The sequence below is a fragment of the Qipengyuania sp. CAU 1752 genome (assembly GCF_054482615.1).
The window spans coordinates 615,438-673,108 of record NZ_JBTLRE010000001.1; the positions used below are offsets into that span (position 1 = coordinate 615,438).

A 57,671-nucleotide genomic window follows, 5' to 3' on the forward strand; every position below is an offset into this window, starting at 1 on the left:
CTCCACAACACCAGGCCGAACAGGGATACCGCCAGTGCCGAAGCCGCCAGCGGCGCTTCGCCCAGCCTGGCAATGAAAATCACGTCGATCGCGTAGATCAGCATCTGCAGCAGGTTGGCGAGCGCCAGCGGCCACGACAGGTTGAAGGTCGCGGCAATCTCGGCTCGCCAGCTACTTGCCGGGTCCACATCGGGCAGCGACATCTGCATGGGGCAAGCCGGATAGGTTGCTCAAGCGGCCAAGGACAGGTCTGGGCTGGCGCGGCAGGCGCGATTACGCCTGTGCTGCGTCCAGCGAGCCACACCAGCGCAGAGTGCGCCATAAGAAAAGGGCGGCACCTTGCGGCACCGCCCTCCTGTCCGCAGGCGCTTCAAGACACCCACGACATTTCTTCAAAAGGCTTACTTGAGCTCGACGGTACCGCCGGCTGCTTCGATCTTGCCCTTGATTTCTTCGGCTTCCGCCTTGTTGACGCCTTCCTTGATCGGCTTGGGCGCGCCTTCGACGAGACCCTTGGCTTCGGTGAGGCCCAGGCCGGTGATGGCACGGACTTCCTTGATCACCTGGATCTTCTTGCCGCCGTCGCCGGTCAGGACGACGTCGAATTCGTCCTTTTCTTCGGCTGCAGGGGCGTCGCCGCCACCGGCCGGGCCAGCGACTGCAACTGCTGCTGCGGCGCTCACGCCCCACTCTTCTTCAAGTGCCTTGGCAAGCTCGGCGGCTTCCATGACGGTCAGCTTCGAAAGTTCTTCAACGAGAGCCTTGATATCGGCCATTGTAATTACTCCAGATTACGTCGGGGCGAATGTGCCCCAATGGAATTTCAGTTCAGCTTGAAACCGCTTACGCTGCTTCTTTGGCGCCCTGGGCACCGAAGACGCGAGCGAGCTTGTTGGCAGGTTCGCTGACAACCCGGGCGATCTTGGTCGCCGGGGCGTTGACGAGGCCCACCAGTGTGCCGCGCAACTCGTCGAGGCTGGGCAGCGAGGCAAGCGCCTTGATCCCGGCTTCATCGAGCAACTTCCCGCCCATCGAACCACCGACGATCTCCAGTCGGTCGTTCGATTTGGCGAAGTCCACCGCCGCTTTCGCAGCAGCAACCGGGTCCTCGGAAAAACCGAGGGCGGTCGGACCCGTCAGCATCTCACTGATGCCTTCGTAGTCCGTGTCCTTCAGGGCGAGCTTGGCCAGACGGTTCTTCGCAACCTTATAGGACGCCCCAGCTTCACGCATCTTCCCGCGCAGTTCGGTGCTAGCAGCAACCGTCAGGCCGAGGTTGCGGGTGATGACCACCACGCCAGCCTCGTTGAAGACCGTGTTGAGCTCGGCGACCGCGTCGGCTTTTTGCGAACGATCCATGCCATACTCCTTCACATATGATCGCATTGCGGATGGCTCCGAAATGCGACCGGCTCACATCGCCACATCGCTCATGCGACATGGCTAATTGTCCATTGATGGGGAAGGAGGACGCAATCGCGTCAGACGGCCGGTTTCCGGATAAAGGAAAGGGCCTGAATTCTCATTTCCCCGCCTAGGCTGCAAATTAAGGTCGGGCGAACCCCGGCCAGCAACTGTCTCGGACGGTGAAACGGCAAACCAAAAAAGGCCCGCCGTTCGGTGGCGGGCCTCTAAGGATTTGTATGGTCCTGTCAACCCTCGACGCAGCGAGGGTCGGCGGAAACTACATGCCGTCAGCCTTGTCTTCGAGCGATTCGGCCTCGGATTCGAGTGCAGCTGCATCGCCTGCGGCGCCAGCGTCTTCGGCCGCGTCAGCCTGCGCTTCGAGCGCTTCTGCCTTCTCGTCGACAACTTCGGCCTGGGCTTCAGTGATGTCGTCGACTTCTTCGCCGACTTCTTCGGCCGGGCCGTCGCAGGCAGCGAGCGTCATGGCGATGGGCAGAGCGGCTACTAGTGCAAGACGTTTCATCAAATTCTCCTCTGGGTGCGAAGCCATGCGGTTGGTCGCCGGCTTTCGCGGGCGCAACTGCTACCGATTAATCGCCGACGCTGCAAGGCGACGTTCGGCTAGCCGGCGTAGACCGAACGGCGCGAACCTTTGGCAATGCCAGGTGTTCGCGCTATGCCCGCCGAAGGGGAGAACGAGTGATGGCATTGCGACTGATGCTGCGACTGACAGCGTTTTACGGGCTTATCACGGGCGCGGTCATTCTGATGATCACCCTGTATCCCGGATTGCGCGATTTCCTGCCGATCGGCGGGGCCCAGACCCTGCTTTCGGCCCCGGCGAGCGACCCGCTGCAGAGCATAAAGATCGGCGCGCATCGGGTGGACAATCTGGGCGGGTCGATCCTGTGGCTGTTCATCGCCGTCGCCGGGGCCTTGCTGACCACGGTACCGATCACCTGGACCTATATGGCGACCCGCAGCCGCAAGGAATTCGACCAGGCGCTTGTCGAAACCATGATCGTGCTGCCAATCGCCGTCACTTCCATCGTGGTTATGGTGCACAACTCTCTGGCACTGGCATTTTCACTGGCCGGGATCGTGGGCGGGGTGCGGTTTCGCAACACGCTCAAGAGTTCGGGCGATGCGATATATATCCTGCTCGCTATCGGCATCGGCTTGGCCGCCGGGATCGGCGCCCTGGAAATCGCGCTCGTGATGACCGTAATGTTCAATTATGCCTTCGTCATGCTGTGGACGATGGACTACGGCGCGGTGGACGGGGCGCACCGTTACTTGCGCCGCGAGCCTCTCGTTGATGCAACCGACGCCGACGACGATGCGGACCCGCGGGACCGTTCAGGGGAAGGCGATTCGGGTCCATCCAAAGCGGAGACGGATCCCAAGGGCTAGCGGCAGCGTGATATAGCCCGTTGTTCCAGCTTTTCCGGATCAGAAGCGATATCGAAGAATGCTTCCAGATAATTGCTCATTTGCCGCCGACTGCCGTCATCGAGCGCGGGGCTGGTAGCAATCTCGCGCATGATGTCCGGGCGTAGGGCTACTAATTTTGCTGCCTCTTCGCGGGCCAGAGGATTGAGGTGGCAGAATCCCCGATACAGCCGCTGACGCACATTGCGGACCGGTAGTTTTTCGCTCGGCATGGCATAGGATGCGTTGACGATCCCCGAATTGTCGAAATCATAGGGCACCGGCACCAAGCCGCTCCTGGCATTCTTGTCGGATGCGAGCAGTTTGGCGTTGTGGCAGCACTCGCCCGAGTTGGGGCCAGCGAGCATCGCGAAGTCGGTGTTGCCAATCATGTATTGGAACATGGCGAAGCGGGCTGCAGCGCGCGTATCGAGCGCAGAGGGGCGGATCGTGCCCGTCGAGATTTCCCTGAGCCCAACCCGCCGCGCCGCGTCGTCGATATCCTCGATCAAGAAACCACGCCGGGTCGTCACGGTGTCGGATCCGTCGCGATAGGTTACCTGTACCAACCGGGCCTTGAGGGCTTGAGGCGTTACCAGCGAATAGAGCCGGTAGGCGATATATTCGCGCATCACCGCAGCTTCGAAACTGTCGCGGTCGCGGCAGTGTGTAACCAGTTTCATCCGGCTCTGCCGCGCAAACAGCGATTGCGGGGCTGGCTTTGCAGCCAGCTCGATACGCATTGGAGGAAAGTCGCAATTGACCCGAATGCGGCGCGAGACACCGCGCGCAGACAACATGATCGCGTGGCTTTCCCCTGCTGCTACCAGCTTGGCCGCATATGGCCTCGTCGAGCGTGGGGCCGCGCGAGCAATAGAGCGCACCGGTCCAATCAGTTCGATCGGGAGAAGTCCGTCTTCAGCAAAAAGAGGCGTTGTTTCCGTGGCTGCGCTGGCGTCCGCAGCATCGTCGGGCGCTGCCCAGACCTGGGTCGGCCCGGACAATGCCAGCGCAGCAAAAGCAAATACGAAACGGATTGCCATTTCAGCCCTCCCCCATTTTCAGGTTCTGCCCCATAGCACGGACTGTCGTATTGGTAACGGCTCGACTTGAGGCGCGGCGATCGTTTGACAAGCGTCCCCATGGTTCCTACATGGCCACGCAACCGCTTGCTTCGAGCAAGGCTGATTCATACGCGGGGATCGGTCTCAGGATGGAGGCAGCGGGCAACCACAATCGCGACGCTTAGATGAAAGCTGCAGCAGCGCCACCGGGAAGGTCGCGCCTAGTGCTGCGGCCTTTGTGCGTCCCGGCAGTGGTGCCAATCCTTGCGTTTCGAAAAAGATTTCCTGCCGGCGGGACTTATCTTCGCCGGCGTATTTGAGAAGAGGCGACACTCCTCCCATGGCTACCAAGGCGAAGAAGAAGGCCCAGACCGCCGTCAAGGCATCGGGTACCTCCAAGCGGCGCATCCGCAAGATTTTCGGCGACATCCACGAAGTGGTGAAAATGCCGAACTTGATTGAGGTCCAGCGCGAGAGCTACGAACAGTTCCTGCGCTCGAACAAGGAGATCGATTACGTCTCCGGCCTCGAGAAGACGCTGCGTTCGGTATTTCCGATTCGCGATTTCGCCGGCACCGCCGAACTCGACTTCGTTCACTACGAACTGGAACCGCCCAAGTACGACACCACCGAGTGTCGCCAGCGCGGCATCACTTATGCCGCCCCGATGAAGGTCACGCTGCGCCTGATCGTCTTCGAGGTCGACCAGGAAACCGAAACTCGTTCGGTGCTCGATATCAAGGAGCAGGACGTATACATGGGCGACATGCCGCTCATGACCGAGAACGGCACCTTCATCATCAACGGAACCGAGCGTGTCATCGTGTCGCAGATGCACCGTTCGCCGGGTGTGCTGTTCGACCATGACCGGGGCAAGACCCACAGTTCGGGTAAGCTGCTTTTCGCTGCGCGGGTCATTCCCTACCGCGGCTCGTGGCTCGATTTCGAATTCGACGCCAAGGACATCGTCAATGTCCGCATCGACCGCAAGCGCAAGCTGCCGGTCACCGCATTGCTTTATGCGCTTGGCCTCGACAGCGAGCAGATCCTCGAGCATTTCTACGACACGATCGTCTGGAAGCGGGCCAAGGACGGCTGGAAGATTCCGTTCGTTCCCGAACAATGGCGCGGTATCAAGCCGACCTTCTCGGTGGCCGACGCCAAGACCGGCGAGGAAGTCTTCCCCGCCAACCAAAAGATCAGCCCCCGCGCCGCCAACAAGGCTGCAAAGGACGGTCTCAAGGACCTGCTGCTGCCGACCGAGGAAGTGTTCGCACGCTATGCCGCGCGTGACATGATCGACGAGTCGACCGGCCGTATCTATATCGAGGCCGGCGAAGAAGTTTCGCCCGACAACCTCGAAGTGCTCGACGCCGCCGGCATCGACAGCCTCGAACTGCTCGACATCGACCATGTCGGCACCGGTCCGTGGATCCGCAACACCCTGGCCGTCGACAAGGCCGAGAACCGCGACGAAGGTCTGGAAGCGATCTACAAGGTCATGCGTCCGGGCGAACCGCCGACCAAGGAAACCGCGGAAGCCCTGTTCGAAGGCCTGTTCTTCGACAGCGAGCGCTACGACCTGTCAGCTGTTGGCCGCGTCAAGCTCAACATGCGTCTCGACCTCGATGCCGAAGACACCGTGACCACGCTGCGCAAGGAAGACATCCTTGCCGTGGTCAAGGAACTGGTCGGCCTCAAGGACGGCAAGGGCGACGTCGACGATATCGACAATCTCGGCAATCGCCGGGTCCGCTCGGTCGGCGAACTGCTGGAAAACCAGTACCGCGTCGGCCTGCTGCGCATGGAGCGCGCGGTCAAGGAACGCATGAGCAGTGTCGATGTCTCGACTGTCATGCCGAACGATCTCATCAACGCCAAGCCGGCGGTTGCCGCAGTGCGCGAATTCTTCGGTTCGAGCCAGCTTTCGCAGTTCATGGACCAGACCAACCCGCTGTCCGAAGTCACCCACAAGCGCCGCGTGTCGGCGCTTGGCCCGGGCGGCCTGACCCGCGAACGCGCGGGCTTCGAAGTGCGCGACGTTCACCCGACGCACTACGGTCGCATCTGTCCGATTGAAACGCCTGAAGGCCCCAACATCGGCCTCATCAACTCGCTTTCGACCTTCGCCCGCGTCAACAAGTACGGCTTCATCGAAACGCCTTACCGCGTAGTGAAGGATGGCAAGGTCACCAGCGAGGTGATCTACCTGTCGGCGATGGAAGAGCAGAAGCACACCGTTGCGCAGGCTTCGGCCGATCTCAACGATGATGGCTCCTTCGTCGAGGAACTGATCTCGGCGCGCCAGAACGGGGACAACCTGATGGCCCCGCGTGAATCGATCACGCTGATGGATGTCAGCCCCAAGCAGCTCGTCTCGGTCGCCGCATCGCTTATTCCGTTCCTGGAAAACGATGACGCCAACCGCGCACTGATGGGCTCGAACATGCAGCGCCAGGCCGTGCCGCTGGTCAAGGCCGAAGCGCCTTGGGTCGGCACCGGCATGGAAGAAACGGTGGCCCGCGATTCGGGCGCCGCGATCACTGCCACGCGTGGCGGGATCGTCGACCAGGTCGACGCCACCCGTATCGTCATCCGCGCCATCGGCGATGTCGAAGCTGGCCAGTCCGGCGTCGATATTTACACGCTGCAGAAATTCCAGCGCTCGAACCAGAACACCTGCATCAACCAGCGCCCGCTGGTGAAGGTGGGCGAGACGGTTGAAACCGGTGACGTTATTGCCGACGGCCCCTCGACCGACCTCGGCGAACTGGCGTTGGGCAAGAACAGCCTCGTCGCGTTCATGCCGTGGAACGGCTACAACTACGAGGATAGTATCCTCATCTCCGAACGCATCGTGAAGGACGACGTGTTCACCTCGATCCATATCGAGGAGTTCGAAGTCATGGCCCGTGACACCAAGCTGGGCCCAGAAGACATCACCCGCGACATTCCGAATGTCGGCGAGGAAGCCCTGCGCAACCTCGACGAGGCCGGAATTGTCTACATTGGTGCCGAAGTGCACCCGGGCGACATCCTGGCGGGCAAGATCACGCCCAAGGGCGAAAGCCCGATGACGCCGGAGGAAAAACTCCTCCGCGCGATCTTCGGCGAAAAGGCCAGTGACGTGCGTGACACCTCGCTCCGCCTGCCGCCCGGTGTTGCCGGCACGGTCGTCGAGGTGCGTGTGTTCAACCGTCACGGTATCGAGATCGATGACCGTACGCGTGCGATCCAGCACGAGGAAATCGAGCGCCTGCGCAAGGATAGCCAGGACGAACGCGCGATCCTCAACCGGGCGACCTATAACCGTCTGCGCGACATGCTGCTCGGCCAGACCGCTTCTGCCGCGCCCAAGGGCGTCAAGAAGGGTTCGGAAATCACCGAAGACATGCTCGAGGGTATCGACCGGCACGAATGGTTCAAGTTCGCCGTGGCCGACGATCAGCGCCAGGCGCAGATCGAGGCGGTCAAGTCTCAGTATGACGAAGCCGTCAAGGGCATCGACGACAAGTTCGATGACCGCAAGGAGAAGCTCGAACGCGGTGACGAACTGGCGCCGGGCGTGCTCAAGATGGTCAAGGTCTTCGTCGCGGTGAAGCGCAAGCTGCAACCGGGCGACAAGATGGCCGGCCGCCACGGGAACAAGGGCGTGATTTCACGCATCCTGCCGATTGAGGACATGCCGTTCCTTGAAGACGGTACACCGGTCGACATCGTGCTCAACCCGCTCGGCGTGCCGAGCCGCATGAACGTCGGACAGATCTTCGAAACCCATCTTGGTTTCGCGGCGCGCGGGCTTGGCCAACAGGTCAAGGCGGCGCTGGAAGACTGGCGCATGGCCAATCCCGATCCGCAGGCCGGCAAGCCGCCCGAAGCGGTCAAGGAAACGCTGCAGAAGGTCTATGGCGATCGCTATGCGGACGACATTTCCGGCCGTAGCGATGCCGAGATCATCGAGCTTGCAAACAACCTGACCGCCGGCGTTCCGATGGGCACCCCGGTGTTCGACGGCGCGCGCGAAGGCGACGTGACGATCCAGCTCGAAATGGCAGGCATCGACAGCGACGGACAGTCGGTCCTCTACGATGGACGTACGGGTGAAGCGTTCGACCGCAAGGTCACCGTGGGCATTATCTATATGCTCAAGTTGCATCACTTGGTCGACGACAAGATCCATGCCCGTTCGATCGGCCCCTACAGCCTCGTCACCCAGCAGCCGCTGGGCGGTAAGGCCCAGTTCGGCGGCCAGCGTTTCGGCGAGATGGAGGTCTGGGCACTGCAGGCTTACGGCGCTGCCTACACGCTGCAGGAAATGCTCACGGTCAAGTCCGACGACGTCGTCGGCCGGACCAAGGTTTACGAAGCGATCGTCAAGGGTGACGACACCTTCGAAGCCGGCATCCCGGAAAGCTTCAACGTGCTCGTCAAGGAAATGCGCTCGCTCGGCCTCAACGTCGAACTCTCCTCGTTCTCGGACGGGGAAGACGATGATGGCATGAAGATCGCAGCTGAGTAGCTAGGAGACATGGGCAGCCCCCGCCGCTTGGCGGAGGCTGCCATTGAAACAATGCGTATCTCGAGGATCATCAGGAACCTGGCTGGCGCCAAGGGCGTGGTCATCCGGCGCGAGCCGGACGGCACGCCGCTGCGCAGCCTGTTGGCGGACCTCCATCCTGTCCGGACCGAGCACGATCTCATCCGGCTTGGAGGGGAAACCGACGGCGGTTACCTGGTGCCCAACGATCTCGACGGGATTGTCGCGGTGTTCTCGCCCGGCGTCGATCAGACGGCCGAGTTCGAGCGGGAGTGCATTGCCCGCGGGATGCGCAGCTTTCAGGCCGACGGTTCGATCGAGCGTTCGCCTCTGGAACATGATGCCAATGAATTCGATGCCAAGTTCATCGGTATCGAGAGCAATGGCGACACCATCACGCTTGACGACTGGATTGCAGCCAAGCAGCCGGGTTCAGATGATCTCATGCTCCAGATGGACATCGAGGGTCATGAGTGGCTTACGCTGGCGCAGGTCAGTGAAGCGACGCTCAAGCGCTTTCGCGTCATGGTGCTAGAGCTGCATCATCTCGATGCCCTGGCCACCGATTTCGGACGCTTGGTCCTGCCCTCGGTCATCAAGCGCCTGACCCGGCATTTCGACGTCGTCCACATGCACGCCAACAATCAGGCCGAGCCGCTTGTCACCCGCGACGGCGAATTGATCGAGCTGATCGAGATTACCCTGCTGCGAAAGGACCGTTCCATGCAACGCGACCCGGTTACACAGCTGCCGCATCCGCTGGATCGCGACAACGTCCCCAACAGGCCCCCTGTCCAGCTCCCACCCACATTGTCCGGCTTGCACTGACCCCGTCACCGCACGCCCGAAGTAGAAATTTAGAAGCCGCCGCGAGGCGCATCAGGAACCGACAAACGCCATGAACGAACTGACAAAATTCACCAACCAGCTGGCCAAGCCGGAAACGTTCGACCAGATCCAGATCGGCATCGCGAGCCCCGAGCGTATTCGTTCGTGGTCCTTCGGCGAAATCAAGAAGCCTGAAACGATCAACTACCGGACGTTCAAGCCTGAGCGTGACGGCCTGTTCTGTGCGCGCATCTTCGGCCCGGTGAAGGATTACGAGTGCCTGTGCGGCAAGTACAAGCGCATGAAGTACAAGGGCGTGGTGTGCGAGAAGTGCGGCGTCGAGGTCACCGTGACCAAGGTTCGCCGCGAGCGCATGGGCCACATTGAGCTGGCCGCTCCGGTGGCGCATATCTGGTTCCTCAAGTCGCTGCCGAGCCGCATCGGCTTGCTGCTCGACATGCAGCTGAAGCAGCTCGAGCGGGTGCTCTATTTCGAACATTACATCGTCACCGAACCGGGCCTCACTCCGCTGGAGAAATTCCAGCTGCTGACCGAAGACGAACTGCTCGAAGCGCAGGACGAGTATGGCGAAGACGCCTTCACCGCCGGGATTGGCGCCGAAGCGGTCAAGATCATGCTGATGGACCTCGATCTCGAACAGGAGAAAGAGGACCTGCTGGAAGAGCTGGCGACAACCAAGTCCAAGCTCAAGCCGGCCAAGATCATCAAGCGTCTCAAAGTTGTCGAGAGCTTCATCGAGTCGGGCAACCGTCCCGAGTGGATGATCCTCGAAGTCGTGCCGGTTATCCCGCCCGAACTGCGCCCGCTGGTGCCGCTCGATGGTGGCCGTTTCGCGACGTCCGATCTCAACGACCTCTATCGTCGCGTCATCAACCGCAACAATCGCCTCAAGCGCCTGATCGAACTGCGCGCGCCGGACATCATCGTCCGCAACGAGAAGCGCATGTTGCAGGAATCGGTCGACGCCCTGTTCGACAATGGTCGCCGTGGCCGCGTGATCACGGGTGCCAACAAGCGTCCGCTGAAATCGCTGTCCGACATGCTCAAGGGCAAGCAGGGCCGCTTCCGCCAGAACCTGCTCGGCAAGCGCGTCGACTATTCGGGTCGTTCGGTCATCGTGACCGGTCCCGAACTCAAGCTGCACCAGTGCGGCCTGCCCAAGAAGATGGCGCTCGAGCTGTTCAAACCGTTCATCTACGCCCGGCTCGATGCCAAGGGCCTGTCGATGACGCTCAAGCAGGCCAAGAAGTGGGTCGAGAAGGAACGCAAGGAAGTCTGGGATATCCTGGATGAAGTGATCCGCGAACACCCGGTGCTGCTCAACCGCGCTCCGACGCTCCACCGTCTCGGCATCCAGGCGTTCGAGCCCGTGCTGATCGAAGGCAAGGCAATCCAGCTGCACCCGCTCGTCTGCTCGGCCTTCAACGCCGACTTCGATGGTGACCAGATGGCGGTCCACGTGCCGCTTTCGCTGGAAGCCCAGCTCGAAGCGCGCGTGCTGATGATGAGCACCAACAACATCCTCTCGCCTGCCAACGGCAAGCCGATCATCGTGCCTTCGCAGGACATGGTGCTGGGCCTCTATTACCTGTCGATGGAACGCCAGGAAAAGACCCCTGAGTATATCGAGGAGAAGGACGGCACCAAGATCGAGAAGCTGCCGCGCTTCTCCGATATGGCCGAGGTTCACCAGGCGCTGGAAACCAAGTCGGTTACGCTGCACACGCGCATCATCGCTCGCGTGCCGCAGGCCGAAGAGGACGGCAAGCCGGTGATGAAACGCTTCGTCACGACGCCGGGCCGTATGTTGATCGGTGAATGCCTGCCCAAGAACCACAAGGTTCCCTACGACATCGTCAACCGGCTCCTGACCAAGAAGGAAATCGGCGACGTCATTGACCAGGTCTATCGCCACACCGGTCAGAAGGACACGGTGCTGTTCGCCGACGCCATCATGGTGCTGGGCTTCCGCCACGCGTTCAAGGCCGGCATCAGCTTTGGCAAGGACGACATGATCATCCCCGACAGCAAGGTCGGCATGATCGAGGAAACCAAGTCGCAGGTGGCCGATTACGAGCAGCAGTACCAGGACGGCCTGATCACCCAGCAGGAAAAATACAACAAGGTGATCGACGCCTGGAGCCGTTGCGGTGACCAGGTCGCCGACGCGATGATGGCCGAGATCAAGTCTCAGACCTTCGACAAGGATGGCAAGGAATCGCAGATCAACTCGATCTACATGATGAGCCACTCCGGTGCGCGTGGTTCGCCGGCGCAGATGAAGCAGCTGGCCGGTATGCGCGGCCTGATGGCCAAGCCGTCGGGCGAGATCATCGAGAACCCGATCATCTCGAACTTCAAGGAAGGCCTGACCGTCCTTGAATACTTCAACTCGACCCACGGCGCGCGTAAGGGCCTGGCCGATACCGCGCTCAAGACCGCGAATTCGGGCTACCTGACCCGCCGCCTCGTCGACGTGTCGCAGGATTGCGTCATCGTCGAAGAGGACTGCAAGACCGACAACGCGCTCGAAATGCGTGCGATCGTGCAGGGCGGTTCGGTGATCGCCTCGCTGGGCGAACGTATCCTTGGCCGTACGCTGACCGAGGACCTCGTCAACGCCAAGACCGGCGAAGTGATCGTCAAGGCCGGCACGCTGCTGGACGAACCGATGGTCAAGGAAATCGAGGAGGCCGAAGTACAGGTCGCCAAGATCCGCTCGCCGCTGGTTTGCGAAGCCGACCAGGGCGTGTGTGGTACGTGCTACGGTCGTGACCTTGCGCGCGGTACGCCGGTCAACATCGGTGAAGCCGTGGGCGTCATCGCGGCCCAGTCGATCGGCGAGCCGGGCACGCAGCTGACGATGCGGACCTTCCACATCGGCGGCGCCGCGCAGCTCAACGAAACCTCGCACCTCGAAGCGATCTCGGACGGCAAGGTCGAATATCGCGACATGCCGACGATTATCGACAAGAAGGGTCGTATCCTCAGTCTCGCCCGCAATGGCGAGCTGGCAGTGATCGACGCCGAAGGTCGCGAGCGTGAAATCCACAAGGTGCCTTACGGTACCGTCCTGATGCACAAGGACGGCGCCAAGGTGAAGGAAGGCGATCGCCTGGCCGAGTGGGATCCGTTCACCCTGCCGATCATCACCGAGCAGTCCGGCTTGGTGAAGTTCCATGACCTTGTCGAAAGCGTGACGCTGGAAGAACAGGTCGACGATGCAACCGGCATTGCCCAGCGTATCGTTACCGAGAACCGGGCGACTGGCCGCAAGAAGAAGGAAGACCTGCGTCCGCGCATGACCCTTCTCGGCGAAGGCCAGACCGATGACGGCGAAACCGAAGCGCAGCGCTATATGCTCGCACCGGGCACGACGCTGTCGGTCGAGGATGGCCAGAAGGTCGACGCGGGCGATATTCTTGCCCGTGCCAGCCGTGAAGCGGCCAAGACCCGCGACATCACCGGCGGTCTGCCGCGTGTTGCCGAGCTGTTCGAAGCGCGTATTCCGAAGGACAACGCGATTATCGCCAAGATTTCCGGCAAGATCGAATTCGTCCGGGAATACAAGGCCAAGCGCAAGATCGCGATTGTTCCCGAGGAAGGTGATCCGGTGGAATACCTGGTCCCCAAGACCAAGGTAATCGACGTCCAGGAAGGCGACTTCGTGAAGAAGGGCGACACCCTGATTTCGGGCAGCCCGAACCCGCACGACATCCTCGATGTCCTCGGGGTCGAAGCGCTGGCCGAATATCTCGTCAACGAGATCCAGGAAGTCTACCGACTGCAGGGCGTGAAGATCAACGACAAGCACATCGAGGTGATCGTTCGCCAGATGCTGCAGAAAGTCGAGATCACCAATGGTGGCGATACCGTTCTGCTTCCGGGCGAACAGGTCGATCGCGAAGAAATGGACGAGGCCAACGCCAAGCTGACCAAGTCCAAGAAGCCGGCTACGGGCACTCCGGTGCTGCTCGGCATCACCAAGGCCAGCCTGCAAACACGTTCGTTCATCTCGGCCGCTTCGTTCCAGGAAACCACCCGCGTGCTTACGCAGGCTTCGGTTGAAGGGAAGAAGGACACGCTGATCGGACTCAAGGAGAACGTGATTGTAGGTCGCCTGATCCCGGCCGGTACCGGCGCTGGTATGAACCGCATGCGCGTCACCGCCTCGGCCCGCGATGCTGCACTGCGTGCGCAGTGGAAAAAGCAGCAGGAGGCCCTGGCTGCCGACGAAGCTGCGAAAGCAGTCCCGGCAGAGAAGGAACCGGAAGCCGAAGTGATGGATGCCGATGCCATGGCTGCGGCCATGGGTGGTGGCGATGCCAAGCCAGAGGCTGCACCCGCTCCCGAGGCTACCGAAACCGACGCCGTGGAGCAGAGCGACAGCTAAGCTCCAACGTCACGGACCAAACAAAAGGCCCCGCCGGAGCGATCCGGCGGGGCTTTTCTTTGCGGCGCAGGCAACCAGACGACTGCTCCACACTTTGCTCGCATTAGGCAAACAGCCGCGCTAACGGCAATGCATGACCACCATCACCCGCTTCGCTCCATCTCCCACAGGTCGTCTGCATGTCGGAAATATCCGCACGGCGCTGCACAACTGGATGCTCGCCAGGAAAAACGGGGGGAAATTCCTGCTGCGGATCGACGATACCGATGCCGAGCGATCGCGCGAGGAGTATGTCGACGCGATCCGGGCCGATCTGGCGTGGCTGGGGCTGGAGCCCGATGGCGAAGAGCGCCAGTCGGAACGGCTCGAGAAGTACCAGGCGGCTTTCGATGCGCTGCGCGAGGCCGGACGGATATACCCGGCCTACGAGACCGCGCAGGAGCTGGAAATCAAGCGCAAGATCCAGCTCGGACGCGGGCTGCCGCCAATCTATGACCGTGCAGCGCTCCGGTTGAGTGATGAAGAACGCGCGGCGAAAGAGGTCGAGGGCGTCGCCCCGCACTGGCGCTTCAAGCTCGACCATGACGAAGCGATTGCCTGGGAAGACGGCGTGCGCGGCGCGTCCAAATTCGATCCGGCCACGCTCTCCGACCCGGTCGTCCGGCGCGCCGATGGCAGCTGGCTCTACATGCTTCCGAGCACCGTCGACGATATCGACATGGGGGTGACCCACGTGCTGCGAGGAGAGGATCACGTTTCCAATACTGCCGTGCAATTACAGATGTTTACCGCACTTTATGCTGTGCAGCATAAATCATCGCCGCAAGTGCCCGAATTCGCTCATGAGGCGCTGCTGGTGGGCAAGGAAGGCAAGCTTTCGAAGCGGCTGGGTTCGCTTGGTTGCGACGCCTTTCGCGAACGCGGGATCGAGCCTGTATCGATCATCGCTCTGCTGGCGCGGCTGGGCACATCGCTTCCCGTAGAGCCGATTGCCGAGCGGGAGCGACTGATCGAGACCTTCGATCTTTCGACCTTCGGCCGCGCTCCTGCGAAGTTCGACGATGCCGAGCTCGAGCGGGTCAATACCGCGATTGTCCACCAGATGGACTTCGAAGATGTGCGGCAGCGTCTGCCTGCGGGGATTGACGAGGCCGGCTGGCATGCGATCCGGCCCAACCTGTCTCATGTCGATGAAGCCGGGGAGTGGTGGCGCCTGGTCACCGGGCCCATCGAACAACCCGATTTCTCCGATCAGGATCGGAACTATCTCGCCGTAGCGGCGCAGACATTGTCCTGGAGCGAAGATCCGTGGCACGCGCTGACCAGTGCGCTCAAGGAGGCTACAGGGCGCAAGGGCAAGCCATTGTTCCTGCCGCTGCGGCAGGCTCTTACCGGGATGGACCACGGCCCCGACATGGCCGAGCTGCTACCGCTGATCGGCGAAGGTGAGGCACGAGCACGGCTGGAACGCGCGGCCAATTGATGCTGGGGTTAGCCAGCGATAATCGAGTGTGACACTTCTTCGATGCTGCCGGTCACGAGCAACGGACTGCCGCCGACCATGCCGACCAGTGTCTGGCCATTCTCGCCAGTCCTGAGCCAAGCGATATTGCCTGCAACGACGAGATAATCGCCACCGCGTGATGGAAGCCTTACAAATTTCATAGTTCTGTTCCTGACGAGGTGCACCATAGGCCCGCAGGAGCGCGATTAGTGTTAACGTGCGGCCACTTCTTTGCCGGGTGCAGCGCAGGGCTGCCCCGACACTGAATCTCAGGCGCGTCGCTTTTCCCAGCCTAGCAATGCGATCGCCAATACCACCGGGATGAGCGACAGCGCGCCGAAGCGGATATCGCCAGTGGAAAAAATCATCATGCTCGATGCCAGGAAACCGGCTGCCACAAGGGCCAATCCGGCAACTCGGGTCCGGGCAAAGACCGACGCCGCGGCTCCTGCGATTTGCACCAGCCCCAAGGGCACGAGCCACAGAGCACTCACCCCTGCTTCGCGGAAAAATGCGATTTCCTGCGGCATATTCGCCAGTTTGGCCCCGCCCGCTGCAAGGCTCATCAAAACCAGGGCGGCGAGCAGGCCGTAGGCGACGATCTTCATCTGGTTTCGTCTTCGCCGGCCTGGTGACGATCCAACTCGTCGCCGGCGAGCGTCACCACGTGGAGCAAATTGGTGCTGCCTGGCGTACCGAACGGCACGCCCGCGAGCGCGATAAGCTTGCTGCCGGCGCTGCCAAATCCGTGCCGAAGCGCCATCCGCTTGCCCTTGGCAATCATCTCTTCGAAGCTACCGATATCCTTGGTCGCCACGGCATGCGCGCCCCACAGCAGGGCCAGCCGGCGCGCGGTTTTCATCGACGGAGTAAGCACCAGCATCGGCACGCTGGGCCGTTCGCGGGCAACCCGTCGCGCGGTCGAGCCGCTGCCGGTGAAGACGGTGATAGCGCTGATCGACACGGTATCGGCGATGGTCATGCAGGCATGGCTCAGCGCATCGGCGGTGGTAGGGTCGGGCGGGGTGTCGAGAAGGCGCACGCGCTGGATGTAATCGCCGTCGCGTTCCACCTGGACCGCGATCTTGTGCATGATGGTGACCGCTTCCTCGGGCCACTCTCCGGCCGCTGTTTCGGCCGAGAGCATGACCGCGTCAGCCCCATCATAGACGGCGTTTGCCACGTCGGAGACTTCCGCGCGGGTCGGGGCAGGGCTTTCGATCATGCTTTCGAGCATCTGCGTCGCCACGATCACCGGCTTGCCTTTGAGCCGGGTCTTGTTGACGATCTGCTTTTGCAGCGGCGGCACTTCCTGCGGCTCGAGTTCGACACCGAGGTCGCCGCGGGCAACCATGATGCCGTCGGACATCTCGATGATCTCGTCGAGCCGGCGGATCGCCATCGGCTTTTCAATCTTGGCACACAGCGCCCCGCGTCCGCCCATCAGGCGGCGCGCCTCGGCCAGATCTTCGGGCCGCTGAACGAAGCTGAGGCCGATCCAGTCGGCACCCTGGTCCATGGCAAATTCGAGATCCTTGCGGTCCTTGTCGGTCATTGCCGGAATCGGGATCTCGGCGTCGGGTACGTTGACGCCCTTGCGGTCGGAGATCACCCCGCCGACTTCGGCCGAGCAGAAGATCCGGTCCTCGTTGGCTTCCTTCACCACCAGCCTGATCTTGCCGTCATTGATGAGCAGCCGCTGGCCCTTGCTCAGCAGCCCGAACAGCTCGGGATGCGGCAGTTCGACACGGGTCTCGTCACCGGGTTCGGGATTGCGGTCGAGGGTAAAGTGACCCGAATGGCGGATCACCGCCTTGCCGCCCTTGAAGGTGCCGACCCGCAGCTTGGGACCCTGGAGGTCGCACAGGATCGCCACCGGACGGTAGAATTCGCGCTCGAGATCGCGGATCGCCCTGATGGTGGCGGCATGGGTGGCGTGGTCGCCATGGCTCATATTGACGCGGAACGCGTCGGCACCGGCCTTGTAGAGGCGGCGCAGCATGGCAGGGTCGCTGCTGGCCGGACCGACCGTAGCGAGAATCTTGACCTTGCGGCCACGGGGATCGAGCTTTTGCATTGCGCGCAGGCTATGGCACAGCCGCAAGGCAACTCAAGGGATAGTAACAATGGATACGAATGCGCCTGACCCCCAAGCCGACCCGCTCGACCAGCTAGATGACGCCGTGGCCGCTGCGGCCTTTCGCCGGCTGGTGCGCCATCTTCGCCATCGCCATGATGCGCAGAATATCGAGCTGATGGGCCTGGCCGGCTTCTGCCGCAATTGCCTGGCGGACTGGATCCGCGACGCCGGATATGAGGGCGACAAGGCGGCCGCGCGCGAACTCATCCACGGCATGCCGGTGGAAGATTGGAAGGCGACCCGCCAGAAGCCCGCGACCGAGCAGCAGGTCGCGGCGATGGAGGCGAGCATCGCCAGGAACCGGGCGGATCTGCGCTAGGACTACAAAACACACAGGAATTATTTTCACAGGTGGTTCAATCGCCGCTGCGGGCTGGCTATCGAGCCTGCAACCCGATTCTCATTTACATACCGGAGACCATGATGGCCGAAGCAACCGATGACCGCCTGCGCCTGCTGATCGAGCGCGTCGAGCGCCTCGAAGAAGAGAAGAAGGGCATCGCCGACGACATTCGCGATGTCTATGCCGAGGCCAAGGCGGTCGGCTACGATCCCAAGATCATGCGTCAGATCGTGCGCCTGCGGAAGATGAAGCCCGACGATCGCAGCGAGCAGGAAACCATCCTGGAAACCTACAAGGCCGCGCTCGGCATGGGTTGAACCCGGCAGTTTGTGTGTTAACGTCCTAACACACTTAGACCAGCTTGGAGACGATAGATGGCAGGCCCCTGGAAAGACGCGCGCGGATTGATCGTGACCACCACACCGACGATCGAGGGGCGGCCGATCAAGGACTATCTCGGCATCGTCACCGGCGAAGTCATTGTCGGCGCCAATTTGTTCCGCGACCTGTTCGCCAATATCCGCGACATCGTGGGCGGGCGTTCGGGCAGTTACGAGCGTATCTTGGCCGAGGCGCGCGAGCAGGCGATCCAGGAACTGCAGGCCGAAGCCGCCAGCCGCGGCGGCAATGCCGTGGTCGGCGTCGACCTCGATTACGAAGTGATCGGCGACACCGGCTCGATGCTGATGGTCAGCGCCAGTGGGACAGCAGTCAAGGTCTGACCCTTTAGGACACATTGGATTGAAGCGCGGGCGCGGCTGGGCTAGGCCGCGCTCCTAATCTTTTCAGCCAATCGAGACAGAGTCCCCATGGCAGGCCATTCCAAATTCAAGAACATCATGCACCGCAAGGGTGCACAGGACAAAAAGCGTTCCAATCTGTTTTCCAAGCTCAGCCGCGAGATCACCGTGGCAGCGAAGATGGGCACGCCCGACCCCGACATGAACCCGCGCCTGCGGCTGGCGGTCAACACCGCCAAGGCGCAGTCCATGCCGAAGGACAATATCCAGCGCGCAATCGATAAGGCCACCGCTGGGGATGACGATAATTACGAGGAAGTGCGCTACGAGGGCTATGGCCCGGGCGGCAGTGCGATCATCGTCGAGGCACTGACCGACAACCGCAACCGCACCGCCACTGCCGTGCGTACTGCCTTTGCCAAGAATGGTGGAAACCTCGGGACCGAAGGTTCGGTCGCACACGGTTTCGAACGGCTCGGCTATATCGAATACGGCCCCGAAGCCGGTGACGAGGAAAAGGTCCTCGAAGCCGCGCTGGAAGCCGGCGCGGAGGATATCCAGTCGTCCAAGGACGGCCACGAGATCTGGACCGCGGCCGAGGACCTGCACGAAGTCGCCTCCAGCCTCGAAAAGGCGCTGGGCGAGGCGCGCGAGGTCAAGCTGGCATGGAAGCCCAACATCACCGTCGAGCTGGACGAGAAGGATGCCGGCGTCCTGCTCAAGCTGGTCGACATGCTCGACGATGACGACGACGTGCAGACCGTGTGGGGCAATTACGACATCTCCGACGAGGTGATGGAGAAGCTGGGCTGATGTGGAGCCTCGTCGCCAAGGCGTTGCTCGCCGGGGCGATGATCGCGACCATTGCCGAGATCGGCAAGCGGCTGCCCGCCATGGCGGCGCTGGTGGCATCGCTGCCGCTGGTCTCGGTGCTTGGCATGATCTTCCTGTGGCACGCCCGCCCCGATGCGGAGAACATGGCGGTCCATGCCCAGTCGACCTTCTGGTTCGTCCTGCCCAGCCTGCCGATGTTCCTGCTGATGCCGGTGCTGCTGCGATCGGGGGTCGGGTTCTGGGCGTCATTGGCCATTGGCTGCGCACTGACCGTGGCGCTGTACCTGATGATGGTGCAGTTCGGCCCACGGCTGGGCATCAGGTTCTGATTCCTTGCTGATCCTCGGCCTCGATCCCTCGCTCAGCTGCACCGGCTGGGGCGTGGTCCGGACCGAGGGATCGCGGCTGGCCCATATTGCCAACGGACAGGTCAAGACCGACGCCAAGGCGCCGATCGCCGAGCGGCTGCATCACCTGTACGATGCCATCCGTGCGGTCATCGCCACCCATGCGCCCGACCGGGCAGCGGCGGAGGAAATCTTCGTCAACAAGAACCCGCAATCCACGCTCAAGCTGGCGCAGGCGCGCGGCTGCGTGCTGGCGGCCTGCGCTGCCGGCGGCATCACCGTCAACGAACACGCCGCGCGGCTCGTCAAGAAATCGGTTGTCGGCACCGGCGCGGCGGACAAGGCGCAGGTCCAGGCCATGCTCAAGGTGCTGTTGCCCGGTGCCGCCATCGCCGGAGCCGACGCCGCCGACGCGCTGGCCGTCGCCATCGCCGACGCGCATCTGGTTCGGTAACGTGGATTGGTGTTGGTTATTGGGGGGGAAAGCGGACTTAGTCGCACAGGTCGTTGCGGCGGTATCCATCAATCCATTGTGCAATCACTTCTTCCGGTGGCGGCGCAACATCCACAATGCGTGATGCATAAAAATCGCGCGGGTATGCGTTCAAATGACCAAAAGTCCCCTTTGACACCGTTACCCAGCCTTCAACCTCGATGGTCGCAAATCCCGGATGGAACGACGAGTCTTGGATACAGCCCCGAAGGTAATCTCGATCCAATTGTTCATCCAAGAGATCGCCACACCCGTCTTGCGGGCAATGAAACCAAGACCGCGTGTCGCCGGGACCAAACTCTCTAGGAACAGGCGGAAAGTCAGAACTAGAGAAATTTGAGGCTTCAAACCCAGTTTTCAGAAGGCCCTTGTAGCTCCCAACGGGCGCCAAAATAGCGCAGCCTACTTCATCCGGCTCAAGTTCACTTGGTATGGAATAATTCGGTAGCCCAACGGCATACGCGGAATGCAGGATGGATGGTCTATCAATCCAATACCATGTGGTCAGTCCAACGGCGGTAACCAGCAACCCGACGAGAATAGCTTTGAGCTTCGTCATATCGAGGGGAGGCTACCCGAAATTCTAATGACGGCAACTGGGTCGTTACCAACCGTTGTCGCCTAGAACTTGCGAGCGATCTCCAGCCTATCTGTCCTACAATTGTCTGGATCGCTATAGCGAGATCATGGTGCCCGATGCCCTGGTGAGAATTCCAATTTCCTGTCACCATGAGCACCTATCGTTTTTGCGCCTGAACCCTGTTCCATGTGTTCCATCCTGTAGGACTTCCCGCATGATCTACCTCTACGGCATCCCCAACTGCGACACGGTCAAGAAGGCCCGCAAGTGGCTCGACGCCAACGGCGTCGAATACAGCTTCCATGACTACAAGAAGGAAGGTGCCGAGCGCGAAAAGCTCGAGCGCTGGGCCGACAGCGTAGGCTGGGAAGTGCTGCTCAACCGCCGTGGCACGACCTTCCGCAAGCTGGACGAGGCCGACAAGGCCGATATCGACCGCGACAAGGCTATTGCGCTGATGACCCAGCACCCGAGCATGATCAAACGGCCGGTCGCCATGCACGAGGACGGCCAGCGGATCCTGGTCGGCTTCGATGAAAGCGAGTGGGAAAACGCCTGGGCCTGATGCTGGGCTAGCGGGCCATGCGCTGGCCGGTCAGGCGCGGTGCGCGGTCAGGATGTAATTGAGCGAGACATCATCGCTCAGGTGCAGGCCCTTGAGCGGCGAATAGGCGATCCCGCGGGTTTCTGTGACGGTCAGCCCGTGCTCGCCCAACAGCCCGGTCAAATCCGCAGGCGTGATGAAGTCGTCCCAGTGATGCGTGCCCTTGGGCACCATGCCGATCTTTTCCGCAGCCCCCACCAGCAGCAGCCGCGATTGCGGGGTCCGGTTGGGGGTCGACAGGATCATCAGCCCGCCCGGTGCCAGCCGCGCGGCCAGCGAACCCACGAAAGCGGTCTTGTCGGCCACGTGCTCGATCACTTCGAGACAGGTGACGAGGTCGAATTGCCCCAGGCCCAGCTGGCCGAGTTCGCCGTGGCGATAGTCGATTGCCAGCCCGATCCGCTCCGCATGGGCGCTGGCCGCGGCGATGTTCTCCCTTGCGGCATCGACCCCGGTGACCCTCGCACCCAGCCGCGCCAGCGGTTCGCACAGCAGTCCGGCACCGCAGCCGACGTCCAGCGCGCACTTGCCCGCCAGCGGTGCACTGTCCTCGATATCGCCGCCCCATTGGGTGTCTATCGCTGCCCGGATGAAGGCGAGGCGGACAGGGTTGAGCCGGTGCAGCATCGCGCTGGAGCCCTTGGGGTCCCACCAGTCTGCCGCCAGCGCGCCGAAATGCGCCGCTTCCTCGGGTCGGATGGTATGGACTTCACGCAATTACATTGCTCCCTTGATGGCACGTTCGCTTACGCTTTCGAAAAGCCCGTCGCCCCAGCCCCTGGGCTCACCGCCGAACAACCAATCTGGCGGCGTGATTTCCGGCCCTTGGCCTGGAGGCAGGGGCGGGGTGAAATAGCCCAGCGCATAACTGCCCATGGCGTATCCCAGCAGCGCCTGCAATTCCGGCAAGAAATCCCCGGCGATGTCCGGAGGGCAGGAGAGGTACTGGTTCTCCTCCTGCCGCAACCAGCCGAGGCAATAGGTGAGGTTGAGACCCATGCGGTCGGCATCGCTGTCGTTGCGGCCACCCGAGTGGATTACGGATCCCGAGTAAACCAGTACCGAACCGGCCTCCATCTCGGCATAGGCGATCTCGTCCTCGTCGGCCTGACGGTCTGGCTCCCAGTGGTTGGACCCCGGCACCACCCGTGTCGCACCGTTCTCGATCGTAAAATCGGTCACTGCCCAGATCGTGTTCAATTGTGGTTCGAGGGTTGCCGGCAGATAGCCGCCCCAGGCCAGCCGGTCGCGGTGGAGCGGTTGGGCGCCCTGCTGCGGAAAGATCCGGATGAGTTGTGTCAGATGCAACTGAAAGGCATCGCAGAAGGGCTTGAGAAAATTCTCGCAGGCACCGATCAGGCGCTCGTCCATCACCAATTCGCGGCATGTATGCGAGCGTGCTACCAAAGCACCAGTGCGGGTGGTCCGACGGCCGGTAAAGTCGTCTTTGCCCATGTCCGTCGCCTCGACATAGGGCATGATCTCGGACTTCAGGCGCGATAATTGCCCTGCTGCCATCGCCGCATCGATTATGCAGGCACCATCTTTTCGCAAAGCCTGGGCGATGGTTTCCCCCGAAACGTTGGTGGGGAGGTGGGCAAGATGCGGCATGGCTGTGTCTCCGGGCAGCAATCAACGCTATTGCCGCTTAAACCGCAAGCTTGCTTGTCATCCGCGCGCTCGGTCCCTACTTCCCGGCGCTCTTGCTGGTTGAGCCTGGGAGCGTGGCTGTTGGCCCGTATCGTGATGAAATTCGGCGGCACCTCGATGGCGGGGACCGAGCGGATTCGCCGCGTCGCCAATCTAGTGCGCCGACAGGCCGCCAATGGCGACGAGGTCGCGGTGGTCGTCAGCGCGATGGCGGGTGAAACTGACCGGCTGGTCAATTTCTGCCGCGAAGCCAACGCGCTTTACGATCCGGCTGAATATGATGTGGTGGTGGCCAGCGGAGAGCAGGTTACCGCCGGGCTGCTGGCACTGACCCTGCAATCGCTCGGCTGCAAGGCGCGCAGTTGGCTCGGCTGGCAATTGCCGGTCCACACCGTATCCGCTCACGCCAAGGCGCGGATCGAGGATATCGAGAACGAGGCCCTGCTGGCCAGCCTCAAGAGCGGCACTATCGCTGTCATTCCCGGGTTTCAGGGAGTATCGGGTGAAGGCCGGATCAGCACGCTGGGGCGCGGTGGCTCGGATACCTCGGCGGTGGCAGTGGCGGCCGCGATCGATGCCGACCGCTGCGATATCTATACCGATGTCGACGGGGTCTATACCACCGACCCGCGTATCGTCGCCCGCGCGCGCAAGCAAAAAGCCGTGACCTACGAGGAAATGCTCGAACTCGCCTCGGTTGGCGCCAAGGTCTTGCAGACCCGCTCGGTCGGGCTTGCCATGAAAGAGGGCGTGCGGGTGCAGGTCCTCTCCAGCTTCGTCGACGACGATGCCACCCCCGCAGACGACCTTCCCGGCACGATGATCGTGTCGGAAGAGGAAATGGAACGCATTCTCGAGGAGAGCGACATGGAACGCCAGCTCGTCACCGGTATCGCGCATGACAAGAACGAGGCCAAGGTCATCCTGACCCGCGTGCCCGACAAGCCCGGCGCCGTGGCGCATATCTTCGAGCCGTTGGCCGAAGCCAGCATCAACGTCGACATGATCATCCAGAACGTCGGCCGCGACAAGGGTGAGACCGACGTCACCTTCACCGTGCCACAGGCGGACCTCGCCCGCGCCCAGGCATTGCTCGATGACAAGCGCGACGAGATCGGCTTCAACCGCATCATCACCGACAGCCATATCTCAAAAATCAGCGTCGTCGGCGTGGGCATGAAAAGCCATGCCGGTGTCGCCAGCACCATGTTCCGCGCGCTGTCCGAGCGCGGGATCAACATCCAGGCCATTTCGACGTCCGAAATCAAGGTCAGCGTGATGATCGATGAGGACGAAACCGAACTGGCCGTGCGGGTGCTGCACACCGCCTACGGGCTCGACGCTGAGGAATGAAGCTCCCGAACGGCTTGCCCACTCTGCCAAGCCCGCCTAATCGCGCGGCATGACCAGTTATTCCAAGACTTCTTCGTTGATGCGGCGCGGTAGCGAGTTCCTCGGCACCGAATACGCCATTATGTGCGGCGCGATGAGCTGGGTGTCCGAGCGCAACCTTGTCTCCGCCATCTCCAATGCCGGCGGCTTCGGTGTGATTGCCTGCGGCGCAATGACGCCCGACCTGCTCGACAAGGAAATCGCGGCGACGAAAACGCTCACCGACAAGCCGTTTGGCGTCAATCTCATCACCATGCACCCTGACCTGTTCGACCTGATCGAAGTGTGCAGCAAGCACGCGGTCAGCCATGTCGTCCTGGCCGGCGGTATTCCGCCCAAGGGCAGTGTCGAAGCGATCAAGGCGTTCGGGGCCAAGGTCATCGTGTTTGCCCCGACGCTGGCGCTGGCGAAAAAACTGCTGCGCTCCGGCGGTGATGCGTTGGTGATCGAGGGGATGGAAGCGGGGGGCCATATCGGCCCGGTTTCAACCAGCGTGCTGGCGCAGGAATTCCTGCCCGCGTTGAGCGAGGACCATTTGGTATTCGTTGCTGGCGGTATCGGTCGCGGCGAGGCCATGGCTGGCTATCTCGAAATGGGCGCGGTGGGCGTCCAGCTCGGCACACGGTTCGCCTGCGCGCAGGAAAGCATTGCCCACCCGGCGTTCAAGAAGGCTTTCTTTCAGGCCAAGGCGCGCGATGCCATCGCCAGCGTTCAGGTCGATCCACGCCTGCCGGTCATCCCGGTGCGTGCGCTGAAGAACAAGGGTACCGAGGAATTCACCGCCAAGCAGCGCGAAGTCGCCGCAGTCCTCGACCGTGAGGAGATCGCGATGCCTGAGGCGCAGTTGCAGATCGAGCATTACTGGGCTGGCGCGTTGCGCCGCGCAGTGATTGACGGCGATATCGAAAACGGCTCACTGATGGCCGGCCAATCGGTCGGAATGGTGACCAGTGAAGAACCGGTCGCCGAGATCGTACAGCAATTGATGCGCCAAAGCGAAGACGCGCTGACGCGCCGCTAGCATGGCCGAGCCGTTGATCCTGACCCTGTCCTGCGAGGATAGGCTTGGCATCACGGCGAACGTTACCGGTTTCCTGTTTGAACACGGCTGCAACATCCTCGAAGCGCAGCAATTCAATGATCAGGCCAGCGGGCGCTTCTTCATGCGCGTCGCATTTGATCCACTGGGTGCATCGCCGGAAGCACTGCGCAGCGATCTGGCGGCCTATGCCGGGCGGATGGGCATGGACTGGACCTTGGCGCACCGCGATCGGCGGCGCCGAGTGCTGATACTGGTCAGCAAGTTCGACCATTGTCTCGCGAACCTGCTCTATCGCTGTCGGATCGGCGAATTGGCAATCGATCCGGTGGCGATCATATCGAACCATCCGCGCGAGGCGATCAGCCATACGCATATTGGCGAGATACCTTTTCACCACCTGCCAATAAAGCGCGACAGCCGGGCGGATCAGGAAGCGCAAGTGCGCGCCATCGCCGAGAAATTCGACGCAGAGCTGATTGTGTTGGCTCGCTACATGCAGATTCTGTCTGACAAACAGGCCGCGCATTTCGCTGGTCGCTGCATTAATATCCATCACTCCTTCCTGCCCGGCTTCAAGGGAGCGAAACCCTATCACCAGGCCCATGCGCGCGGCGTGAAGATGATTGGCGCAACGGCCCATTACGTGACGCCCGCCCTCGATGAAGGACCGATCATTCACCAGGCGGTCGAACCGATCAGTCACGCCGACAGTCCTGAGGACCTGGTCCGAAAAGGCCGCGACATCGAAAGCCGGGTGCTGGCCGAGGCGGTCCGGATGCATGTCGAGGACCGGGTACTTCTCAATGGAGAGCGGACCGTTGTCTTCCGCAGCTGAGTTGTGATTGCTCCGGGCGGCGCTATCGTGGCGGCGCAGGAGATGGACCATGTGTGACGAAAGCGATTTTGCCGAGTGGGACAGGAAGCAGGAAGGCACGGGCCTCAGTCGCCGGCAGTTCGCTGCGCTGACCGGGGCGGCCACCTTGGCCGCATGTGCCGGTGGTGCCGGCGCTGCCGGGAAGGATGCAACTCGCGCAAGCAAACTGGCCGAGAGGCGGGTCCTGATCGATACGCTGGATGGCGCGATGGACGCCTTTTTTGCGGTCCCGGAAAGCGGATCGCATCCTGGCGTGATCCTGTGGCCCGACATTGCCTCGCTGCGCGAATCCAAGCGAGACATGGCACGACGATTGGCGGGAAAGGGCTATGCCGTGCTCGTAGCCAACCCGTATTACCGCGATGTGCCGGGCGATCGGTTTGCCAGTTCCGTGGACTTTCGCGAAGCTGGCGGGTTCGGGCTCGTCAAACCCTGGCGCGACAAGCTGAGTAGCGATGCGGTGATGCGTGATGCCGACGCGCTGGTTTCGTGGCTCGATGCGCAAGATGCAACCGACACGGGGCGCGGCGTCGGCACGCAGGGGTACTGCATGGGCGGTCCGTTCACCGTCTATAGTGCACATGCGCGGCCCGACCGGGTCAAGGCCGCGGCGAGCTTCCACGGCGGCGGACTGGTGCGCGAAGATGGCCACAGCCCACACAAGATCCTTGAGCAGGGCACCAGCTATCTGTTCGCCATTGCGCAAAACGACGATGCGCGGGCACCGGGGGACAAGGACGCACTGCGCGATGCAGCCGATGCAGCCGGGGTGCAGGCCGAGATTGAAGTCTATTCCGGCGATCATGGCTGGACCGTTCCAGACAACCCTGCCTACGAGGAGGCACCTGCCGAACGCGCCTGGACGCGGCTGCTGGCTCTCTACGAGGGCGCCTTGTAACCGCTAGCGCCGCGAGACACGCGCCGGGGGCTCTATCGCCTTGTCCTCGTTGGCCCGCCTGATCACATATTCGCGGATCGCGTCGATCTCTTTTTCGGACAGCGACCCGGCGAAGCTGACCATGCCGCGATCCTTCAGGATGCCCTGATGCACCACAGCCATGAACGCCTGCTTGTTGGCCAAAGTCGCGCTGCGCCGGAGATCGGGCAGGACAGTTGATCCGACCGCTGCCGGAGCGTGGCAAACCGCGCAATAGCGGGCGTATTTGGCCTTGCCGAGTGCGATGGTCTCCTCGCTCGCGCGGCTCGGCGGCGGGTCGAGCGGCAGGCGTGCAAGCTCGGGCTTTTCGGGCAGTGCGCCGTCGGCGCCCAGCTTGAACACCAGCAGCCGGCTGATGTTCTGCACCGGGCCTTGGTCGTTGATCAGCTCGCCATCGGCGGTGATGGTGTAAGCGCCGCCCCAGCCGGCCAAAACCGCGACATATTGCTCACCGCCTACTGTGTAGGTGATTGGTGGTGCGACAATTCCGGTCTGCGCCGGGAAGCTCCACAATTTCTTGCCATTGGCGGCATCGTAGGCCGCAAAATCGCTCGAACTATTACCTTGGAAAACGAGACCACCGCCGGTGGCGAGGATGCCCCCATTCCATGGCCCCGGAAATTCGACCGTCCAGCGCGCTTTCTGCGCCACAGGGTCCCATGCCATCAGCTTGCCCTTGATCGTGCCATAGACCTGTTTGCGGACGCCGAGGTCAGGCGGCAGGTCGCCTGCGCCCAGGTCGTAACCGACATTGAATCCACGCGCCGCATCGGGTTTCCAATTTGCCTCTGGCGCGTAAATCGTCGCGGCTTCGAAAGCCGGGATGTAGACCAGCCCTTCGCCTGGGTGGAATGCCATCGGATGCCAGTTATGGCCGCCTAGCGGCCCCGGCATCACCAGCGCCGGCTGGCCGGTCTTGTCGATCCGCGCCTCTTCGCTGAAGATCGGTCGACCGTCCTTGTCGATGCCCTTGGCCCAATTCTGCGGTATGTATTCCTTCGCGCTGATGAACTCGCCAGTGGCGCGATCGATGACATAGAAGAAACCGTTTTTGGGTGCCTGCATCAGCACCTGCCGCTCACGCCCTCCGATTTCCATATCGGCGAGGATGATGTGCTGGGTGGCAGTGTAGTCCCAGGTTTCGCCCGGAGTAGTCTGGTAATGCCAGACATACTCGCCGGTATCGGGGCGGATCGCGACGATGCTCGAAAGATACAAATTGTCGCCTTCGCCGGTGCCGTCCTTGCCGGGGCTGCGATAGGCCCGGTTCCACGGGCTGCCGTTACCAACGCCAAAATACAGCAGGTCGAGGTCGGGATCGTAGGCCATCGAATCCCACACCGTGCCGCCGCCGCCCAGCTTCCACCATTCGCCAGACCAGGTCTTCGCCGCGGACTTGAGATATTCGGGATCATCTTGACCCGGCTCGCCCGGCACCGTGTAGAAACGCCACAACTCTTCACCGTCTTCGGCGTCATAGGCGGCGAGATATCCGCGCACGCCAAACTCCGCGCCGCCATTGCCGATCAGCACCTTGCCGTCGATCACGCGTGGCGCTCCGGTGATGGTGTAAGCTTGCGACTGGTCGACCGTGACCTTTTCCCACGCAACCTCGCCGGTATCGCGGTCGAGTGCCACCAGTCGCCCGTCAAGCGTGCCGAGGTAGAGTTTATCGTTCCACGCAGCCAGTCCTCGATTGACCACATCGCAGCAAGCCTTCACCGCGGTTTCGCCGGGTACCTGCGGGTCGTATTCCCACAGGGGAGCGCCGGTCGCGGCGTCGAATGCCTTCACCTTGCTCCATGCGGTGGTGAGGTAGAGCCTGCCGTCCATCACCAGCGGCGTCGCTTCCTGCCCGCGCGCGGTGTCCATGTCGGCATACCAGGCAAGGCCTAGCTCGCTTACGTTTTCGCGCCCGACCTGGGTCAGTGGAGAGAAACGCTGCTCGGAATAGGTCCGGCCGTGGGTAATCCAGTTGGCCTCGTCTTCTCCGGCGTTGACCAGCCGCATCATGTCGATCCCGCCCTCGGTCATCGTCTCCTGCTCGCTACAGGCAGGCAATGACAGAGCCAGCAGTCCGGCGAACGCCGCGATCAGAACGCGCATGATTCTCTCTCCCCAGTCCCCGCAGCCCGTTTTCGGGCCGTCGGGTTTTCTTGTGCTACCTTTTCTGACGCACCTGCTGACGCTTGGCAATGGGGCCAAAGGCGTTAGTGTGAATGCGACAGACCCAGGGGAGGGGCCCGATAATGGAATTCGTACTAATTGCGCTGCTTGTATTGCTTGTCCTTTTCCTCCTGATGGGGGTGCGGGTGGTCAAGCAGGGGTTTGTCTATACAATTGAAAGATTAGGCAAATTCACCACCGCGGCAGAGCCGGGGCTGCACCTGATCATCCCCTTCATCGATCGTGTCGGACACAAGATCAACGTGATGGAGCAAGTGCTCGATATTCCGGGACAGGAGATCATCACCAAGGATAACGCCATGGTCGGGGTGGACGCCGTGGTGTTCTTCCAGGTGCTCGATGCCGGCAAGGCAGCCTACGAAGTGTCCAGCTTGCACAATGCCATCCTCGCGCTGACCACGACCAATTTGCGCACGGTGATGGGCAGCATGGACCTCGACGAGACCCTGTCCAAGCGCGACGAGATCAATGCCCGGCTGCTGAGCGTAGTCGACCATGCGACCTCGCCTTGGGGGATCAAGATTACCCGGGTCGAGATCAAGGACATCCGCCCGCCGATGGATATCTCCGAAGCGATGGCGCGGCAGATGAAGGCCGAGCGGCTCAAGCGCGCCGAAATCCTCGAGGCCGAGGGCGACCGCGCCTCGAACATCCTGCGCGCCGAAGGCGACAAGCAGAGCGCCATCTTGAAGGCAGAGGGCAAGCGCGAGGCCGCGTTCCGCGATGCCGAGGCGCGAGAGCGCGAAGCCGAAGCCGAAGCGAAGGCAACGCAGTTGGTGTCTGATGCGATTGCCTCATCGGGCAATCAGGCCATCAATTACTTCGTGGCCCAGGAATATACCAAGGCGTTCGGCAAGTTTGCCGATAGTCCCAACACCAAGACCATCCTGCTGCCGATGGAGGCGACACAGTTGCTCGGATCCCTTGGCGGGATTGGTGAATTGGTGCGCGATGCTATCGGCAGCGGTGAAACCGTCAATACTGGCACGCCAGTGCCAAGCGCACGCCCGCGCGCGAGTGTCCCGCGCTCGACCGATCGTAAATAGGGATCGCGGCATGCTCGACGGGATCGAACCTTACTGGATCTGGCTGGTCATAGGCCTGGTCCTGGCCGCGCTGGAGATCGTGGTGCCGGGGGTCTATCTGATCTGGCTCGCGATCGCTGCGCTGGTTACCGGGGCGCTGACCTTCATCTTCGATCCTGGCGTACCGCTGCAGATCATCAACTTCGTCTCTATCGCGCTCATCACCGCCTTCAGCGCCCGTCGGATCCTGCGCAACAAGCCAATCCTTAGCTCCGACCCGCTGATGAACAAGCGCGGGGCCAGGATGGTCGGCGAGACCTGCGTGGTGGTGCAGGCCTTCGAAGGTGGCACCGGCCGCGTCCGACTGGGCGATAGCGAATGGCTGGCACGCGGAGGCGATATCGCGGTCGGCGAGCGGATGCGCATCACCGGCAACGAGGGCGCGATCCTGCTGGTCGAGCCGATTGCGGCGCAGACCGGCACAACGCTGGATGGGCCGACTGGCGACTAGCGTGCCGGGTCAGGCAGCGACTTCGTTGAAACGTCCCTTTTCGCGGTAACGCACCATCCAGTCGTCGAGATACAGTCCAAGCGGGCGCGGCTCGATACCGAGCTGCTTGAAACCCTGCGCCTGAGCAGACACCACGTTGCCTGCCTTGAGCATCTTCCACTGGTCACCAGACATCGGGGTCAGTGGCAGGGCCGCAAAGGTGGCGCTGGCGAAATCAGGCATTTCGATAAAGCCACGATTGCGATGTTGTGCCTTGGCGATGCGCTGGTGGATTTCCAACATGCTCAAAGTTTCGGGGCCGCCTAGCTCGTATGTCTTGCCGCCATGCTTGGCCGGATCGCAAAGAGCGACAACAACGGCCTCGGCGACATCGTCGACATGAACCAGCTGCATCTTTGCCTGTGGACCGAATACGGGCAGGGCCGGTAGTGTCTGGATGAGGCCAGCGAACATGTTGATGAAGCTGTCGTCTTCGCCAAAGATGATCGAGGGGCGCAGGATCGTCGCCTTGGGCTGCGCCTCGTGCACCAGTTCCTCGCCCAGACCCTTGCCCGCGGCATAGGCCGTCTCGCCCTCGGCGCCAATGGCACTGACATGGACGAACCGGTCGATCCCGGCATCGGCGGCAAGCCGTGCCATCCGGCCGGCCGCCTTGCCCATCAGCTCGACCTGGTCGCCTTCGAATGATCCGACCAGATTGATAACTGCGTCGCTGCCCTGGAGACAGGCGGCAATGCTGGCATCATTGCGGATGTTGCACCGGGCAAATTGCAATTGGCCGAGATTGGCCAGCGGCTTGAGCTTGAACGCCTTTTCCGGGCGGCGGCTGGCGATGCGCAGCCTGGCACCGCGTTCAAGCAGCGCCTGTGCAACATGGGTCCCAAGGAAACCCGACCCGCCAAAAACGGTAACCAGCTTTTCTGCAATCGGGTCAGGGGCGGGCATGTAGTCTATCCTGTTTCCATGTTGAAATCGCCTGCTGCCATGCCGCAACCGCGCCCGACCCGCAACCATTCCGGCACGTCTGTGCGGCGGTGAATTTTGCCGCTGAATTGCGTTGACAGGCCGCCCGACTCTACCGTAGTGGCCCGCCCCTACCTGCAGCCCGGCCCACGACGACCGCGCTGCTCCGGTGCCCAGATGGCGGAATTGGTAGACGCACCAGCTTCAGGTGCTGGCGCTCGCAAGGGCGTGGAGGTTCGAGTCCTCTTCTGGGCACCAACTGCTTATTCGGCGCTGTTCGCCGGACCTTCCTAAATCCTTGGAAAACTGCTATAAATTAGCAGTTTCGAGCCGTGCTTGTTCGCCGCCGTTCGCCGCCGTTCAGACCGAATCGGGGGCCTTTTCGAGGGCGAGGCCCCGAGTTTCGAGACCACCTTTTAAGCGGTTTTGAAATGGAGGCCCCCAATGCCACTCACTGACCTCAAGATCCGGCAAGCCAACCCGCGCGAGAAAGAGTTCAAGATCGGTGATTCCGGCGGTCTTTACCTGCTCGTGCGGCCAAACGGCTCCAAGCTGTGGCGGATGAAGTACCGCACGGCTGGCCGCGAACAGAAGCTCTCCTTCGGCGCGTGGCCGGCCGTGAGCCTGAGGGACGCCCGCCTTCGCCGCGACGAGGCCCGGGTCGAGATCGGCAAGGGCGGCAACCCGGCCAAGCGCAAGCGAAAGGAACGGATCGAGGAAGAAATCGGCCTTGGTCATACCTTCGCCGAGGTGGCCATCGAGTACATCGAGAAGTGCGCCAAGGAAGGCTACGCGGAATCGACGCTGAAAAAGGCGCGCTGGTTCCTCGACATCCTGTCACCGGCGATCGGGAGGACGCCGATCGCCGAGGTGTCGCCGCACGAGCTCCTCTCCGCTCTCCGGCGAATCGAGCGCAAGGGACACCGCGAGAGCGCGCGGCGGGCCCGCTCTTTCGCGAGCCGCGTCTTCCGCTACGGGGTGGCCACGCTCCGGGCCGAGCACGACCCTGCCCAGCCGCTGAGGGGCGCGCTCGTTGCGCCCGTCGTGAAGCACTACGCCGCGATCACAGATCCAAAGAAGCTTGGACAGCTCTTGCGCGCGATCGACGGGTTCGAGGGATCTCCGGTCACCTTGCAGGCTCTTCGGATAGCACCGCACGTCTTCGTGCGCCCGGGAGAGCTGCGCCACGCGACTTGGGACGAGTTCGACTTTGAGAAGGCCACTTGGAAGATCCCGGAAGGGCGGATGAAGTCCCGCCGACCCCATGCGGTGCCGCTGTCGAGGCAAGTGCTCGCGCTTCTCGACGAGCTGGCCGAGCTGCGGGGACGGCAGGGCTACGTCTTCGGATCGCTGGTCGCCCGAGGCCGACCGATGAGCGAGAACACGCTCAACGCGGCGCTGAGGCGGATGGGCTACAGCGGCGACGAGATGACCGCCCACGGTCTCAGGGCGACCGCCTCGACGCTGCTCAACGAGTCAGGCCTATGGAGCCACGACGCGATCGAGCGGGCGCTCGCGCACCAGGACTCGAACGCGGTGCGCGGTATCTACCACCGCGGGCAACACTGGGAAGAACGCGTCCGGATGGCCCAGTGGTGGAGCGACTTCCTCGACGAGCTCCGGGCCGCGGAGGGCAGCGATGCCACGCGTTGAGGTGCCGCGTGCGAGGCGGGACATGTTGAACCCCGTGGTAAGGTTCCCGCGGTATTGCCTGCGGCGATGGCCAGCCCCGATCTCACGAAGTACTGGAAGAAGAAGCTCGTCTCCCGCGCGAGCTGCGAACAGCTGCTTGTCGAAGCAGAGGTCGAACTAGCTAGGGAATGGCTGGCACACAGGGAAGCGGTGTTGCTTGCCCTCGCGCAGACCCTGACCTCGGCTGTCCGGCGGCAGGTGAAGGACTTGTCCTGGCCGCGTGACCCGAGCCCTTCCGAGTATCGCAAGGTAGCGGCGTTTTCGCGGAAGTTCCAAGCGCTCGTCGAATCACTTCAAGACACGAATGACCCGCCGCCCATGCTGGAGCTCGATGACCGTGGGCGTAATGCGTGGGTTTATTGGGAGACGCGTCAGCAGTTGAACTACGAGGCGCGGGGAGCGCAGTCGCGAACCGAGAAATCCCTATTACTCGAGTTGGTAGCGTTACGACAGGAAATCGCTGGAAGTGAGAAGCCCGGTTTCTCGCGCGGCGAGAACACCCCTCTTGCCCGGTTCCTGCCGCCTGCATTCGGGCTCGCGCGTGACGCGTTTCTTTCCTTGGTCAAGGACCCGGGTGACAGGCAGGCACACTCGCTCGTGCCTCCCAACGAGGAGGCGCTCGTGAAACACCGCGACGACGTCGAGCTCAAGGTGTGCAGGAGCATCGTGGTTCAACGCCTCGAGAGATGCCGCGAAAAAGCGGGGGCCCATCTCGGCGAGGGGAAATAAAATCCCGAAAGCAAGATTATTGCGCCACTGTCGAGATCGCGTTGGTCTCCTAGTTGGTCACGGTCATCAACGAACCGGGACAACTGGCAATGGACGCGATCTTACCCCATCACCTTACCGTTAGCGAGGCCATCTTCCTTTCGGGCATAGGCCGGACGAAGTTCTATCGCCTCATTGGCGACGGAGAGGTCCGCGCCGTGAAATGCGGAAGGCGGACGCTCGTCGAGCGCGAGAGCCTCTTCGAATTCATCGCGTCCCTCCCCGCGTACCAAGGGGCATCCTCGTGAACCGCCGGGACGGGAGCGGGGAAGAACCGCGCGGCCTCCAGTTGGCCCTCCTCGTGTGCGGAGACGAGATCAAGCGGCTCGACGGGATGTTTCGTGCAATGTCGGGCAAGCCCGTCGCGCGGCGCCTACCGCAGCCCCCGTACATGAAGATGCTGGGGCTCAAGCTGTTGGACGCGGGGTTCAAGGTCGTCCCCGTCAAGCCTGGAAAAAAGAGGCCGATCCACTCGGGGTGGGAACAGTTTGCGGCGAAACCCTTGCGGGTGCATGCAAAGCTCGTGGAGCACAACCCCAAGGCATCGATCGGGATTGACTGCAAGAAGACACCGACCCTCGACATCGACTGCAACGACTCGGAGCTGGTCAGTCAACTGCGCGAGGAACTGGTCCGGTCCTTTGGGCCACTGCTCGAAAGGTCGGGACGCTATCCCCGAATCTGCATCCCGTTTCGTTCCGCGACCCCGTTCAGGAAGATGACCTCCTCGACTTGGCTCGACGACCATGGAAGGGAGCAGAAGCTCGAGGTGCTGGGGCACGGGCAACAATTCGTTGCCTACGGTCACCACCCAGACACGGGCCAGCCCTACACCTGGTACCGGGAGGGGGCTCACGCCGTCTTACATGAAACACCGCTCGAAAACCTACCGGTGCTCACGGGCGATATGGCTTGGGATCTCTGCGATCGCTTCGACGTGCTCGCTCAGGCCAAGGGGTGGACCAAGAACGCCAGGCGTCGCGGGCGAAGGCCTCGTCAGACACGCAACAAGACAGGGCCCAAGAGTTCGTCAGCAAAGCCGAGGTGCAGGCTCGAACTGCCGACCGACGAGGTCCGCGACCTCCTGCGCGACATCGACGTGGCGGCCGAATACGGGCGTTGGATCGAGGTCGGGATGGCGCTCCATTTCGAGTACGACGGAGCCGACGAGGGTCTGGCCCTGTGGAAGGAGTGGTCCTCGGAGGCGGAGAACTACGACGAGGTCGTGTGCGACTCGAAGTGGCCAACTTTCGAGGCGGGTGAACGCGAGGACGTGATCACGGGCAAAACCTTGCTAAGGCTGGCGGGCCGCGACGCGGGCGAGAATTCGCCCTTCTCCGGGCTCGAGCTGTCGGAGGACACCGTTGCGCGTGCCTTCGCGGAACGGCACGGCGAAACACTGCGATTCGACCACGAGCTGGGCGGTTGGATGTTCTTCGACGGAACTGCTTGGCGCCAAGATAAGACGAGCCTCGTGCAGTCCTGGGCCCGGGATCTATGCCGAGACCTGCGGGAGGAGTGCTCGGACCAGAAGACGAGGCACGCCTTGGCGCGCGGTTCCGCGGTCAGCGCGGTCGAGCGGCTGGCCCGGGCGGACCGGGCCTTCGCGGTCGTCTCGAGCCTTTGGGACGCGGACAAGTACCTGCTCGGTACTCCATCGGGCACGGTCAACCTTCGAACCGGTAAATTGGCTCAGGCGCGGAGGAAGGACTACGTCACGAAGGTCACGTCGGTCTCCCCGCTGGAATCCATCGATCCCGCGATCGACATGCCGGTCTTCTCGAAGTTCGTCTCGGAAGTTACTTCGGGCGACGCGGAGGTGGTCCGGTTCATCCAGCGCTTCGGGGGCTATTGCTTGACCGGTGACTGCCGGGAACAGAAGCTCCTTTTCATCCACGGCCCGGGCGGCAACGGGAAGTCACTCCTGCAAAAAGTGCTCGTCGACATATTCGGTGAATATGCATGGACAGCACCCGGGGAGATGTTCGTGTCATCGCGCGGAGAACGCCACCCCACGGAACTGGCAGCCTTGAGGGGCAGGCGGCTGGTAGCAGCGAGCGAGAACGACGGCGGCAAGGCATGGGCTGAGACCCGGATCAAGCTATTGTCGGGCGGAGACAAGATCACTGCTCGCCGGATGCGGCAGGACTTCTTCGAGTTCGAGAACGAGGCGAAGCTATTCTTCGTAGGCAACAACCAGCCGGGCCTCACGCACGTGGACGAGGCGATGAAGAGGCGGTTCCAAGTGCTCGAGTTCTCCTTCGTGCCCGACCAAGTCGACAAGTCATTGAGCGAGCGCATCGAACCGGAGTATCCCGCGATTTTGAGGTGGTTGATCGATGGCTGCTTGGCTTGGCAGTGTGACGGCCTGTCTCGGCCCGACGCCATGATACTTGCAACGAACGAGTACTTCGACGAGCAAGACCACGTGCAGGAGTGGCTCGAGACGCGTTGTGAACTGGGGGAGGGCTACGTCGCGTCCAACGAGGCCATCAGGCGAGACTACGCGGACTTCCGAGGCTCAAAGACCCTCCTGCCGGCCGCGGCACCATTGCGTGATCTTCAGAAAAAGGGATTCAAGAAAATCAGGTATACGCATGGCCTGAGGGCGCGCGGGATACTTGGGCTTCGATTGAACAACACCGTTTTTGACGACTAACGCTAGATTGCGACGCTTGAGACGTTAGTAAAGTTTGTTCGAGATACGCGCGCGATCTTCAACATAAGCGGGGTGCTTAGCAACGATTGCGTAAGCGCCACGCTTATACGAATTATTCTGCGGAAACTCTCGCGCTGTCTCAAGTGTCGCATTTTTCCTCTCAAGTGGCGGGGCTATGTGGGTCCTCGCACGAAATGACGCTAAGCGGCTCAGCGCCCCCGCATGTTGGTATGGGGTCGCGGAAGGGACCCGTCGCACATTGAAATTTTTGTCCAGTTTGCGTCTCAATTTTCGGACAGTTGGATTCTTTATTGACGGACCCAATAGCCTCGTTCGAGAGCAATGACTTGCGAACCTTCTCTAGCTATCTCAAACTGAGCTACGAAAGTGAACTAAATCCTGCACAATGCTTCTTCGGCAGCAAGCCTCTAGGCAGCAGGCGCATTTGCGAGTGATGCGAAATCGACAGAAACCTGATCAATTCTAGCTCTAGAGAGTTCGCCTACTTGAGCTTTTGAAGGCGAAAAAAGCGCAAGATTGATACCATCGCTGACAGAGCTTTCGTAGATGACGCCATCATAACCGACCTGCTTTATTAGTTCACATAAATACTGGCTGGGTATATAATCAACTGCAGCTGCATTTGGAAGGACGGGCGTTGTTAGTTCTTTCCCAAGGCGCTCCAGAAAGTCTATCTCGCCTCGGACCGCCGCTACTTCTGCAATCTCTGCCATGACGAATGGCGTAATCATTTGCCTCGGCTTTCTAAGATCGATGAGTTGAACCCCTTCTTCGACACGGAACTCCGCCAGCGTCAAAGTTTCTCCAGGATGAGGCCTAACTTCAGTAATGGCCGTGGCTTTGGCTGAACCTACATATAGGTACGGGATTCCAACTGGATTTGCCCGTCCAGGGCTTGCCCATCTAGCCGGAGGGGCGCCCATTTTGTCCGCCGGGATTTGCCCACTTCCGTCTTCGATCCGAGCTCGATACCAGACTTCTGGTAGCTTCTCTGATGGGATGCGAAGATACTCTAGTAGACTACCCACACGCGCGGTGTTGATGTCGGTCTTCGGGAAGAATCTGTTTTGTGTGCGCAGTTCATCTCGGAGCGTTTCCCAGACATCAAGGTTTTTCGATGCAGCCATTTCAGATGGTGCGTAAGTTTGACGTACCCTGTTTGCGTCGTCGAGAATCTCCCCAAGAAGAATCGTCGCATTGGCATTCTCAAGTGAGAACAACTGCCAGTCGTCGATCAACCAGTCGATTAGCCGCTTTCCGTCCTCGCTTGGCTCGTAAATCCCACAAACCAACTCGAACTTGTCTCCAAGTTCCGTCGCTTCAATTAGATTGGCGTCTTCAGCTCCGCAGGTTTCGCAGTCACCGCATTCATTGCTCAAGCGAGCAATCTCGTCGAACAGAAAGGGATCAGCGAAACATGTTCCGCAACATTTCATTTACTGGTCGCCATTGGAATCGAAAAATTGAGCTAGCGTCTCAATGTGATGTGCCATTGAAAGCTTCTTGGCAGTTCCCAAGCCAGGATAATGCCCGCGCGCATGCAGGTCGCGGAACTCCCTTATTGCTGACGTCTCCACAAACTTGGAATCGGGCGCATCGATAGCCTGAATTAGTTTGGCGAGAGCTTCTGCGAATTTTCCGCCAGGGTCTTTCGGCGTATCCTGTCGATCAGAAAGAAAATGGCGGACGAACATCGCATCATCTTGATTTGGATCGATGTAAGTCAGATGAATAGCAATTGTGTAGGCTGGCCCTCCACCTTCTTGGTAGTCATCTCCTACAATGAGAAAATCCCCAAAGCCTGTCATTCCTTCTTCAACGTACGTGATGTGAAGGTCGGAGAAAAACTCGGTACTCGGGTGATCGCGATTGCGCCGACGCTCAAAGCCATCGCGGACTAGGACTCGCTCTTGATGCGTTCTGAATTTCCGTTGGTAGAGCTTACCACATTGATCTTCGAGAAAGATGCTCCTCGCGATGTTAGGATAAGCTCCTGAACCTTCTTGAAACGCGTTGGCCTCAGTAAAACCAGCGTGGATCAGTGCGATCGGTCGACCATCAGCGGCCTCACAATAAGCGAGCGCCTCCTCCGCACTAAGTTCCTCATGAAGCCGAATTCCGACAAGAAGGTTGTCGTGCTCAGCAAATTCATCGCGCAGGAGATCAGAGATTGCACTGCCATCATCTTTGTGATCTCCGTGCTCAGGATTGACGATAACCACCGCAATAGTGCCGTTATGGCAAAGAGAGGTCAGTGCTTTCTGCAAGCCGCGAACCTGTTCCCGAACAGGACTAATGATCGGAACGAAACCTCGATCGGCCATTAATTGCGCTGTTTCACGGATTACGATCAGTTCGTATTGCTTACCTCTAAAATACGGATAGTACACTATTAGCTAACTCCATGCGATCGCTTCGCGCAAAGGAGTCTGAAGTGCTATCACGAGTCGACCCCTTTCTTTTGCTCTCAATCTAGCAGAAAGTGAGGCGCAATATAGAGACTGCGGGATTTCTTCTAACAGCGATTCCAGCGATTGAAGATTTCTTGTTCCCTTCAGTACTTTCACCATCATCCTATGTGCGAATTCCGGATCGAGTTGAGCGAATTGCTTCCGCCAAGCGCTGTATCTCTGAGTATTTGGAACATCGGCCATACTGACACCCGCCCGCCCCAAAATAACTTTCGCTTCTTGGAGTGTTATTGCGTCAAAGATCGCGGCGGCCTCGGTGCGAGAGGCGTTTTCTTCGGCTTCTCGCATTGACGAGATCTGATAGCGGTCGGACAGCACTTGGATGCCGACATGCTTCGGAACGCACTTTTCGACTGCCTTGAGGTGATTTTTGCCTACGATCACATTCACCTTGGCAAAGACGCGCGAGTACGCGTGTATCTGATCGTTCAACCGACAAAGGCTATCGCGCTCCGACTTAATCTCGTAAACAGTCCCGGTCCCATTCAGGATGACCAAGTCTGCTTTACATGGACCAATTCGAAATTCGTTCAGCATTGACGCTGTCTGAAGGGAGTGGATGCCAAGTAAAACTTTTTCAGTGAGCGCAGCCTTGTAAATGTACTCATGGCGGTTGCCGCGTTCCTTCAAAAGATCAAACGCTTGCTCAAACAATTGGGAAACTGGAACGGCTGAATCGGGGTCATGCGGAATTCGTGACTCATGAAGCAGTCTCACAAAGAGAGGAGAACGGCCGAGCTTCGCCAACTCCTTCAGCACGCCTGCTGAAAAAAATCTGGCAAGAGCCGTCGCTTGTATGTCTTCCTTGCGTTTCAATTCGCTTCCAACGGCTAGCGTGAAAATGCAGCCTCGCTTGATGAAATTAGAGCATCTGCCCTCAGATGGAAACCGTGTTCGTTTTGTATTTCGATTTCACCACCAGCAAACATTGCGAGCAGGGGTAAAACTCGGCAGGATGCTTAAAGTTTGCTTCGTGCGGTTACCACACCAAAACCAGACACTCTGATCTCGGCCCACATCGCACCGTATGGTTTCGACTGAGCTTGGGGGTAGAATCGGAATGACCGTTTCTGGATCGGCTGCGACGACAGCGGGCGCAGTATCGTCCGAGCTCTTCGGACGCCGACTTAACCGCGTGTAGTCTAAACAAGGTGACCGCTGAGGACGCAACAAGCGAGGGCGTCAGCTCAGCAATAATATGTCGGCTTCGCGATTGGAGGCCAACTGACTGCATTAAATGTAGCTAAAGCCTTTTTCCCAAACTCTGGCTCCACCGCCTTTGCCCAGCAAATCAGCCCGAACACGTGATGATAGATTCGCGAAATCGACGTTTTTCTTGCTGAAGCATGTCTTGATGGCCCAAAGTCCGAATGCGACAGGTAATGGAGATGTTGCCTGATTTTGTCCTTATATTCTCGAGGCAATCGCGGCTTTTTCCCATCTACAAGGATGCCTAAAACCACTTTGCGCGAACCTGGACCGCGGACAGTGGTCTTGCGCAAATTCGGCCTGAACCCCTCTTTATTTAGAGCTCCCAAGATCGCCCTCTTTACACGATTGACCGACTCCCTGTCGCGCTCATCTTTGCACGAAAACACTATGTCGTCGGCGTAGCGCGTGAAGCGCATGTCATTGTCATGCGCCAGCTTTGCCAGAGTTTCGTCTAAGCCTCTAACGGCCAGATTTGAGAGCATCGGGCTTGTTGGCGCGCCTTGCGGCAAAATCCCGACGTAAGGTGATCGATATGCCTCGATCTCAGAATCCTCATACTTGAGATGAGCCTTGTCGCCAGACAATCGCTCACACGCCATTGTACAAAGCCTGCTTAACTCGAATGAAATCAGCCGACTATATCCAAGCGAGCGGAATACCCGATACACTTGGTGTTCGGTAATTGCGTGGAAAAAGTCTTCAATATCGACCTTAATCAGCCACCTTGCCTCAGTGTGCTCCCTCGCGGCAAAGACAGGGTTCGAGTTCGGGTGATAGGCAAAGCTGCCCGCATGCGGTGGGGCATGCCTCAATATCTCGTCTGCAATCCATCTCTGGCACGTCATTAGGCCTTTTGTTGGAATGCTAATCATTCGATGTGAAGAGCGCCCAGGGACACGTTTCTTGAGCATTATGTGCTTATATTTGCCGATTACCCTTGCGACAGCCAGTCTCAAATAGCCGTATGCTAAGCCGGTTTCTGCGCTCAAGTGATTGAGCGTGAGAAGTGGAAACAGCTTCGGATTAACAGCCCGGATGCGTTCAATCGCGGCGACCGCATTGTCGAGCACATCTGGATCAATCTCATTTTCCAGACCTGCGGCTTTGTATTGCTGAGGACCCGTGTTGCGCATTTACTTCGGCCCACCAAGGGTGGGGGGTGTGGCAAGGAACGTCCAAGACACCGCCTGGCTTTTCTTGCCACACCGCGCAGCGCGAAGACCCAGCTCCACTTCACGGATACCGGAAATCCAGTATCCCAGGTCACGAATGACCAGACACTGACTGCTCAGTGCATTCCTAAACGACCTCACGGTGCCCCCAGCTGCGTTGGGAAATACATGCCGCCGCCGGAAATTGCAATTTCCTCTTTGTGCTCAAAGAAATGAGGTCTGCGGATTTCGCGCCAGCCGAGCCTTGTGAGGGTATTTCTTGGGGTCATCCATCCCGCTCGCTTCGTGATTTCAAGAACCTCTTCGATGCGACCATTGGGAAGCCTCGTTCGCGCCGACAAACCTTTTGGCGTCCGAACTGCATGTCGAACCGCATGCATTACAAGCATTGTGTGCGCCCAGATCTCGCCTTCTGGATCAGCCAAGACCCGCCGCGCCTCCCGTATGCCTAGCACCTGTTCCGAATTACGGGCGAGCGCAGAAGAGCTATCTGCGACGCTATCAATTCCCGCGGCACTTGTGCTCCGACTAGGAAACAACGGCGTCCACCCACCAGCTTCACTATGCAATATCGGGGGGGCATTGTTTGGAATGCCGTGCGAAAAAGCGATTAGAGAGCCTGTGTCGTTGAACCCGAAGGGATAACGAGGCCGTTTCTTCCGATAATTTTGGCACAAGAGCTTCACCGACCCGAGCTCGCTGCCACTGAATGCTTCATCAACAACCGGGCAGGCAATTTGTGATCTGACGGTGGGACGCAGACTATGGTTTTGAACCACAAACAAGCCCCGTTCTGTTCCAGAATAACAGACCACTTCAAAGGACAACAGGCCATAGGATTTCCAGCTTTGAATCGATGCGACGAGCGCAAACGCATCAAGCATTTCGCTAATTCTTCGCCCAGAGCCAATGAAGTCGGTCACGATAACAATTGTTCTTATCTTGTTGGACCTGAGGGCATCTGGGCCGGGATGAGACAGCGCTTGGTGCGCGGAGTCCTTGCTGTACTTCGAGATTAGCGTGGCGACCGGTCCTTCGCTGCCAACGTCTTGTTCCTCCGGGTCCACCGTAACGGGTGGGATTCCGGGGCCACTCGCCCGGCCCTCTCCCGAATTCGGAAAGAATGGCAGAACATCATAGCCCGCTTTGTCAATCTCCCGCTCGGCATAGAGTGCCAAACTAGGCTCTTTGCCCGGTTTCTTTCGTTCGATTTGATTGAGCTGGTTGGTGATACCTGACACGAACTCGCTGGCGCTCACGAGCATGAGCCGGTCGATTAGCAGGGTAGCAGCAGCGCGGTCCCCGTTTTGGAAATTTAGCAGCCAATCTTGGGCGTATTGGGTCTTAGACAGGCTCACTCTTCACATTACCGACTCTATCGCCGTCCTTTTCATGCCTGTTCGATGAGATTCGCATCCTGCACATCGCAATTCAACACATCATCCCGCGGATAGCGTTAAGCACATACGTCCGTCGAGTTTGGCGCAAAAAGCGAACCTCCGCAACTAAGGGTGGAAGCCGAATGGCAGCTTTCCGCAGTTTGACAACTGGCACCGGACAGTCAGCATACGGGCCACTCTTTGACGAAAATCTCGCACAAGCACTCGAGCTCAGTACATGGTGCGCAACCAATTGGGAGAACCTTCCGTGCCCTAATGACCGGGTTGAGTTTACCTAGGAGCTATCGAAGCCGCGTTGGAGGTCATCCCCTTTTACCGAGTAGACAGGACTTCAACGAAATCCGGATTCCGCTTGGCCGCTTCCCGGATCAATTCGATGACCGGTCCTTTCTTCTCGGCGAGACATAGCACAAGAGTGTCGATCGGCCGGGTCAAGGCGATCATCGCCCATCTCCAAGCGGCAAGGGTCGCTGCTCGGGACGGGTCGACGAGGGCGTTACCATCCCGCTGAGCGATCTCGTCGAGCTCCTTGTCGTAGCGCCATCTCCACCCCTCGTCGAAAGCCTCGAGCACCGTGGTCCACCCCTCCAGACCCCGGCAGGAGTCGTACTGGACGACCCGGAAAGCGTCGATTGACCGTGGAAAATCGCGCCTCGTGTCTAGGTCAACGGCGTCCCAGGTCTCGTGACCTAATGAGTGCAAGGCTCGGGCTAAGTTACTTGTCCTATGATTGCTTTTCTCGGTGACTTCGCTCGGAGGAACACAATGTAGGAAATCGATTTTCTCGTTGCCCGCATCTCGCGCCGAAGCGACGAGTTGGTCCACGAGGTCGGCGTGGTCCACGTACTTGCCTTCGAGTATGATCACGCGACCACCAGCGGCCTCGTCGTTCGGTTCGACTTCCCAATTCAACCCGGCAAGCCCCGCGACACTATTGGCAAAGATGCCGAGGTTCTTTTTCATGCGGAGGCAGCGCGATAGCGAACGCTCGTCGGCGACTTGCCCCGTGGACAGCGTCTTAGACCAGTCCGTTGGCTTACCGCGAAGAAGTTGTTCGCGCCCGTCCGCGATCGAGATGCGCTCACCGCCATAAATGGCCGACAAGAGCTTGGCCTCCGTTTGCGGCCAGTCTTGGCCCTCATCGACGATAATGGCGTCGTAGTCGAGGCCCTCGAGATCGGCGTTCCTGATCGCCTCGATTTCGTCACGAGACACGGCCTCTCCCTCGATGAGTTCGAGACCGTCTTCGCAGTGCTTGAGATAGCCTGAAAAATCACCTTGATCGAATTCCTCAGGTCTTGTCACTCCTAGGCGCGACAACCAAGTCGAAACAAAAGACATCGTTGTCCTCACGTCGATACCGCCACCTTCGTACGACGCCGGGACACCGAGCAGTGAGAGCAGCCGCTGGATATCGGCAGCGAGCGCGATGTTGTAAGTCAAGACGAGTACTCGGCGTCCGTGCTTTTCGAATGCCGCGTGCGCAGCTTGCATCATCATCACGGTCTTGCCGGTGCCCCCGTGCCCTCGCAGATGAACGCGCTGCTTGCCGAGCAACGCCGCGAGCTCCTCGGCCTCGGCTCGACGGGAGGCAATCCGTAGCATCCTAGCGCTATCGAGCTGGCTCGGTACCACCTTCTTAAAGATCGGTGCCTCGAGCGCTTTTCTCGGCACCTCCCCTCGCGAGGACGAGAGAGAGTACTCGCCGCGCCATTTTCCAACTCCGTTCACCCCGGCAATTGCCGACAAGAGATCGCCAGCCGAGAAGCCAGATGCAACGGCTCCTGCCTCTGGTCGTGTGTAGCCGGCTTGCTTCGGCAACTCGCTAAGCCCGTCTAGGACTACGCACCTGTAAATCCACGCATCGAGATGTTGGTGTACGAAGTACTTTTGAAGAGCGTGCAGTTGCTTGACGTTCTGATCCGTCGCGCTTTTCCATTTCCCCTGATAGCGCACATTCACCTCGTCGCCGTTGATCGAGATGCCATCGCTATCCTGCCCCTTGACCTCGATCGCGGCCAAGAAGTCGTGCACGCGTATCTTCACGCCCGAGATCGACTTCCCATCCCGGTCCTTTATCGGTCTCCGCACCGCGAAGAAGCGAGGCCTCTTGAATACGGCGCCGATCACGATGTCGATGTCGCTCACCTGGTAGCCCGAGAGCTTGGTGTTCGCGGCGATTTTCACCATTTCCTCGGTTGCCGGGCTCTCCTCTATCCCGGGCCATTGCTTGATGAAGGCCGCCTTGATGGCCTGCGCGACGCGGTACTCGTGCGAGCCCTCGATGCCAATAAGCTCGATCATCCGTGCAACCTCAGGAAGTAGGTAACCGGCCGGGCGACGAAGTCCCGTGTGTCGACAAAGGCGACCTCGGCGTATTCCCCAAGAGACGCCGCCACGCCTGCCTTCGCGGCCTTTTGAGCTTGCTGGGCCAGCCCATCCGCGGTGTGCCAAAGAGGGTGGGATAGGACGATGGCCCTTTCGCCGTGCGAGATGGCGACCAGACCGCCGTGCTCCGAAATATCAAGGGTGCTCCCATTGTTGCGCGCGAGCTCGACGAAAGCCCTAACAGCGGGATCGCCTTTCCCCTTGAGCCAACGAGAGGTGTCCAATGGTATGCCGAGTGCGATCTCGGAAAGGTCGAGGGCGAGGCGCCAGTCTAACAGGCCATGACTGAAGCGGTTGCCGTAATTGCGCAGGCAATCCGGACACGAGCGATCGCAGTTACCCGCATGTGTAGGACGAGACCAACGCTCCTTTTCGCGCCGGTAATGCGAACCTAGCCAGGCCGACAGGTTCGCAGGTTCTGAAGCCATGCGGGAATATCCCGCGCCGTTCTCCAGCGCGTCGGCCAAGAACAATTGCTCGGTACGCGTTTCATTGAGAAGCAGGAGTTGGCGACCAATCCGGAACTCGTCTGGCGACACGTCGAGCTCGAAGGCGATCGCCTGTTTCAAGAACTCCGCAAAGGACGCGAGAGCGGGTCGTGCCGAGGGTTGGTCGATCACGTCGAGGACGCCGTGCTTGCCAATTCCCTCGGCTCCCTCGAAGACGCAGCTCATCACGTCGGTCGTGAAGACCGCGCCTATCGCCCCTCTTCCAAGTGTCTCTGCCGCGGCGACTTGTCTGGTTATGCGATTATCTCGATAAGCGATTTCCTTGACCACCACCTTGTCAAAGCCACCGTCGGCGAATTCGAACTGCCTTGTGTCGTTGTCATTAACCAACGCAATCGCGCCCTTCCTGAAGGCGAGCTTGAGCGGGCCGCAGCGACGCCCGTCGTCATATTCGGGCTCGAAGGACATGATCGGCGGGGGCAGGGCGGGGCCGCGCGCGCGGCGGCCATCGTAGTCCTGCGTCTTGTTGAACGCGAGGAATCCGCGTGGCTGGAACAGGGCGAACTCGAGGCTCTCGTTGCCGCAGACCGCGCAATTCTGCGCGTCCCCGTGCGCAATGGCGCCGCACGAGGCGTCGATACACCGGGTGTAGGTCACGGGAGCACCCAGCGGGTTAGCCTCGTTGTAGCTGCCATTGAAGCCATCTCGCTTCACCGCGAAGCCGTACGAGCTGTAGAGCCGCTTGTCCTTGGGGATCTCAGCCCCCGGGGAAAATGCCCAGATCGCGTGATCGAGTGGGCGGTCACTCAGAGCGAGGTCATCTGCCCTTTGCCCCGGTGCATCGTGGTAGAGCGTTCGAACCTGTGAGGGGAACCCGAACATCGGGAGTATCCCCGCGATGGCCAGCCGATGGCTTAGCTCTTCCTGGATGAAGCGCTCGTCATCGACTGCCTTGTCGATCTTCGCGACGAGCTCGCGGCGAGCGAAGTCCTCGACATCCGACAGTGCACTAGCATCGAGCGGGGTCAATGCCGACAAGCGCGCGATCACCTCGGAGGCCTCGGCGCTCTTTGCCAGCCAGCTTGCCACGCTCTCGCGGTAGGATTCTCGCCACTCGTCTTTCCTGCCAAAGGCCCCGTGCGTGCTGTCGGCGGACCTGGCGGGAGCGGCGCTGCCTAGGGACAGGAAGGCTCGACGCAGGCACTCAGCTGAAACCACGCGTTGAAAAATTTCAGCCCGGGTCAAGTCGAGCTTCGGCTGGGGAGGGACATCCCCGGTCATTCTCTCCGGGTTGTTGAAGTAGTAATCGTCGTGAGCTGCCCCGCGTGAGACCGTGACGGCGTAGCTAAAGGCCTGACCGGCACGGCCTGCGCGGCCGACACGCTGTTGGTAGTTGAACCTCTGCGGCGGCATGTTCGCCATCATGACGAGCTTCAACGATCCGATATCGACGCCGACTTCCATGGTCGTCGTTACCGAGAGCGCGTCGATGCCGTGGGTCTGCTCGCACTCTTCGCCAACATAGGCTTGGCCCTTGAAGAGTCTCTGCCTCTTGCGTTGTTCGGACAGCGGCTTGGTCTGGCCCGTCAATTCCCAGGTCGAAAGTCGGTGGGGCTCTTCCTTCGAGGCCCAGGCGTAGTAATCGTCTTCCAAGTCCTTGACCGGCTCGAAGCTCTTCGAATTACAGTAGTCGGTCGTACACACCGCCACGGGGAAAACTAGGCCGACCCGGGAACAGCTCTTGCAGCGCCGCGGTTCGAGGGCTCCGGCGGGCCGAAGCTCAAGCTTCGAGGTTGTGAAGTCATCTGTCCGCAGGATCCAGTTCTCGTTCATGACCCCTAGGCCGATCAGCCGGTCACGTACCTTCTCTCCCAGCTCGTGTGGTTCCATGCCGAGTTCGCGCGCGGCCTTCTCGATGTATTGGCGCGTCTGGGGTGGCGGATTGATGACATTGCGGAACTTCTGGCTGCCAACGAAGAGCTTCAAATAGCCTAGAGTCCGGACGACGTTCGACAGTATGCCGTCCGCCTTAGCAGCGTCGATGCCCAGCGCGGCAGAATGATCACCGGCAACGCCGATGTAGCCGACGCCGGTCGACTCTATGTCCCGGCCGGCGCGGTCGAACAGCGAGGTAGCGATCTTGCCGGCACATAGCTCGGTGTAAATCTCGAGCCCCTGATTCTTGATTTCTGGCGCCGGCTCTTGCCAGCTAGCGCCGGCTGGCTTCTTGAAATACTTCCACCACGGGGCGCCAAGACGCCTTTCGACGGAGTGCTCGGTTCCAGCCGGGTTAATCCCCTTGGCCGCCATGGTGTCCCTGATCGAAGAGACGAGGGACGACCAGCCGATGCCGCTGGCCGCACTTGCCTCGTCGAGCCTTGTGAGGGTCTCCTTTTCCTTGTCCTTTGCAAATCCCGCGGCCGTCAACCTCGAGGCGTCCCAACTACCCGGGGCCACGAGCTCGGCCTCGGAAACAAGAGCTTCTTCCGCGGGGTCTAACTCACGCGAGGCCGAGGACTTCGCGAGCTCTAACAAGGCCGCGCTCGTCGGTGCACCGGCTGGGCGGGCACTCGCGTAAACCATCTGTCGTACGAGGTCGCGAAAATGGTAGAGCTCCAGCCCCGCTGCAAGGTCGGCGGCATCATCCCTGCTATCGGTAAACGCTATCATTTTCTCGGGCTTGCCGTCCTCGCTAATGGCGACGGCCGACCGGTCAGCGATAAGCTGAGTCGTTGCATTGAGACCGGTCCTAAGCCCGCGGATCGGTGTTTGGACGGTTCCGGAGTAGAACTGTTCGAGGTTCCGGCCATTGAAGTAGCTCTTTTCGCTTCCGCAACGTGGGCAACACTCGGGCAGGCCAGCGACGCCGGTCTCATCGGCCGGTGGGCAATAAATCACCCCGGTCCGGTCATTTTCGCCTGTTGCCGGCTTCAGCACCCCGAGCCTCGGGTCGAGGTTCCCGGCCATGAACTGGAACCTGCGCGTCTTGTTGTCGTTCGCACCTTGGTGTGTCCAAGACCCGTTTTCAGCGGGTACGGACCCGCCCGGCCAGTACCACCTGAACTGGTAGTACGGGCGCTCGAACACGAGGCCGGGTGGGACCACCGCGGTCCCGGGGCGGGTGGACTCGAGGAAAACGTTGTCGCCCCAGTCGCGTTCCGGGGGAGGGGGCACGACGAAGCCGCCGAGGAAGGCCTCGCCGCAGTCATAGCAATACAGCAACTCTAGGACCTGGCCCCCGCAAGCACATTTCATGGCCGGGGCCTTGAACAGCTTGCCAATCGCCCGTCCCTCGGTCCGGTACGCGTGATCGACTTGGTCACACGACGGGTTCGAACATGCCCACATGCCCTGCACTTGGCGAACGAACGCGTGGGACCTGAAACTCGGTTTCGGCTTCTCGAAGGAGCCCTTGTTCTCGAGCTTCGCCGCCGCGAGCACGGCCTCGAGACCTTCCGTCGGCGGCTCGTCACCGAAGAGGGCGGCTTCGATCGAAGATAACGGGGCAGGGCGCTGGATTCCGTCTGGGCCAGTCCCGGCAGCCTGGCAGGCAGCGGCAAGCGCGATGCGCGTCGAGAACCGGCTGTTGAGTTCCGCGGCGGCGGCTTTCTCGACCTCGACGTCCCCCGATTTCAATCCCGGGATAGCGCGTGAGACCGCGTCACGGTCAAGCGGCAGTTCCGCGTGGAAGGCTTTCGGCCGACCGGGTAACACCACGAAAGAAGTGCGATCCACACCGAAGAACTGCTCGAGGTACTCGCGGCCTTCCTCTCCCTCGAGAGATGCACTCGTCCCGATACACCGCAGTTGCGAGGAATCTGCCGAGATGCCAAGTCGGTCGAGCAAGTTCCTGACAACGAGTGCAACCTCTGTGCCTTGCGTTCCCCGATAGCCGTGGAGCTCGTCGACGACCAAGGTGAAGGTCGCGCCGGGATCGCTTTCGAGCCAAGACCTCGTTTGCTCGAATATCGGCGCTTCCACTTGGCGCATGAGCATAATGTTGAGCATGCTCGTGTTGGTGATCAAGATATCAGGCGGTGTGGCGATCATGTCCCAGCGAGTGAGCAACTCGCCAGACCTCGGGTCGGAGAACTGCGAAACTGCCTCGATGAGCTGGTCTTCCGGAAGGCCCTGCGCCTCGAGTGCTTGGCGGAGCTGGTCGGCCTCTCGGGCCACGTCCTTCAGCTGCTGCCCGACGTCGTTGATCCGGGTCCGGTCCTTGGCCTTCAAGTTGGCGGGAGGCATGTAAGTCCCGCCGATCGTGGAGCCGGTATACCGGCCGAAATAGAACAGGGGCGAGCCCATGAGCTGCTTGCCCCGGATGGCTGCTTGGCGAAGGCGAGAGACCTGATCTTCTACTAGCGCGTTAGTGGGATAGAGGACGAGGGCCCGGACGGCCGGGGTGACCCCGTCGCCGACGTTGTGCCGCGCGTTGGCCCAAGACTTGACGCCCGCGTCTAGGGGCCGGTTCCACCAAGCATTCACCTCTAGGCCACGCGGCATCGCCGAGCGCTCCTCGAGTAAGCGGGCGAGAAGGGGAAGTAGGAAGCTCTCGGTCTTGCCCGAGCCGGTGCCGGAAGTGACTACCACGTTTTTCCGACCCGCCGCGTCTCCAGCCAGCGCGTACTCGAGCGACTGGGCCTGGTGCTCTCGCAAGTTTATATCATCGCGTCCGAAGACTAGCTGGCCCAACCGCTCGCCGGTCCAGCTCGATACCCCCGCCTTCTCGCAAGCTTCGGCGACAGGCACCACGGACGGGTAAACAGGTACTGCCTCGAGGAGAGGCTCCTGTGCCATGACGCCGGGCTCTAGAAGAAGTGCTCGCCTCTCGGCCATGACCCCCTCGTCGCGCATCCAGAACGCCGAGTCGTAGTACCTGAGGTAAGCGTCGCGGACGTAGTCCATGACAGAACGGGGATTACGCGATGTCACGAGGGGAGGTCTCCTTGGTACAAGATAGCGAGGACCCGCGCGGCGATTGAAGGCGGGACCCGTGCGAAGGTCGATGTGCGCGATTGGACGCGGGGGAGCTCGCCAGAACAAGCCACGAGGGCTCTGCCTAGCAACCCGGGAGGTTCGCATCCCAGCAGGCAGGTGAATTCCCGCTTCTCGGCGTCGTACGTGTGGAGGCGGACGCCGAGAGCTCGCGCCGCGGCGAGCTTCGCCAGCTCCTGCGGGGCCGAGAAGGCATTCCCTGACTGGTCCTTGAAAACGTAAGCGTTCCCTGCCCTCGTGACGCGGTACGCGCCGGGGACCCGCGTCTCTTCAACCGTACGCCAATGTCCATGATCGAGGTCGAAGCGCTGGATTTCTGCGCCCACACCTAGCGTCGCCGGGATAAAGACGTCGAAAAGACTACCGGCGGCGTCCACGTACGACGCGATCCGGCTGGCGGCGTCCTCGGTGATCCGGATCGAGCGTCCATGGCCGTCCTTGATGCCAGCTAGGACGATCTCGGTATCGACCGGTGTAAAGCCTCGTAGCGTTACGATCGGCGGCTGCGCGGGCATGCTTCTTATCTCGAGATCGCCGCCGGCATCGACCGCCCCGCCTCTCAGCGCCGCGACGAGCGATTGGCTCCTAAAACCAGTCAAGACTGCCTCGGTCTCGCTGATAAACGACAGAGTAGCGGGGGGAATGCTCCAAGCGCGCGGACGAAAGGCCGGGTTGAGCTCGAGATCGACGTGGCCAAGCCACGACAGGTTCCGCAGTAATGGGCCAGCCCGCCAGGCGTCGATGGCAGAGGCGGAGGTAATTTCCTCGAAGGACGCCACGCTACCAGTGCCGAGGAAACTAAGCGCGTCGAGCCAGAGACCCATGTCGTCGAGGCGCTCCTCGCTCCGCGGGGCTGTCGGCTGGCTGCGGGGGACAGCTCGCTTGGCGGTGGCTCGCGACTTGACTTGCTTTTTCTTTACCTTCCGGCGGTGGAGATAAGCCACGTTGCAGTGACTACAGGTCACGTCGACCGGCGCGTATTTCGAAGCGCTGGGCAGGACCTGCGCGTATTTCAACCAGTGGAAACCCCGCACGGCACAAGGGAGGGGTTCAAGCTCCTCGGGGGTCATTCCGCGCCTGTCGACGAGCTCATCGCCTTGGTGCTCTTCCTCGTGAACCGGCGGCTCCGCTTCTTCTTGCCAGTCCTCGCCCAGTAGCCGGCCTAGGTCCTCGAAGCTCGCGAGGATATCAAGGCTGGCATCGACCAGTTCCGCAGGGGGAGCTACCATTCCTACTACGGCGTCATCGGCGGACGGGTCTAGCGGGCTTGCACCCAAAGCACCCGTGTAAGCGAGCAAGCCCCTGCCGCTTCGATCCAGCGGACGCGGGCGGTTTGCAGACCGGAAGAGCAAGCTTGCCGTGCCCTGCGTCTTGCCGTCATCGTGGCCCTCGATGAACACGTTCCCGGACTCTGGCAGGTAGTCCGCCAGGTCTAGAGTGACCTGCCGGCCACACTCGGATTTATCCGCGAGGACATCGCCCTCGTTATTGGTACCTTCGAAAACCGTGATCCTGGTCGGGGGGGCTTCGCCGTCGAATGTCACGAGGGGTGGACGCGATGCATGCCAGATGCCGCGTGCCAGCCGCGTCCCCCGCTCGAGCTTTAGTCCGGCGGAGCGCGCGACCGGGGACAAGACTGCCTCGAACCCCTTGATCTCGTCGAGCGCCTTGAAGACCCTGACGCCCTCGTAGAGCACCCAGCCCCGGGGCACGCCCTTTAGGTTAGCCGGTGTTGCGAGCGTGTAGCCCGGGATCGCGACTTGCTCGAGCGCGTCCTCGATAGCCCCTCGCAGCTTCGGCTCGTCGCGAACGAGCACCACGTTCTCGACCCCGAACGACACGCGGTTGACCTCGGTCCAGTAACTTCCCTGTTCCGATCGGCTCAATGGAATCGCGGCACGACCGGCCCACGAGAACTTGCTGCCGCCGGGCGCGGCAAGCTCGATCCCCTGCAATAGCGTCGAGGAGAACGCGAGAGAGGACCTCGGCTCGAGCGTCTTGACCCCCCCGAACCTCGTGTTCGCGAGCTGGAAAGGCTTACCGCCTGGCCCCTCGAGCTCAACTGGCTCTCCGCTCGCTTCCTTGCCCAGCCAGAAGTTCGCCGACCTCGAAAGCAAGTCGTGGTTATAGGCCATCACCAGCGACAGGCGGCTTGCGCCTGAGCTCGAGGCCTTGCCGTCCTCGACACGCTCTTCCTTCCATTCCTCGAGCTCGGCGATGACGACTTCGCAGATTCTCCCCCGAAGCTCGGTTTTCTTCCAAGCTCCCTTGAACGCGTTCGTCGGGCGAGACGTCGTCACCCAGGTCGAGACGTATTGCTCGACCTCGGCCTCGGTGATCTCGTCGGTCCCCGAGAACCCGTACTTCTCGAACATGTCGTGCAGTCGCTGGCGGTCTTCTTCTCGCACGATCGCCTGCGACATGGCCACGCCGACGTACTTGTTCGCGTTGACGGCGCGCGCGGTAGGTCGTCCGTAGCGAAAATCGGTATCGGCGAGCCATCGCGAGAACGACCTCCAGAAGGGGACCGTTGACTTGCCGTGCTGGGACAACCGTTGCACGGGTAAGCCGACGAGGCCCGCGAGGCGCTGGTAGTAGTTGCTCGCCCGGAAGTCCCCGTCCGACACCATGAGCTCCGCGGCGTGGGAAAGCACGAAGAGCAGGGCGGTAAACGGGGGGAGGCCATCTCGTCCCGACCGGCTCCAGCGCCTGCGCCGTAGGTCGATCTTCGAGTAGGGATCACCGCTCTGCTCGAGGGCCTGTCCCACCACCTCGCAGCAGTGCGCCTCGACCTCGTCTTCGTCTACGTCGAGGATGTCAGCGACACGTCTCCGCCCCGCGTTGTCGAGCACGAGGTAGAGCGGCCTCGATTCGAAGCGCCCATCGAGAAAGGCCTGGTTCAAGGCGTCGTTGACAGTCTCGAACATTCCCCCTCCCCTTGGAGCTACATAAGATGAACCGGGGCGGTCTTGTCTAGTGATTTTCTTACGAATTCAGTAACATCACAGGGTCTTTCCCTGCATTTATTCGTCTTGCTCTCGTAAAAGCGGGTAGCCGATTAACGGGAGCCAAGTCTTACCCCGGCGGCTGGCGAAGCATGTTGTGTGCAAGTTCGACTCGCGAGTTGACACCGGGCTCCTGCTGGTTTGTTGGTCGGCCATGACTTCCAAGCCCGACTTTACCATGATCGACCTGTTCGCCGGGTGTGGCGGGCTGTCGCTTGGCATGGAGAACGCGGGCTTCACGCCGGTTTTCGTGAACGAGCTTAGCCCCGACGCGATGGATACCTACCTCGCGAACCGGCACCACCTCATCGACGGAAAGCCCTTCGCCGAGCAAGAGGATTTACGCTGCCACGATGCCCACGAGTTGAAGGGCAAGCGCCTCGAGAAAATGGTTGACGACCTCACCGCCATCGGCCTGTCATTTCCCCCCAGGGGCAAGACAGTTAAAGTGGGCGGGGGGACGCTCGACCTCTTGGCCGGTGGGCCGCCTTGCCAGGGCTACTCGGGGATCGGTCACCGCCGGTCATACAGCGTCGATAAGAAGGACATCCCTTCGAACCAGCTCTACAAGCGCATGGCCAAGGTCATCAGGCGAACGCGCCCCCGGATCTTCCTATTCGAGAACGTGCGCGGCATCCTGACCTCGAAGTGGACCAAGGAAGGCGGGCGCAAGATCTGGCCGGACGTCTGGGGAGAGTTTCGCCGGATCCCGGGGTACGAGGTTCGCTACACCTTGGTCCGCGCGTCGGACTACGGCGTGCCGCAAAATCGCCCGCGTGTCCTACTAGTAGGGATCAGGAAGGACATCGTAGCCGCGAGCACGATCCTGCGACCCCGTGAAGACGATGAAGACGCGGTAGAGTGCAACTTCCTGCCGGGAGGAGACCCGTCCGAGGCTCCAGACCTCGTGGACTTGCTCGGCGACCTCGTGGACGAGGAGGTCGCCAAGTTCTTCGAGGACGCCAGCTATCCGAAAGGCAAGCTCGAGACGGCGAGCTATCCCCGGCCCGCCGAGACCCCCGAGCAAAAGGCGATGCGGGCCAAGGCCCCAGGGCACGAGAACCGCGGGGCAGGCGAGTTGACCGAGCAGGAATACTCGAAGCATGCCGCGCCGATCGTTCGCAAGTTCAGGGCCATGATAGACAGCGGCGGCGAAATACCGGACTGGGCAAAGACCAAGAAGTTCGCGCAGCGCGTTCTACCGGCACGCTGGGGCAACGCTCGCCCCTCGATCACGGCGACATCGCTGCCTGACGACTACGTGCACTTCTCGCAGCCGCGTATCCTCACTGTCCGCGAGTGGGCACGCCTCCAGTTATTTCCCGACTGGTACCGTTTCTGCGGGAAGCGCACGACCGGGGGAATCCGCCGAGCCGGCAACCCGCGAGAGGGCATCTTTGATCGCGAGGTGCCGAAGTACACCCAGATCGGTAACGCCGTGCCCGTTGGCCTCGCCGAGCGCGTGGGCAAGCATTTTCGACGGATCTTGGAAGACGCGGAAGGCAAGGCCTAGCCCTTGCCACTGCGGGAGCTCACCCAGACCGAAGAAGAAAGGCTCAAGGAGCTCTCGTCCGAGGCGATAGACTTCGCCCTGCTCAATCCTACACGGACCGCGTTCTCCAAGTCGATCATGGACGCGACCGAGCCGGTTAGGGAATTCCTCGCCTCCAATAAGATCCACGATTTCGCGGTTCAAGGACGAGGTGCTGCAAGCAACGGCGTGCGTCTTCCAGCCTCGTATTACGGCTCGGACGAGGACGTCGGAGTCACCGTCTCGCTGTATCGCCCGGAGGCCAAGCCCGAGCGCGGCGGTGACCCGCGGATATGGATTTACCGGCTCGGCGACTTGGCTAGTCCTGGCGACATCCTCGCGCTGCTAAGCGACGACGGGAAGCTCGCGGTCATCAACGTGACGCGCGCTGACCTGATCAGTGCGCTTGCCCCCGGCAAGTCTGGGCCGCTCAAGCAACTCGTCCAGCGAGCGGCCGCCCGGTCCTCGGCAACAGCGATGGAGTTGCTTGGCAAGCTACGCGGCCTTGCGGCCGGAGGCTGGCTGCCGTCGGTAATGGACGAACGCCAGGACACTGCCATTGGCCGCACGATCGAGCACTTCCTCGGCATTCCAATGAACCCTGCCAAGGAGCCCGACTACAAGGGCATAGAGCTCAAGTCCGCGCGAATCAGGAAGAACCCGAACCGGCACCAGCTTTTTAGCCGGGTGCCGAAGTGGAAAATAAGCAAGTTCAAGTCGATGGGAGAAGTGCTCAGCCACTTCGGGCACGGGGCGGGCTCGCACCGTCACTTGAATTGCACTGTCCGCTCAACCGGCTTTAACCCCGACCGGCTTAGGCTAGCCGTGGAGCAGCAGGAGACAATCCTCGGGGAGTACACGGACAAGCCGGGGATCGGGACGTTCGCCCGCTGGCATATCGCCGATCTCAAGGATGCCCTCACGACGAAGCACGACGAGACTTTCTGGATCAAGGCGGTGTCGCACGAGCTCAAGGGAAGGGAGCATTTCGAGCTTGTCGAGGCCGTGCATACCCGCAAGCCACTAGCGTCACAGTTCGCCGCGCTGGTAGAGGTGGGTGCCATTACGCTCGACCACCAGATCAAGGTCGTGGAGAGCGGGGCAGTCAAGGAGCGGGGGCCATCGTTCAAGCTTAACCCGTCGTCGTTCGAACTGCTTTTTCCTCCCAATAGGACCTACCAGCTCGCGTGACGCCAGGACCTGCACTGGACCGCCGACTCTCGGATAAGTAGTAAGCCCGGGTGCTAAGCCAAAGCGACTTCCCGGTAGCCGAGGCGCTCGAGCTGCTTACCCGGCATGACCTCGAGGTCGCCCTCTTGGTGCCCACCCAGACGGGCATGGGAAAGTCCATCATGGATGCCACGGCCGATCTGCGCGACTACCTCGCGGCCAAGGGCTACCACGACTACGCGATGCAAGGCCAGGGACCGGGCGACAAGGTCGTGCGAGACGCGCACTTCGTCCAGCCAACGCGCCTCGTACCCACGCAGGTATCTCTATACCGGCCCGACACGAAGAAGGGCGACCCGCGGATCTGGACGGGAAAGGCGACCCGCGAGCTAGTGGTTCCGGGAAACCTCCTCGCGCTCCTCGTCGTCGACGGCGCGCTCTACGTGATTAACATGAGCGACGAGGCCACCCGACGCTCGCTCGGCGAACCGGCCTCGCCCTTGACGAGGGTGACGACGTTCGCGGCGAGACAGCGTGTCGACGTCGCGGGCGAGTTGCTCGAGATGATGCGAGACGTTTCGCGAAGGGGCTTTGTCAGGACTTTCCGGTCTGGCTCTACCGGGGTCGGGATGACGCTCGAGACCATGCTCGGGATCGCGGCCAATTCAAAGCAGGCTCCCGACTACAAGGGCATCGAGATCAAGGCGAAGCGCGGGGGCAAGAATACCAATCGTTCGACCCTGTTCTCGCAGGTCCCCGACTGGAAACTGAGTCCCGTAGGCTCGGCCATGGGGCTGCTCGAACGTCGGGGATACGTGCGCGACGGGCGACTGCAACTTTACCACGAGCTCGATGCCCGCCAGCCCAACTCGATGGGGCTCATGCTAGAAG

Annotated in this window: 46 protein-coding genes and 1 tRNA gene (2 of these 47 cut by a window edge); 26 read left to right on the forward strand and 21 right to left on the reverse strand. The window is 60.9% G+C overall.

Annotated elements, in window-relative coordinates; genetic code table 11:
• The 4 genes from ACXYL9_RS02975 to ACXYL9_RS02990 all read right to left on the reverse strand — a co-directional run.
• Positions 1-203: the beginning of an MATE family efflux transporter gene (locus tag ACXYL9_RS02975; RefSeq protein WP_459038102.1), read on the reverse strand. 1,219 nt of this gene lie to the left of the window's left edge; only the first 203 of its 1,422 coding nucleotides appear in the window; its start codon is at positions 201-203; its stop codon lies beyond the left edge, outside the window.
• Positions 204-401: 198 nt separating this feature from the next.
• Positions 402-776 carry a 50S ribosomal protein L7/L12 gene (gene rplL, locus ACXYL9_RS02980; RefSeq protein WP_459038103.1) on the reverse strand — a complete coding sequence of 125 codons (375 nt, stop codon included), beginning with the start codon at positions 774-776 and terminating at the stop codon, positions 402-404.
• Between the two features lie 67 nt (positions 777-843).
• Positions 844-1,359 (reverse strand): 50S ribosomal protein L10, encoded by a 516-nt coding sequence (gene rplJ / locus ACXYL9_RS02985; RefSeq protein WP_459038104.1) that lies wholly within the window; start codon positions 1,357-1,359, stop codon positions 844-846.
• A gap of 325 nt (positions 1,360-1,684) precedes the next feature.
• Positions 1,685-1,930 (reverse strand): hypothetical protein, encoded by a 246-nt coding sequence (locus ACXYL9_RS02990; RefSeq protein WP_459038105.1) that lies wholly within the window; start codon positions 1,928-1,930, stop codon positions 1,685-1,687.
• A 179-nt stretch (positions 1,931-2,109) separates the two neighbouring features.
• Between ACXYL9_RS02990 and ACXYL9_RS02995 the strand changes: the two genes are divergently transcribed.
• On the forward strand, positions 2,110-2,820 hold the full coding sequence (locus ACXYL9_RS02995) for a DUF4956 domain-containing protein (RefSeq protein WP_459038106.1): 711 nt from the start codon (positions 2,110-2,112) through the stop codon (positions 2,818-2,820).
• Here the strand turns inward: ACXYL9_RS02995 and ACXYL9_RS03000 are convergent.
• Positions 2,817-3,881, reverse strand: a complete 1,065-nt coding sequence (locus ACXYL9_RS03000) for a hypothetical protein (protein ID WP_459038107.1) — start codon at positions 3,879-3,881, stop codon at positions 2,817-2,819. The two genes, ACXYL9_RS02995 and ACXYL9_RS03000, sit on opposite strands and share 4 nt — an antisense overlap.
• Positions 3,882-4,242: 361 nt before the next feature.
• On the opposite strand from ACXYL9_RS03000, the gene rpoB reads away from it, so the two are divergent.
• The 4 genes from rpoB (at position 4,243) to gltX (ending at position 15,164) form a co-directional block, all read left to right on the forward strand.
• A complete protein-coding gene (rpoB, locus tag ACXYL9_RS03005; protein ID WP_459038108.1) occupies positions 4,243-8,421 on the forward strand; it encodes a DNA-directed RNA polymerase subunit beta in 4,179 nt (1,392 codons plus the stop codon).
• 9 nt (positions 8,422-8,430) lie between these two features.
• Entirely contained in the window at positions 8,431-9,267 is an 837-nt protein-coding gene (locus ACXYL9_RS03010) for an FkbM family methyltransferase (RefSeq protein WP_459038109.1), read from the forward strand.
• A 70-nt stretch (positions 9,268-9,337) separates the two neighbouring features.
• Positions 9,338-13,681, forward strand: coding sequence for a DNA-directed RNA polymerase subunit beta' (gene rpoC / locus ACXYL9_RS03015; protein ID WP_459038110.1), 4,344 nt, complete (start codon positions 9,338-9,340; stop codon positions 13,679-13,681).
• A 133-nt stretch (positions 13,682-13,814) separates the two neighbouring features.
• Positions 13,815-15,164, forward strand: coding sequence for a glutamate--tRNA ligase (gltX, locus tag ACXYL9_RS03020; RefSeq protein ID WP_459038111.1), 1,350 nt, complete (start codon positions 13,815-13,817; stop codon positions 15,162-15,164).
• An 8-nt stretch (positions 15,165-15,172) separates the two neighbouring features.
• On the opposite strand, the gene ACXYL9_RS03025 is transcribed toward gltX, so the two are convergent.
• The 3 genes from ACXYL9_RS03025 to pyk form a co-directional block, all read right to left on the reverse strand.
• Positions 15,173-15,346: a hypothetical protein gene (locus ACXYL9_RS03025; RefSeq protein ID WP_459038112.1), complete on the reverse strand. Its 174-nt coding sequence runs from the start codon at positions 15,344-15,346 to the stop codon at positions 15,173-15,175.
• 108 nt (positions 15,347-15,454) lie between these two features.
• On the reverse strand, positions 15,455-15,793 hold the full coding sequence (locus ACXYL9_RS03030) for a hypothetical protein (RefSeq protein ID WP_459038113.1): 339 nt from the start codon (positions 15,791-15,793) through the stop codon (positions 15,455-15,457).
• On the reverse strand, positions 15,790-17,262 hold the full coding sequence (gene pyk, locus ACXYL9_RS03035; protein ID WP_459038114.1) for a pyruvate kinase: 1,473 nt from the start codon (positions 17,260-17,262) through the stop codon (positions 15,790-15,792). The genes ACXYL9_RS03030 and pyk overlap by 4 nt, the downstream gene beginning before the upstream one ends.
• A gap of 49 nt (positions 17,263-17,311) precedes the next feature.
• On the opposite strand from pyk, the gene ACXYL9_RS03040 reads away from it, so the two are divergent.
• The 6 genes from ACXYL9_RS03040 (at position 17,312) to ruvC (ending at position 20,043) form a co-directional block, all read left to right on the forward strand.
• Positions 17,312-17,644, forward strand: coding sequence for a DUF1244 domain-containing protein (locus ACXYL9_RS03040; RefSeq protein WP_459038115.1), 333 nt, complete (start codon positions 17,312-17,314; stop codon positions 17,642-17,644).
• A gap of 104 nt (positions 17,645-17,748) precedes the next feature.
• Entirely contained in the window at positions 17,749-17,985 is a 237-nt protein-coding gene (locus tag ACXYL9_RS03045) for a DUF2312 domain-containing protein (RefSeq protein WP_459038116.1), read from the forward strand.
• Between the two features lie 87 nt (positions 17,986-18,072).
• A complete protein-coding gene (locus ACXYL9_RS03050) occupies positions 18,073-18,390 on the forward strand; it encodes a heavy metal-binding domain-containing protein (RefSeq protein WP_459039845.1) in 318 nt (105 codons plus the stop codon).
• An 87-nt stretch (positions 18,391-18,477) separates the two neighbouring features.
• Positions 18,478-19,221, forward strand: coding sequence for a YebC/PmpR family DNA-binding transcriptional regulator (locus ACXYL9_RS03055; RefSeq protein WP_459038117.1), 744 nt, complete (start codon positions 18,478-18,480; stop codon positions 19,219-19,221).
• Positions 19,221-19,571 (forward strand): DUF3147 family protein, encoded by a 351-nt coding sequence (locus ACXYL9_RS03060; RefSeq protein ID WP_459038118.1) that lies wholly within the window; start codon positions 19,221-19,223, stop codon positions 19,569-19,571. The genes ACXYL9_RS03055 and ACXYL9_RS03060 overlap by 1 nt, the downstream gene beginning before the upstream one ends.
• Before the next feature lie 4 nt (positions 19,572-19,575).
• Positions 19,576-20,043, forward strand: a complete 468-nt coding sequence (gene ruvC / locus ACXYL9_RS03065) for a crossover junction endodeoxyribonuclease RuvC (RefSeq protein ID WP_459038119.1) — start codon at positions 19,576-19,578, stop codon at positions 20,041-20,043.
• A 37-nt stretch (positions 20,044-20,080) separates the two neighbouring features.
• Here the strand turns inward: ruvC and ACXYL9_RS03070 are convergent, their stop codons facing one another.
• Positions 20,081-20,641, reverse strand: a complete 561-nt coding sequence (locus ACXYL9_RS03070) for a hypothetical protein (protein WP_459038120.1) — start codon at positions 20,639-20,641, stop codon at positions 20,081-20,083.
• 235 nt (positions 20,642-20,876) lie between these two features.
• On the opposite strand from ACXYL9_RS03070, the gene ACXYL9_RS03075 reads away from it, so the two are divergent.
• Complete coding sequence (locus tag ACXYL9_RS03075; RefSeq protein WP_459038121.1) at positions 20,877-21,227, forward strand: ArsC family reductase; 351 nt, start codon at positions 20,877-20,879, stop codon at positions 21,225-21,227.
• 30 nt (positions 21,228-21,257) lie between these two features.
• On the opposite strand, the gene ubiG is transcribed toward ACXYL9_RS03075, so the two are convergent.
• Positions 21,258-21,983 carry a bifunctional 2-polyprenyl-6-hydroxyphenol methylase/3-demethylubiquinol 3-O-methyltransferase UbiG gene (gene ubiG / locus ACXYL9_RS03080; RefSeq protein ID WP_459038122.1) on the reverse strand — a complete coding sequence of 242 codons (726 nt, stop codon included), beginning with the start codon at positions 21,981-21,983 and terminating at the stop codon, positions 21,258-21,260.
• Positions 21,984-22,877, reverse strand: a complete 894-nt coding sequence (locus ACXYL9_RS03085) for a phytanoyl-CoA dioxygenase family protein (RefSeq protein ID WP_459038123.1) — start codon at positions 22,875-22,877, stop codon at positions 21,984-21,986.
• Between the two features lie 120 nt (positions 22,878-22,997).
• Between ACXYL9_RS03085 and ACXYL9_RS03090 the strand changes: the two genes are divergently transcribed.
• The 4 genes from ACXYL9_RS03090 to ACXYL9_RS03105 are packed head-to-tail and all read left to right on the forward strand — an operon-like array spanning position 22,998 to position 27,122.
• Positions 22,998-24,269 carry an aspartate kinase gene (locus ACXYL9_RS03090; RefSeq protein WP_459038124.1) on the forward strand — a complete coding sequence of 424 codons (1,272 nt, stop codon included), beginning with the start codon at positions 22,998-23,000 and terminating at the stop codon, positions 24,267-24,269.
• 49 nt (positions 24,270-24,318) lie between these two features.
• Positions 24,319-25,329 (forward strand): NAD(P)H-dependent flavin oxidoreductase, encoded by a 1,011-nt coding sequence (locus ACXYL9_RS03095; RefSeq protein WP_459038125.1) that lies wholly within the window; start codon positions 24,319-24,321, stop codon positions 25,327-25,329.
• A gap of 1 nt (position 25,330) precedes the next feature.
• A complete protein-coding gene (gene purU / locus ACXYL9_RS03100; RefSeq protein WP_459038126.1) occupies positions 25,331-26,185 on the forward strand; it encodes a formyltetrahydrofolate deformylase in 855 nt (284 codons plus the stop codon).
• A gap of 49 nt (positions 26,186-26,234) precedes the next feature.
• On the forward strand, positions 26,235-27,122 hold the full coding sequence (locus tag ACXYL9_RS03105; protein WP_459038127.1) for a dienelactone hydrolase family protein: 888 nt from the start codon (positions 26,235-26,237) through the stop codon (positions 27,120-27,122).
• A gap of 3 nt (positions 27,123-27,125) precedes the next feature.
• Here the strand turns inward: ACXYL9_RS03105 and ACXYL9_RS03110 are convergent, their stop codons facing one another.
• Positions 27,126-29,267, reverse strand: coding sequence for a PQQ-dependent dehydrogenase, methanol/ethanol family (locus tag ACXYL9_RS03110; RefSeq protein ID WP_459038128.1), 2,142 nt, complete (start codon positions 29,265-29,267; stop codon positions 27,126-27,128).
• Positions 29,268-29,410: 143 nt separating this feature from the next.
• Here ACXYL9_RS03110 and ACXYL9_RS03115 point away from each other — a divergent pair, with 143 nt between their 5' ends.
• Both ACXYL9_RS03115 and ACXYL9_RS03120 read left to right on the forward strand, forming a co-directional pair.
• Positions 29,411-30,394, forward strand: a complete 984-nt coding sequence (locus ACXYL9_RS03115; RefSeq protein WP_459038129.1) for an SPFH domain-containing protein — start codon at positions 29,411-29,413, stop codon at positions 30,392-30,394.
• Between the two features lie 10 nt (positions 30,395-30,404).
• Positions 30,405-30,884 (forward strand): NfeD family protein, encoded by a 480-nt coding sequence (locus tag ACXYL9_RS03120; RefSeq protein WP_459038130.1) that lies wholly within the window; start codon positions 30,405-30,407, stop codon positions 30,882-30,884.
• Positions 30,885-30,893: 9 nt separating this feature from the next.
• On the opposite strand, the gene ACXYL9_RS03125 is transcribed toward ACXYL9_RS03120, so the two are convergent.
• Positions 30,894-31,829: a complex I NDUFA9 subunit family protein gene (locus tag ACXYL9_RS03125; protein WP_459038131.1), complete on the reverse strand. Its 936-nt coding sequence runs from the start codon at positions 31,827-31,829 to the stop codon at positions 30,894-30,896.
• 189 nt (positions 31,830-32,018) lie between these two features.
• On the opposite strand from ACXYL9_RS03125, the gene ACXYL9_RS03130 reads away from it, so the two are divergent.
• The 5 genes from ACXYL9_RS03130 (at position 32,019) to ACXYL9_RS03150 (ending at position 36,966) form a co-directional block, all read left to right on the forward strand.
• Positions 32,019-32,105, forward strand: a tRNA-Leu gene (locus ACXYL9_RS03130).
• A 186-nt stretch (positions 32,106-32,291) separates the two neighbouring features.
• Positions 32,292-33,500: a tyrosine-type recombinase/integrase gene (locus ACXYL9_RS03135; RefSeq protein ID WP_459038132.1), complete on the forward strand. Its 1,209-nt coding sequence runs from the start codon at positions 32,292-32,294 to the stop codon at positions 33,498-33,500.
• A gap of 66 nt (positions 33,501-33,566) precedes the next feature.
• Complete coding sequence (locus ACXYL9_RS03140) at positions 33,567-34,268, forward strand: hypothetical protein (RefSeq protein ID WP_459038133.1); 702 nt, start codon at positions 33,567-33,569, stop codon at positions 34,266-34,268.
• 89 nt (positions 34,269-34,357) lie between these two features.
• Positions 34,358-34,555, forward strand: coding sequence for an excisionase family DNA-binding protein (locus tag ACXYL9_RS03145; RefSeq protein ID WP_459038134.1), 198 nt, complete (start codon positions 34,358-34,360; stop codon positions 34,553-34,555).
• A complete protein-coding gene (locus tag ACXYL9_RS03150) occupies positions 34,552-36,966 on the forward strand; it encodes a phage/plasmid primase, P4 family (protein WP_459038135.1) in 2,415 nt (804 codons plus the stop codon). Before ACXYL9_RS03145 ends, ACXYL9_RS03150 begins: the two co-directional genes overlap by 4 nt.
• 428 nt (positions 36,967-37,394) lie before the next feature.
• On the opposite strand, the gene ACXYL9_RS03155 is transcribed toward ACXYL9_RS03150, so the two are convergent.
• The 8 genes from ACXYL9_RS03155 to ACXYL9_RS03190 all read right to left on the reverse strand — a co-directional run bounded on the left by ACXYL9_RS03155 (position 37,395) and on the right by ACXYL9_RS03190 (position 54,001).
• Positions 37,395-38,366 carry an RES family NAD+ phosphorylase gene (locus tag ACXYL9_RS03155; RefSeq protein ID WP_459038136.1) on the reverse strand — a complete coding sequence of 324 codons (972 nt, stop codon included), beginning with the start codon at positions 38,364-38,366 and terminating at the stop codon, positions 37,395-37,397.
• Between the two features lie 57 nt (positions 38,367-38,423).
• Positions 38,424-39,377 carry a sce7725 family protein gene (locus tag ACXYL9_RS03160; RefSeq protein WP_459038137.1) on the reverse strand — a complete coding sequence of 318 codons (954 nt, stop codon included), beginning with the start codon at positions 39,375-39,377 and terminating at the stop codon, positions 38,424-38,426.
• 6 nt (positions 39,378-39,383) lie between these two features.
• Entirely contained in the window at positions 39,384-40,274 is an 891-nt protein-coding gene (locus tag ACXYL9_RS03165) for a sce7726 family protein (protein WP_459038138.1), read from the reverse strand.
• A 371-nt stretch (positions 40,275-40,645) separates the two neighbouring features.
• Positions 40,646-41,803, reverse strand: a complete 1,158-nt coding sequence (locus ACXYL9_RS03170; protein ID WP_459038139.1) for a reverse transcriptase family protein — start codon at positions 41,801-41,803, stop codon at positions 40,646-40,648.
• A gap of 176 nt (positions 41,804-41,979) precedes the next feature.
• On the reverse strand, positions 41,980-43,200 hold the full coding sequence (locus ACXYL9_RS03175) for a phosphoribosyltransferase-like protein (RefSeq protein ID WP_459038140.1): 1,221 nt from the start codon (positions 43,198-43,200) through the stop codon (positions 41,980-41,982).
• A 354-nt stretch (positions 43,201-43,554) separates the two neighbouring features.
• Positions 43,555-45,546 carry a DEAD/DEAH box helicase gene (locus ACXYL9_RS03180; protein ID WP_459038141.1) on the reverse strand — a complete coding sequence of 664 codons (1,992 nt, stop codon included), beginning with the start codon at positions 45,544-45,546 and terminating at the stop codon, positions 43,555-43,557.
• The gene (locus tag ACXYL9_RS03185) at positions 45,543-51,011 is read right to left on the reverse strand and encodes a DEAD/DEAH box helicase (protein ID WP_459038142.1); all 5,469 of its coding nucleotides are present in this window, start codon (positions 51,009-51,011) and stop codon (positions 45,543-45,545) included. Before ACXYL9_RS03185 ends, ACXYL9_RS03180 begins: the two co-directional genes overlap by 4 nt.
• On the reverse strand, positions 51,008-54,001 hold the full coding sequence (locus tag ACXYL9_RS03190; RefSeq protein ID WP_459038143.1) for a hypothetical protein: 2,994 nt from the start codon (positions 53,999-54,001) through the stop codon (positions 51,008-51,010). Before ACXYL9_RS03190 ends, ACXYL9_RS03185 begins: the two co-directional genes overlap by 4 nt.
• A 232-nt stretch (positions 54,002-54,233) precedes the next feature.
• Between ACXYL9_RS03190 and ACXYL9_RS03195 the strand changes: the two genes are divergently transcribed.
• The 3 genes in view from ACXYL9_RS03195 to ACXYL9_RS03205 are tightly spaced (at most 50 nt apart) and all read left to right on the forward strand, a layout consistent with a single transcriptional unit that may run on beyond the window.
• Positions 54,234-55,592, forward strand: a complete 1,359-nt coding sequence (locus tag ACXYL9_RS03195) for a DNA cytosine methyltransferase (RefSeq protein WP_459038144.1) — start codon at positions 54,234-54,236, stop codon at positions 55,590-55,592.
• A gap of 3 nt (positions 55,593-55,595) precedes the next feature.
• Complete coding sequence (locus ACXYL9_RS03200) at positions 55,596-56,801, forward strand: MvaI/BcnI family restriction endonuclease (protein WP_459038145.1); 1,206 nt, start codon at positions 55,596-55,598, stop codon at positions 56,799-56,801.
• Between the two features lie 50 nt (positions 56,802-56,851).
• Positions 56,852-57,671 carry the 5' portion of an MvaI/BcnI family restriction endonuclease gene (locus ACXYL9_RS03205; RefSeq protein WP_459038146.1) on the forward strand. Its footprint extends 542 nt past the window's final position, so only the first 820 of its 1,362 coding nucleotides appear in the window; its start codon is at positions 56,852-56,854; the stop codon falls past the right edge of the window.

What these genes read in the sequence shown, in the direction of transcription:
- ACXYL9_RS03025 (WP_459038112.1), bottom strand. Translation starts at nt 15,346, where the DNA reads ATGAAATTTGTAAGGCTTCCATCACGCGGTGGCGATTATCTCGTCGTT.
- ACXYL9_RS03085 (WP_459038123.1), bottom strand. Translation starts at nt 22,877, where the DNA reads ATGCCGCATCTTGCCCACCTCCCCACCAACGTTTCGGGGGAAACCATC.
- rpoC (WP_459038110.1), top strand. Translation starts at nt 9,338, where the DNA reads ATGAACGAACTGACAAAATTCACCAACCAGCTGGCCAAGCCGGAAACG.
- ACXYL9_RS03190 (WP_459038143.1), bottom strand. Translation starts at nt 54,001, where the DNA reads ATGTTCGAGACTGTCAACGACGCCTTGAACCAGGCCTTTCTCGATGGG.
- rpoB (WP_459038108.1), top strand. Translation starts at nt 4,243, where the DNA reads ATGGCTACCAAGGCGAAGAAGAAGGCCCAGACCGCCGTCAAGGCATCG.
- ACXYL9_RS03000 (WP_459038107.1), bottom strand. Translation starts at nt 3,881, where the DNA reads ATGGCAATCCGTTTCGTATTTGCTTTTGCTGCGCTGGCATTGTCCGGG.
- ACXYL9_RS03180 (WP_459038141.1), bottom strand. Translation starts at nt 45,546, where the DNA reads ATGATCGAGCTTATTGGCATCGAGGGCTCGCACGAGTACCGCGTCGCG.
- ACXYL9_RS03030 (WP_459038113.1), bottom strand. Translation starts at nt 15,793, where the DNA reads ATGAAGATCGTCGCCTACGGCCTGCTCGCCGCCCTGGTTTTGATGAGC.
- pyk (WP_459038114.1), bottom strand. Translation starts at nt 17,262, where the DNA reads ATGCAAAAGCTCGATCCCCGTGGCCGCAAGGTCAAGATTCTCGCTACG.
- ACXYL9_RS03195 (WP_459038144.1), top strand. Translation starts at nt 54,234, where the DNA reads ATGACTTCCAAGCCCGACTTTACCATGATCGACCTGTTCGCCGGGTGT.
- ACXYL9_RS03135 (WP_459038132.1), top strand. Translation starts at nt 32,292, where the DNA reads ATGCCACTCACTGACCTCAAGATCCGGCAAGCCAACCCGCGCGAGAAA.
- gltX (WP_459038111.1), top strand. Translation starts at nt 13,815, where the DNA reads ATGACCACCATCACCCGCTTCGCTCCATCTCCCACAGGTCGTCTGCAT.
- ACXYL9_RS03055 (WP_459038117.1), top strand. Translation starts at nt 18,478, where the DNA reads ATGGCAGGCCATTCCAAATTCAAGAACATCATGCACCGCAAGGGTGCA.
- ACXYL9_RS03010 (WP_459038109.1), top strand. Translation starts at nt 8,431, where the DNA reads ATGGGCAGCCCCCGCCGCTTGGCGGAGGCTGCCATTGAAACAATGCGT.
- purU (WP_459038126.1), top strand. Translation starts at nt 25,331, where the DNA reads ATGGCCGAGCCGTTGATCCTGACCCTGTCCTGCGAGGATAGGCTTGGC.
- ACXYL9_RS03075 (WP_459038121.1), top strand. Translation starts at nt 20,877, where the DNA reads ATGATCTACCTCTACGGCATCCCCAACTGCGACACGGTCAAGAAGGCC.
- ACXYL9_RS02995 (WP_459038106.1), top strand. Translation starts at nt 2,110, where the DNA reads ATGGCATTGCGACTGATGCTGCGACTGACAGCGTTTTACGGGCTTATC.
- ACXYL9_RS03040 (WP_459038115.1), top strand. Translation starts at nt 17,312, where the DNA reads ATGGATACGAATGCGCCTGACCCCCAAGCCGACCCGCTCGACCAGCTA.
- ACXYL9_RS03125 (WP_459038131.1), bottom strand. Translation starts at nt 31,829, where the DNA reads ATGCCCGCCCCTGACCCGATTGCAGAAAAGCTGGTTACCGTTTTTGGC.
- ACXYL9_RS03110 (WP_459038128.1), bottom strand. Translation starts at nt 29,267, where the DNA reads ATGCGCGTTCTGATCGCGGCGTTCGCCGGACTGCTGGCTCTGTCATTG.
- ACXYL9_RS03095 (WP_459038125.1), top strand. Translation starts at nt 24,319, where the DNA reads ATGACCAGTTATTCCAAGACTTCTTCGTTGATGCGGCGCGGTAGCGAG.
- rplL (WP_459038103.1), bottom strand. Translation starts at nt 776, where the DNA reads ATGGCCGATATCAAGGCTCTCGTTGAAGAACTTTCGAAGCTGACCGTC.
- ACXYL9_RS03105 (WP_459038127.1), top strand. Translation starts at nt 26,235, where the DNA reads ATGTGTGACGAAAGCGATTTTGCCGAGTGGGACAGGAAGCAGGAAGGC.
- ACXYL9_RS03170 (WP_459038139.1), bottom strand. Translation starts at nt 41,803, where the DNA reads ATGCGCAACACGGGTCCTCAGCAATACAAAGCCGCAGGTCTGGAAAAT.
- ACXYL9_RS03070 (WP_459038120.1), bottom strand. Translation starts at nt 20,641, where the DNA reads ATGACGAAGCTCAAAGCTATTCTCGTCGGGTTGCTGGTTACCGCCGTT.
- ACXYL9_RS03045 (WP_459038116.1), top strand. Translation starts at nt 17,749, where the DNA reads ATGGCCGAAGCAACCGATGACCGCCTGCGCCTGCTGATCGAGCGCGTC.
- ACXYL9_RS03120 (WP_459038130.1), top strand. Translation starts at nt 30,405, where the DNA reads ATGCTCGACGGGATCGAACCTTACTGGATCTGGCTGGTCATAGGCCTG.
- ACXYL9_RS02990 (WP_459038105.1), bottom strand. Translation starts at nt 1,930, where the DNA reads ATGAAACGTCTTGCACTAGTAGCCGCTCTGCCCATCGCCATGACGCTC.
- ACXYL9_RS03060 (WP_459038118.1), top strand. Translation starts at nt 19,221, where the DNA reads ATGTGGAGCCTCGTCGCCAAGGCGTTGCTCGCCGGGGCGATGATCGCG.
- ACXYL9_RS03115 (WP_459038129.1), top strand. Translation starts at nt 29,411, where the DNA reads ATGGAATTCGTACTAATTGCGCTGCTTGTATTGCTTGTCCTTTTCCTC.
- rplJ (WP_459038104.1), bottom strand. Translation starts at nt 1,359, where the DNA reads ATGGATCGTTCGCAAAAAGCCGACGCGGTCGCCGAGCTCAACACGGTC.
- ACXYL9_RS03140 (WP_459038133.1), top strand. Translation starts at nt 33,567, where the DNA reads ATGGCCAGCCCCGATCTCACGAAGTACTGGAAGAAGAAGCTCGTCTCC.
- ACXYL9_RS03145 (WP_459038134.1), top strand. Translation starts at nt 34,358, where the DNA reads ATGGACGCGATCTTACCCCATCACCTTACCGTTAGCGAGGCCATCTTC.